A 54,292-nucleotide genomic window follows, 5' to 3' on the forward strand; every position below is an offset into this window, starting at 1 on the left:
CCGGCCCTGACTTACTTGCCGCCTCTGCCCCGCCGGTTTCCATGTTGCTGTCCCGGCATTGCCGGCCGCGGCTCAGATCCAGGCGCCGGCCAGCCGCCAGAGACCGGCAAATTTCCGCCACTGGAAAATCAAATCCAAGGCCGGCGGAAACTTAGTTTCGAGGCGCCTCTGGTCTCTGGAGCATCCCTGCGGCTACCGCCTGTGCCCTGCGCCTTGTGCAGCCTGGACAGCCCCAAAAAGCCGCCTGCGTTAACGGCACATTTGGATTTATACGTCATTCTTTCAGTCCAAAGGCAAAAAGGAACGGCCCCGCCATGCGCAATTGGCTCCCGCTAACTGCATTTTTACTGGTGATTGGACTGCTGCCGGAACGCGCAGCCGCCAGTTGCGCTGTGCATCAGGAACTGTCGAACCTGCACCGGGCGTCCAAGGGGTTTCTCGCCTATCTCAGCTCCGGCCAGAATGCCTTTTATGTGCAGCATCTGCGCAGCTGGATCAGCACAAACCCGCCCGCGCCGATGCGGCAGCGGATGAACGCGGTTGGAATTCAATCCGTCGCTGCCGGCATGCAGGAGCTTTTACAGCAGCAGCAGGTCCTGCTGAAAATCCTCTCCAGCCAGGGCCGGGCCGCCGCGCTTGAAACCGCGCGCCATATGGGAACCCCGGTGCTGACGTCGGAATTCGGAACCCGTGTCGAAGCTTTGCCCTGCGACCAGGTGAAGGAAAGCGGCAATGGCAGCAAGCTGGTTGCCGTGGCTGCGGGCGATGCACGGCAGAGCCAGCAAATCAGAAATGCCGCAATTGCCTGGCTGTCGTTTCTGGTTCTGGGCGGCAGTGCGCTGTATTTCCTGGACCGGATCGGCATCCGCAAAATCCGCCGCACAAAACGCTACCCCTGCGCAGTGCCTTGCGTCTTGCAGGCGGGCGGGCGGACAGTCCAAGCTCATCTGGTCGATCTGAGCCGGGCCGGCGCCAAGGTGCGCCCCGACAGCCCTTGCGAAGTGTCTGGGCGGGTGACCCTCGATTTCGGCGGATACACAATGGATGCCCAGGTCCGCTGGCAAACCCCCGGCTATTGCGGCGTCCAATTCTCCAAGGATTTCAACTTCATGCAATTGCACCGCCTGCTGGAAGCCTTCCCGCTTCAGGGCGACGGCCTGCGCGAAGAAGTGCGGCTCGGAGTATAACAGCCCTCCGGCCTGCTAAAGGATCCGACGGGTCCAGCACAAAAACTGTGCAATTCAACTGCCCTTCCAAATGAAACCACCTGGAAAAGACGCGCGAATCCGGCATGTCCCGCACCGCCTTGCCAGGCGGCAGGCGCATTGCGTGTCTTTTCAGTTCCGAAATCACCGGCCAATGCCACAAACCATGATGTGCAACTCCGGACGGTGTTGCCGGTTTTACGGTGAATTATACACCCGCATAGAGGGTGTTAACGGTATCCAATTATCCATTGGGTGGTTCTACTGCATCCAACACCGCGACTGCACTTCCTCTCATGACCGGAAGGGTCCTGTATTGAGACACTGGCCATTGATTATCGCTCTATCGATTGCCCCGGCTGTGGTTTGCGGCAGTGCAGGCATGGCTGCCGCATCCTCCAGGGCGACCTGCATGCTGCAATCGGATCTCGCACTTATGCGGCATGAGATGCGTGAGTTCCTGGATTATTTGCGGACCGGGCAACAGAACGGCCAGGCCAGGAAGCTGCGCCACTGGATGGCCGACCACCCGGCCGTGCCGCTGCGCATGCGGATGCGCAGGTCGGGCATGGGGGCCTACGAGCCGCTTGCCATGAGGTTGATTACACAACAAAAAGGCCTTCTCGAAGTATATCGCATCCATGGACGGGAACGGGCGGAAGTCAGTGCGCGGCGGCTGGGCGCACGGGCCTTGCTGGAGGATTTATCCAGACAGATCGTCTCTTTGCCCTGCGATTTCGTACCGAAAGATATGCAAACCGGTCAGGCACAGGCAAGCCTCGGCCCATTGCTGCCGTACCGGCGGAGGACCGCTATTGCCAGTTCCCTCTTAGCTCTGCTTCTCGGCGGCGCCGGCCTGTTTTTGGCAGAGCGGGTCACGCGCAAACGCTTGCGGCTAAGGCGCCGTTACCATTGCTCTTTGCCGTGCACCCTGCGCTGCCGCCAGCGCCGGTTCCCTGCAAAAATTGTGGACATCAGCCGGGTGGGTGCAAAAATCCGGGTGCTGGAGCAACCGCAGGAACCGCGCGAACCGCCGTTCAATATCAAAGAGGGTGTCATCGCCTCGGTGCCCGGTGTGGCGTCTTTTGACGCGCAGATTCTGTGGCAAAACGCCGACTATTTCGGCATTAAATTCAACGCCAAACTGCTGCGTGCCGATTTGAAAGCCTTGCTCAACTCAAATCAACAGGATCAGGAACAACCGGAACCCGCCGCCAAGGAAGCATGATCCAGCAGCGTGCTGCCGCCCGTCCGGATCCCTGACTTCAGTTCCGCGCGCCTCGGGGGATGGCCGCAACTGGGGCAAAAAAACGCCTGCGGACCAAAATCCGCAGGCATTGATTTATTGGAACTCAGCTACCGGCTCGGGTTCGGGCCGGGCCACTTCCAGAACTTCCTCGACAGTCACTGTTTTGCGGAACAGCGCCCGGCCAATCATCGCACCGGAAATATTGTAGATGTATTTCAGGCGCGAAACATCATCCGAGCTGCGCACAACGCCATTGGCGATCACCGGCGTGCGGGACTTTTCCGCGAGGGCGGAAATCAGGCCAAGCTGAGCTTCGAGATCCGACATGTCGCTGTCGATATCGGTGACAATGATTCCCGCCAGCGGCGCGGAATCAAACGCCGCGATAAAGTCCTCGGGCGAGATTGCGCCGGACTGGCGCCAGCCATCGGTCATCACCTGGCCCTGGTATACATCCACGGCCAGCACGATCTGGTCCGGGTGGTGTTTGGCCAGTTCCTGAACCAGCTGCGGATCGCGCGCGGCCAGCGTGCCGATCACGACACGCCCTGCGCCTTTGTCAATCCAATGCTCGGCATGCTCGCGCGAGCGGATACCGCCGCCCAGCTGCACCGGAATGCCGGCGCCGCGGATGATGTCGCAGATCAGCTCCTCGTTGCAGTGATCGCCTTCAATTGCGTTGAAGTCGGTCACATGCATCCATTCCGCCCCGGCGGCCGCAAAGCTCTTGGCGGTTTCCACCGGATCCACATGCCAGATCATCGGCTCATCCAGGCGGCCCTTTTCGAGGCTCACGCAGCGGCCGTTCTGAATCTCCATAGTGGGGTAAATCATCATGATGCCTATCTCCTAAGTTTTGCCTCTTGCACAGAGATTAGCACGGAACGCCGCCGCCGGAATGCCGTATCATGACGATTTATGGAACAATTGCGGCGCAGCGGAGCCACCGCTTGATAGCGCAAACAAACACCCCGCAAAATTTCCGGAAAAATGGGAATCAGGACCCTGCCGGACAAACGAAAACGGCGCCTTCCCCGATGGGAAGACGCCGCTGGGTCCGGTTCTCCGGAAGCGTGGCTTAGGACGCTTCGGAGATGAATTTGACCGCGTCGCCGAAGGTCTGGATGGTTTCGGCTGCGTCGTCCGGGATCTCGATGCCGAACTCTTCTTCAAACGCCATCACCAGTTCCACGGTGTCCAGGCTGTCTGCGCCCAGATCGTCAATGAAGGAAGCGTTTTCGGTGACCTTGTCTTCTTCTACACCCAGGTGCTCAACAACGATCTTTTTTACGCGGTCTGCGACGTCGCTCATGTCTATTCCTCGTCTTTCAGGGCACTCTGCCCAGTTCTGCCCTTGCCCGTTCGGGCGGCGTGGTTATTGCCCGGAGCGGGCGTTGGTATCCCCGCCGGGCGGGGACAGTGCGGCGGCTCCCTTGGGGAAACACCAGTACAGATATGCGCCGCCTATAACATAGACCGCGGCCAAGGCAAACGGTTTCGCTTGGTCACAGCAGCCAGGGCCAGACGGCTTCTGGCGGCTATGAAGGGTGCAGATGGCCCCGTAATCAAGTGCTTGCAAGAGGCGCACAGCAAATTTTTCGCAAATCCGTCCCTTTTCAACTGCTTGGCAGCGAAACCTGCACCGTTCATGCGGCCCGGTCAGGCCGGGGCAGACATTGAAAATCCCTGCAGACAGGCTGCAGGGCACAGGTTGGCGCGGGGCCTAGATCATTGCCATGCCGCCATTCACGTGCAGCGTGGTGCCGGTGACATAACCCGCTTCCTGGCTGGCCAGGTACAGAACGGCTGAGGCGATTTCCTTCGATTCCCCCATGCGGCCGGCCGGGATCTGCGTCAGGATCGCGTCTTTCTGGCTATCGTTCAGCTTGTCGGTCATCGCAGTAGCGATAAAACCCGGCGCCACCGCGTTCACGGTGATGCCGCGATTGGCGATCTCATAGGCCAGCGATTTGGACATGCCGACCATGCCGGCCTTAGATGCCGCATAGTTGGCCTGGCCCGGGTTGCCGGTGGCGCCCACGACCGAGGAGATGTTGATGATGCGGCCCCAGCGCGCCTTCATCATGCCGCGCAGCACACCGCGGCAGAGCCGCATGGTGGAGGTGAGGTTCACGTTCAGAACGCTCTCCCATTCCTCGTCTTTCATGCGCATGAACAGGTTGTCACGGGTGATGCCCGCGTTGTTCACCAGAATGTCGACCGAGCCCATGGCGGCAGCCGCCTGTTTCGGCAGTGCCTCGACAGACTCTGCATCCGACAGGTTGCAGGTGAGCACATGGGCGCGCACGCCCAGTTCCTCGGCCAATGCCTTCAGCGGCTCTTCACGGGTGCCGGACAGGGCAACGGTGGCGCCTGCGGAATGCAGAGCGCGGGCGATGTCGCCGCCGATGCCGCCCGAAGCGCCGGTCACAAGGGCGTTCTTGCCAGTCAGATCAAACATTTTCTTTTCCTTTATATCAGAGGCCGGCGCGGCACGGGCGCGCGCCGGCTAAATCCCTTTATGCTTCGGCGGCAGCCTTGGCGTCTTCGGGGGCGCCCACCTGGCGGCAAACCAGCGCACGGTCGATCTTGCGGATCATGCCGGACAGGGCTTTGCCCGCTCCGATTTCCCAGAATTCGGTCACACCATTGGAGGCCATAACCTGAACGCTTTCGCGCCAGCGCACCGAGCCGGTCACCTGCTCCACCAGCAGGGCACGGATTTCATCGGGGCTGGTCACTGCGTCTGCGCGCACATTGGCGATCAGCGGCACGGCCGGGGATTTGATATCCACACCAGCCAGCGCTTCGGCCATAGCGTCAGCCGCGGGCTGCATCAGGGCGCAGTGGAACGGGGCGCTGACCGGCAGCATCACCGCGCGTTTGGCCCCCTTCTCCTTGGCGATCACAGCGGCGCGTTCAACCGCTGCCTTGGTTCCGGAGACCACCACCTGGGCCGGGTCATTGTCGTTGGCCGCCTGGCAAACCTCGCCTTGCGCGGCCTCCTCTGCCACGGCGCGCACGGCCTCAAGATCCAAGCCCAGGATCGCGGCCATGGCGCCCTCGCCCACCGGAACCGCGCTTTGCATGGCGAGACCGCGGGTGCGCAGGAGGCGCGCAGTGTCAGCCACCGAAATCGACCCCGCCGAAGCCAGCGCCGAATATTCGCCCAGGGAATGGCCGGCCACAAAGGAGGCCTTGCCGACGGTGACGCCTTCGGCTTCCAAGGCGCGCATGGCGGCCATCGAGGTGGCCATCAGCGCGGGCTGCGCGTTCTGGGTCAGGGTCAGGGTTTCAATATCGCCCTCCCAGATCAGCTGGCTCAGGCTTTCACCCAAAGCATCGTCCACCTCGTCAAAGATAGCTTTGGCAGCCGGATAAGCCTCGGCCAGCGCCTTGCCCATACCGATGGTCTGGGCACCCTGTCCCGGGAACACAAATGCGATCGTCATTGAAGACCTCGTCTGTTTTAACGTTTTGCCTGATTTAGCGGGCCTTTCCCCTGCGTACAAGCAAAGCCGCACATTGCGCACCAAAGCTGTGCACCGGCTGACAATTCCTGACGTTGCAACGCAGCCCGCCGCGGTTAGGTTAGAGCCACCGGAATTTGACAAGGAAAAGCGCGCCAATGTCCCGTGCCAACACGTTCACCTCTTACGGCAGCGTCGCCAAAACATTTCACTGGCTGACCGCCCTGCTGATTTTCTCGGCCTTTCCGCTGGGGTATATCGCCAATGAGCTGGCGCATGAGATCCAAAGCCCCGGCTTTGACGGCAGCCAGGCGGTGATTGCACGGGCAACGCTGCTGTTCTCATTGCATAAGACAGTGGGGGTTGCGGTGTTCTTTACCGCGCTGCTGCGGATCCTGTGGGCGCTGAGCCAGCCGAAACCCGGCCTGCTGCATCCCGATCGCAAGGCGGAGGCGCTGGCGGCGGAGATGGTGCATTGGCTTTTGTACGGCTCGCTGGTGGCAGTGCCGCTGTCGGGATGGATCCATCACGCCGCGACCACCGGTTTTGCGCCGATCTGGTGGCCGTTCGGGCAGAACCTGCCGTTTGTGCCGAAGTCCGACCACGCGGCGGATTTTTTCGGCGGCTTGCACTGGGTTCTGGTCTGGACATTGGCCGCCTCGCTGGGCCTGCATATTGCCGGGGCGCTGAAGCATCATGTGATTGACCGCGACGCCACGTTGCGCCGGATGCTGCCGGGCAGCAGCAATCAGCCGCAGCCGCCCGCGCAATCCCACAGCCTGATGCCGGTGCTGGCGGCGCTGGCGGTCTGGGCCGGTGCCCTGGGCGGCGGCGCGGTGATTGGTGTCTTTGGCGGTCATGACCACAGTCACGGGAACGCGCAGGATCACAGCACAGAAGGCACCGTGGCTCCTGTTGTGGCAGTGGACCCTGCGGCCGGGGGCGGCTGGGCGGTGCAATCCGGCACTTTGGGCCTGTCCGTCACCCAGATGGGCAGCGTCATTTCGGGCAGTTTCAGCGAGTGGGCTGCGGTGATCAACTTTGAGGACCCCGCGGCCCCGGGTCCGGCAGGTGATGTGGAGGTGACAGTGTCGATCCCGTCTCTGGAATTGGGATCGGTTGCCGGTCAGGCGATGGGCGCCGATTACTTTGACAGCGCCAGTTTCCCAACTGCCCTGTTCAAGGCGGATATCGAAAAGCTGGCCGCAGGATATCAGGCGGCGGGTACCCTGACCATCAAGGGACAGACGGTGCCGGTCACCCTGCCCTTCAGCCTGGACCTGCAGGGAGACACGGCAATGATGGCCGGCACGCTGACGCTGAACCGGCTCGATTTCGGCATTGGCAAAAGCCTGCCGGATGAAACTTCGCTGGGGTTTGCCGTGGAGGTGCCGGTGGAGCTGGTGGCCAAACGGGCAGAGTGATCCGGGCGCCGGCTGATCCGGGGCCGGAACCCTCCCGCGCCTGCGGGTGATCAGCGGGCTGCCCCCCTGGCAGGCTTGGGCCGGGCGCCGCGCTGACGCGCGGCGCTGTGCCGCTTCAGCCGGTCTGTTTCTGCGCAACAGGTTTTACCGCATCCGGATATCAGTGACTGTGCCGGTAATAGCCGCCGTGGCGTGTCCGGTGGCGGTGTATGCCGCGGTCATGGTTCCTGTGGCGGCCCGCATAATGGCCGCGGCCGCGATGGGGCCGGTAGTAGGTGCGCGGCTGATAGGAATGCGTGTAGCCGCGGTGGCGGTCATTGCGGTCATTCAGGTTTTTAGCAATGAGACCCAGAGCAATCAGCCCGGCAATGGCGCGGGCCGTATCACGGCCTGAATCATGAGCGGCAACAGGCGTTGTGAACGCCAGATTGGCAGCTAGGGCCAATGCTGCACCGGCTGATAGGATGTAGCCTAGGCGAAACATGATGCCTCCTTTCTTAAGCGGCCGGAGGGGCCGGTTACAGCCTGCCGCAGCCGCCAGGAGAACACCAATGAACTTCTGTCACGCTTTGGCGAGGGGCGGCGCCGGTTCCAACGCCGGATCTGTATCCGGGCTAGAAGACGGGTTAATGGCCGGGCAGCAAAAAACCGCCAACCCCGGAGGAGCTGGCGGCAATTCTTTCAAAGCAGAGGCTGAGGCTTAACTTAGCTGTCGGCCTTCATTGCTTCGATCGAGATCTTGATGTTCACCTCGTCGCTGATGAAGGGGGCGAACTGACCCAGGTTGTAATCCGAACGCAGAACCGAGGCGGTTGCATCAAAACCGGCCCAGGGCTTTTTCGCCATCGGGTGGTCGCCGGCCTGGTTCAGCTTGGCGTCCAGCACCACCGGTTTGGTCACGCCGTTCAGGGTCAGATCACCGCTGATCTTCGCGGTATTTTCACCGGTCACTTCGATTGCGGTGGAAGTGAAGCTGACAGTTTCGTCTTCGGTTGCGTCAAAGAAATCCTTGGTCATGAAGTGGTCGAAACGGGCCTGCCAGCCGGTGAACATCATGCTGAGCGGCATGGACACCGAAACACTGGAGGCTGCCGGATCTTCCTGGTCGAACATGATCTCGCCTTCAAAGCCGGAGAACAGGCCGTAGGTGGTCGAGTAGCCCAGGTGGTTGTAATCAAACAAGATCTGGCTGTGGCTGGAATCCAGCACGTATTTTTCCGGGGCGGCGGCAGCGCCGGTTGCAGCAGCAGCAGCCAGAGCGGCAGCAATCAGGGTCGTTTTCATGGGAAAAGCTCCGTCAGAATAAATCATGAGGCAACAGATGCGGCGCACGCCCCCAAAAGGGAAGCCCGCAAAAACCAACATTACCTGTGAACCGGCGAACACAAAACCCGCCGGGCAGGCCGGCGGATTTTCCTCGCGCAAATGTGAAGTCAGGTCAGGATCCGCACCGCACCGCTGAGCTGGTCGCGCAGCTGGCTGCGCATTGCGGCGGAACCGATGGGCAGCTCGATCAGCAGGCTGCCGTCTGTTTCATACAATTGCACCGACACCGCAGTCAGCCGCGCCCCGCCCAGGGTGTCATAGCTGCGGCGCAGAACAGTGCGCGGGCTGCCCCGGCTGCCGGCTTGCAGCACCCGCAGTTCGCGGCGTACCGGATCAAAGCACGCCTCGGGCCGGTTGCCGGGGTCATGCGCCGTCATCAGCACCAGCCCGATCAGCAGAAACACCACCGAAATACCGATCCGGATCAGGTTCATGTCCGGATCAGCGCCAGCGCCCGGAACCAGCCACAGCCCGGTGGAGCTGAGGATCATTGCCGCCCCCAGCACCCGCAGCAGAGCAACGCGCAGCTTCCAGTTTGCCTCCAGACGCAAGCTCAGCGGCACCGCGCGTGCCACAGCGCCAAAGGCATTCGCCACCGGGGCGCGGGTTAACTGCGGCGGGGTTTGATCTGTCACTGCCATTGGACTGCCCTTTCTGAAGCTGGCCCTTCTTAAGCTGCCCCTGCCGGATGCGCCGGCGCCGCGGCTGCTCCCCGCGTTAAGGCTTCGTCAATCAGTGAAGGCCGGTTTTGGGGCATCAATACGGCGGGCTTGCGGTATTGCAGCGGCGGCCGCGGCCGGCGGCGTGAAACCGCCCTTTTGCCTTGCTCTTTCAGCCGCAGCCTGTATAGGAGGCCCTGCTTCCGCGACATTTTCGATCCGCGCAGCCTCTCGTGACCGGGCAGCGGAAGCTTTGATGCCCGTTCTATGAAATGCGCCTAGACACAAACAGGAGTTCGCATGCCACTCTATGAGCATGTCATGATTGCGCGTCAGGACCTGTCCAACTCGCAAGCTGAAGGCCTCATCGAACATTTCGGTGCTGTTCTGTCCGACAACGGCGGCAAGCTGGTCGAGCAGGAGTACTGGGGCGTCAAAACGATGGCCTACAAGATCAACAAGAACCGCAAGGGGCATTACTCCTTCCTGAAGACTGACGCCTCTGCCGGCGCCATTCAGGAAATGGAACGCCTGATGCGTCTGCATGACGATGTGATGCGCGTCCTGACCATCAAGGTCGACGAGCACAAGGAAGGCCCCTCGGTCCAGATGCAGAAACGCGATGAACGCGACACCCGTCGCGAGCGCCGCTGATCTTAGCTTGAGAAAAGGACGCTAAACCATGGCAGCCAAACCGTTTTTCCGCCGCCGCAAAGTGTGCCCCTTCTCGGGCGACAACGCACCGGCGATCGACTACAAAGACACCCGTCTTCTGCAGCGCTACATTTCCGAGCGCGGCAAGATCGTACCGTCGCGCATCACCGCCGTTTCGGCCAAGAAGCAGCGTGAGCTGGCCCGTGCTATCAAGCGCGCCCGCTTCCTCGCCCTGCTGCCCTACGCCGTGAAGTAAGGAGATAAGCACATGCAAGTTATCCTTCTTGAGCGCGTTGCAAAGCTGGGCCAGATGGGCGACGTCGTCGACGTGAAGCCCGGGTTCGCCCGCAACTTCCTGCTGCCGCAGGGCAAGGCGAAAACCGCCTCTGAGGCCAACATCGCCTCTTTTGAGGACCAGAAAGCGCAGCTCGAAGCGCGCAACCTGGAAACCAAAAAAGAAGCCGAAGCTCTGGCAGCAAAGCTGGACGGCCAGCAGTTCATCGTGATTCGCTCCGCATCGGACGCGGGCGCGCTGTACGGCTCGGTCACGCCGCGCGATGCAGCCGATGCCGCAACTGCGGACGGTTTCACCGTTGACAAGAAACAGGTCGCCCTGATCGCTCCGATCAAATACCTCGGCCTGCATTCTGTCTCCGTGCGCCTGCACCCGGAAGTCGAAGCCGTCATCAATCTGAACGTTGCCCGCTCGGTTGAAGAAGCCGAACTGCAGGCATCCGGCAAATCGATCCAGGAGCTGGCCGCCGAAGAGGAAGCCGCTGCTGAGTACGAGATCTCGGAACTGTTCGACGATATCGGTTCCGCCGCGTCTGACGACGACGACGCGCCGGTTGCTGACGCCGCTGGCGAAGAAACCAACTGATCCAACCGGATCAGCGAAACAGGGAAAAGGCCGCTCGATTGAGCGGCCTTTTCTTTTTTACCTTAACAGTTTGAAAAGATGTCCTAAGTTGTAGGAACATACACCTCCCCCATAAACCTCCCGTTTGCCTTCCTTTGGCAGGATGGTGCCGGGAGAAGGATAAAAACGGGGCCGTGATATGGAAAAATCATTGGAGCAAGAGGAGCTTGCCTTGCGCCGCCGGCTGTTGTTCCGGCTGCTGCGCGGGCACAGGTTCGACACGCCGGTCTTCAAAACCGAGGCGATTTCCGACCCGGTGCCGCAGGGGATGATCAAACCTGGAAACGGGCTATTCGCGCCTTCGGGGTCTGCTGGGCAGCCCCCTTCTCAGGACAGATCCCGGTCCGGCGGGACATGCTCTGGAATGCCGCCAGGCTGACAGGTCAAGATTCTGTAGATCGCAGCAACGACGCACACCTGTGCGCGGGCCTGATGCTGCCCGGTTTGGCGCGAACCTGTTCCAGCGCCGCCTGGTTGGCGCTGAACGACGGCAAGACGCCGGGCAAAGCAAAACCTGATGCAGGCGCTGTCATCCGCAGGGCATTCGGAGCGGCAGACGGCGCGGTTGGCAATGAGTTTAGCCTAGCCTGCACTTGGCGAACACCAACAGCAGGAAGAACCGCGGCCATCCGGCGACCGGCGCGGCGTGCGTCAACTGGGGTGAACGGGTGTTTCAGGTAGAACCCGGCGCTTATAGGGACCGCGGAAAAGTTGGGAAACAGCCGCGGCCCCCTCTGCCCGATTTGGTCAGCAGCCCCACAGGCGTGAGGGGCTAACTGCCCTGAGGGTTGTTTCTGCCTCAATGCGCATACTCAATATGTAGTAGGAAACCATATTTAACAAATGTCTAATCATTAAAGTTTGATCCAGTCGGGAGTGTTCAGCGCAGGCTTGGTTGCGCCGTAGAACCTCTGCCGGATTGGCGGTTCCCTGCCGGTTGCGGCATCGCGGCGGCAGGGCGCCGTTGCAGCCTGCTGCGACGCAGTTAAGCTGGGTGTAAACACCCTATTTTCGGAGGCTGCATGACGCGCCGGAACCTTTTGATTTCCTTTTTTGCCGCCGCAAGTCTGGCGGCTTGCGCAGGCACGGCCTCACCGCCCAAGCCGGTACGGCACACGCCGCCGCTCTACCCCAATGAAACGCCCGAACTGCGGCAAAAGATCAATTATTGGGCCGATCATTACGAGGTGCCGCGCAGCCTGGTGCATCGGCTGGCTGTGCGCGAAAGCACTCACCGGCCCCATGCGGTGAACCGGCCCTATTACGGGTTGCTGCAGATCCTTCCTGCCACCGCGCGCTCGATGGGGTTCAGAGGCAAGCCCCAGGACCTGCTGGATGCGGACACCAACCTGCAATTTTCCGTGAAATATCTGCGCGGCGCCTGGCTGATCTCCGACGGCAGCCAGGACCAGGCAGTCAAACATTACTCGCGCGGCTATTACCACGAGGCCAAGCGCCGCGGCATGCTCAAGGAAACCGGCCTGCGCCCCTGATCTCCAGGCGCCGCAGGCGGCCGCAGCGCCCGGCGGGGCGCTGCCCGGCCCAACGGGACGCGGTGCTTTTCGCAGAAAGGCATCAAGGACGGGCGGGAGATTTGCGCTGTAAACAGCGGGAATTTTAGCAGAATTCTAACGGTCCTCCGTTTTACTGGCGCCATGCTGTCCTTGCTGAACCTCTTGCTGCCCGCATTGATGCCGTCCTGGCGTTTCTTCAAATCGGTGGACCCGTCGCCGCGGGTGGAATGGGCCATGCTTGCCAATGCCGCCAGCACGCCAGCCCAATGGCATGAATTCCGGCCGCGCCCGCAGCACCTGGCGCCCTGGGAAATGGCCTGCCGGATGCTGTGGAACCCGCGCTGGAACGAAAACCTGTTCCTGGTCAGCTGCGCGGAACGGCTGACGCTGGCGCCATCCGGCCACAGCCAGCAGGAAATCCTGCGCCGCATCACCGCCGAGCTGGAGCGCACATTGCCGCCCGCTGCCCGGCTGCCCTATCTGCAGTTCCGGCTGGTTTTTACCGACCGTGCCGAGGATGGCCAGCTGGTCAAGGCTGTCACCTACCTATCCGACCCGTTTCTGATTGCCGGGAAGGCATTTGCATGAGCCTGGAGATGGCCTTGCGCATGACCGAGATCCTGCTGGCGCTCGCTTTTCTGCAGCAAAGCGCCGAACATCTGGCGGGCTTCCGGAATGAACAAGTGATTTACGGGCACCGCCTGGTATTGTCCGGGTTCCTGCTGTTCGGCATTGCCACGCCTTGGATGCTGCTGGGACTGCTCGGACTTGGCCTCATGATCCTGCAGCGCTTCCAAGGCCCGTATAACGGCGGCAGCGACAAGATGAGCCTTCTGGTTCTTTGCTGCCTCACTGCAGCCCGCTGGCTGCCCTCCGAACAGTGGCAGGAATACGCATTCGCCTATCTCGCCGGGCAGCTGGTGATTTGCTACTTCATTTCCGGCCAGGTGAAGATCGTGAACCCGAGTGGCGTTCCGGCCGCGCGCTTCAGGACGTTTTCCGCTTCTCCGCCTACCCGGTCAGCGAGGACCTGCGCGGGCTGGCGGACCGTCCGCGGCTGCTGTGGGCCATGGGCTGGGCCGTGATGTCGTTCGAGGTGCTGTTTCCGCTGGCCCTGTTCAGCCGCGAGGCATTGGTGCTGGCGCTGTTCACCGCCGCGCTGTTCCATCTGGCCAATGCCTGCCTGTTCGGGCTGAACCGGTTCTTCTGGATCTGGCTGGCCGCCTATCCGTCCTTGTTTTGGCTGCAGGACCGGGTTGTTCTGTAAGGCCGGCCGCAACGAAAAAGGCCGCCCCAAAGGCGGCCTTTCCGAAACGCGGTCGGCTGAGAGGATTACTCCTCGTCCAGCGCCTCGACAGCTTTCTGCAGATCGTCCTTGGAGACTTCTTTCTCCGTAACCTTCGCCTGCTCGACGATGTGGTCGACAACCTTGTCTTCAAACAGCGGCGCGCGCAGCTGCTGCTGCATCTGGGCGTTCTGCTGGATGAATTCAAAGAACTGGCGTTCCTGGCCCGGATACTGACGCGCCTGCGCCATGATCGCCTGGGTCATTTCGGCGTCGGTCACTTCGACTTCGGCTTTCTGGCCCAGCTCGGCCAGCAGCAGGCCCAGGCGCACGCGGCGCTCGGCCAGGGTGTTGTGCTCGTCGGTGGTTTCGATCTCGGGGTGATCGTGGCCTTCGACTTCCGGGTTGTCCTCGTGCCACAGCTGATGTGCGATCTGCTTGGCTTCGGCCTCGACCAGCGACGGCGGCAGGTCAAAGGAGACCAGAGTGTCCAGCTGGTCCAGCAGCGCACGCTTCATCACGGCACGTGCTGCACCGGCATATTCGGCTTCCAGACGCTCGGTGATCTGGGCTTTCAGCGCATCCAGATCGTCAGCGCCGAATTTGGTGGCCAGTTCGTCGTTGATCTCGGCCGCTTTCGGGGCTTTCACCTCTTTCACGGTGCAGGAGAACACCGCTTCTTTGCCTGCCAGATGCTCGGCGCCGTATTCTTCCGGGAAAGACACGGTCACGTCTTTTTCTTCACCGGCTTTGGAGCCGATCAGCTGCTCTTCAAAGCCAGGGATAAAGGAGTTGGACCCCAGAGCCAGCGGGTAGTCGTCGCCTGCGCCGCCTTCAAAGGCTTCGCCGTCGATCCGGCCGACGAAGTCGATCACAACCTGGTCGCCGTCTTCCGCAGCCGCACCGTCTTCGCGGGCTTCGAATTCCTTGGCAGTGTCTGCCAGGTTGGTCAGCGCTTCGGTGACGGCTTCTTCTTCTGCCTTCACAACCAGCTTTTCCAGCTCAACACCGGAGAAGTCGACCTCGGGGATTTCCGGCAGCGCCTCATAGGCCAGCTCGACATTGACGTCGTCGCCTTCTTTCCAGTCTTCGTTGGTCATTTTCACGTCGGGCTGCTGCGCCGGACGGTCGCCGCTGTCCTCAAAGTGCTGGTTCATGGCGCCGTCAACGGCTTCCTGCATGGCTTCGCCGATCAGGCGCTGGCCGAACTGCTTTTTCAGCAGTGCCATCGGCACCTTGCCCTTGCGGAAACCTTTCATTTCGACTTCCGGCTGTGCTTCGACGAGCTTGTCGTTGACCTTCGCGTCCAGCTCGGCAGCCGTGACGGTGATGGCGTAGCCGCGTTTCAGACCTTCGTTCAGCGTCTCGGTGACCTGCATCCTATACCCCATAGAGATTCGGGGCGCGTGCGCACAGGCGCCCCCAGACAATTTGCGGTCTTCTATTTCCCCCGGCGCCCCGGCGCAAGAGGCATTGCCGGTTTACCGCGCAATCCCGCGGATTTCCGGGCTGCACAACAGAAAAACACGCCCGCAAAGGGGCGTGTTTTCCGTTCTGCAACCGAGGGAGGAAGGTTCAGAACTTCCAGCGGGCACCGGCCAGGATCACATTGGCATCCTGATAGGTGGCGGCGCTGGTATCAGCATAGGAATAGTCACGGTAGGCCAGATAGGTTTCGACATTGTAAGCGTCGATCTTCTGGACCGCGGCAATGCCCCAGGACTCGGCGCTGTCACCGGCGGTCACCATGTCCGAACCATCGTAGTAATCAACCGAGAACGCGGTGGAACCCGCCGCGATCAGATCCGCCTTATAACCCAGCTTTGCATAGGCATAGGTGCCCGCAATGTCGCGCTCGCCCGCAGCCAGGTTCAGCGACAGGCCGGTTGCCTTGTGCAGCACTGCGAAGGAGCCGGAGATATCGCGCTGGTCGGCCTTGCCGGTTTCTTCAGTCCAGGAGGCGCCGATGCCGCTGTCGATGGCAAAACCTGCCGCGTCGTCATTGGCCCAACGCACCGCCACGTCATAGCTTTCGCGGTCGTTTGCGTCCTTCAGCACGTCAGTGCCGTAAGAGGTGGACAAGGTGAAACCCGCAAGTTCCGGGGTGTCATAGCGGACCCGGCCCAGACGGCCGCCGTCCAGATCGGTGAAGGCATCGCCGATATCCACACCGCTGAGAGCGCCGCCGGTGGTGCGGAAAGCATAGCCGCCCGCGGAGTCGGCAACAGAGTTGGAGGCGCCAAGGCCGGTGCCCGAGAAATCCGCGCCGGTAATGCCGTCGGTTGCCATCGAACCCTGACCTGCCGAGAAGCGGCCATAGCTGGCAGTGTCGAACTGGAAATCAACATGGCGGATGTTGGTGCGGTCCCAGCTGATGTTGTCGCCGGTGGTCAGCTGGCTGACCCCGTCGGAGCCGCGAAAGCCAAAGGCAGTCTCGAAGCGGAACCGCAGAGTGTTTTCGCCATAGGCCTGCTCAAGTTCAAAGCCGATGCGCGAATTTGACGCCGCGTTGTCCACCAGGCGGTTAAAGTCTTCCTGCCCGTCGTCAAAAGACTGGAACGACGGGTTGAATTGCCCGTACCAGCGGAAGCTGCCGCCGGTGTCATTGGTGTAAGTCGGGCCCGCAAATGCCGGGGCTGCAAGCGCTGCTGCCAAAGTGGCCGCACCTGCGCTCGCTGCAAATTTAATGCTCATTTTCTTCAGGTCTCCTGTTCCGTCAGCAGCATGCCTCTCCATCCCTGAGACCGCCGCTTGCGCTAGGAGCTATCACGCGTTTTTCCGCCCCTTCAGGGTTGAAAATTCATCCCGGTACCAGGAGAAATGAATAGGCGAAATTTCGCCTACGGCAACTTTCAGCCTGCAGGAAACCGCCTATGAACAATGTGTTAGGTGAAGAAGATCACTTTCACCCAATCGCCAGGCTCAGAGGGGGTATGCAATTTCTGCAACCCTGCGCATACGCTCAAAACTGCAATCATTTTTGCACAGGACAGCGCGGCGGAGTCCGGCAAAAAATGCCCCGGACAACCGGGGCATTTCAGTGCGCCGGGTCCCGCAAGGATCAGAACTTCCAACCTGCGCCCAGATGCACCTAGAAGGCCGGGCCAGCGCTTATGGCAAGCCGAAGGGGCTTAGCCCGGCTATCACTATCCAGCTGTCCAGCGCATCGCGCAATGTGGCGCCGCGTGCGGAAAACCCGTGCAGCTGAACAGACCACCGGCTTTCAGGCGCAGCTGTCTGTTCCCCGCGCACCAGTCTGACTTCGCCGCCCATCATGACGAATTGAGACGCCCGCGGGATGCCCTGAAGCTCGGACAGGATACGCCAGTCGGAAATACTTTGCTGAGTGTTTAATTTTGACATGCGGGAGTGCTCGGATTTCCGTCTGAGGCCATGAGTGCCGTCGAGGCTGTGCTGTCTGCGAAAAAACAGAAAGCTCTTCACGCTTCGCTGCTTCTTGGCTGGGGCACATCGGCAGAATAAACGCGGTACTTGCCGTTTTGATCGCCCCTTAGCGGGCCAAGCGGGACGACATTTGCAAAGCCTGAGGACTTGGCAAGCCGTGCGACAACCGGCGGAGACAGAAACACAAAACGTTCTCCGCCCAGCTCCTGCAGGAATGACCGCAGCCGCTGCAGCACCAGCTGCCCTGCACCCGCGGCACCATTCGATGCAAACCTGGTGAGTTCCCAGACCGCGGGATCGCACGGCGGCTCTTCATCACACAGGTCCGTGGGCAGCCCTGGAAGCATGCCGCGGACCGCATCACGCACCATGTAAGTCATTTCGGATCTGCTAGGATGGCGGCCCCCGCGATCTGTGCGCAGCAGCCTCGCGCCGGCCAGCGCTTCGCCTGTGGCAGGATCAAATGCGATAATGTAATAGGCGTCCAGATGGTCGTACTGATCCAGATCGCTTCGGCAGGACAGCCACACGCGCCAGTTTTTGCCTTCCGCAAACACGCTCTTGCGCAACGACATAAAGGCATCCAGTACATCCTGATCGGGACTTCTCAGGGATTTTGGCAGCCGCACCGGATCAAACCGGACAACCATAGTTTCAATACCCGTTCCGGCCTTGGCTTCGCTCCTGGCGTATCCGTTTTGCATAAATGTATCTCCAGTACAGGTTTCGACCTTCCCTGCTCAGAAATTACACCTAAAGGTAGATTCCCGGTTGTCTACAACTACCTGGCTGTTGCATTCTATTTGCAACTCTGGTCACATCAAATGCGACCTAGGTTGCGGGTAAGGCAACCGAGGTTGCCGGCAGAGAGACTTAAGTCGCAAGTCATTCGGGGTGGAAGATTGAGATGCCAAAATCTGTAATTACAACGAATCTGCCCTCGGACGGAGCAAACAGCACGAAGATTGCCGAGGCTTTTTCGGCCTGCAGGTCCGCGATCAACGAAGTAAGCATCACGGGTTTCACCCTCATGGTCAACTTTTCAATCATGGGGTATGAGCACTTTGAATGTTCCTTCCACGAAAAATGGAAGGAACAGTATGACCGGGAAAACTACTTCCTTCATGACCCTGTCTTCAATTGGGCGCTGAAGAACGAAGGCGCCATACGCTGGTCGGCCATTCAGCTGCCCGATCCTCTGCAGATACTCGAAAAGTCTCAGCGGTACGGTTTGGTGTTTGGCGCTGCTTTTGCGGCTTTGACGGGATCAAAAAGATCGATGGTGTTTGTTTCCCGGCAGGACAGGGAGCTTTCGGATACCGAGATGCGCAGGCTGAGCATGGTTGTCACGGAGTTTTTTGACTCGCTGCTTCCACCCCCCTCCCTTTCCGGGAAAGAACTGGAGATGCTGCGTCTGCATATCCAGCAGGAAATGTCTTATGATGAGATCGCCGAGCAGTTCGCGCTTTCTCTATCAGCAGTGAAAACCAGCTTTCTGCGGATGCGGCAAAAGTTCGGCTGCAAGTCCACCGCGCGCCTCGCCTATCTGGCCAAAGAGCGCAACCTGTTTGGGGTAGAGCCGCCCTGAACCTGTTGATCGGACTCAATAAAAGATCCGGAGACCGCTTCAAAACGAACAATGCAGATTTCCAGGATTTCACCAAAGCTGCCGTTCTCGCATATCGCAGGATCCAGCACCTTGGGGTCGATCCTGCCGCCCGCTGTGATGAGAACAGACCAAGCAAAAGCAGCTATCCAAGACGGCCCAGCCGCACCGGAACATAGTAAGAATAAATTCAAGGGTATAAAACATAGCGCAGAACACTCGGCGCGCTAAGTTTGTAAAAATTCATCTGTAAAATCAAATTGGTGCGGGTGAAGGGACTCGAACCCCCACGCCATAGGCGCCAGAACCTAAATCTGGTGCGTCTACCAATTCCGCCACACCCGCACGCACACAATATGCTTTGTGTGACGCGGTGACTATCAAAGGACAGCGGCGGATGCGAGCGGAAAACGCGTCCTCGGGCGCCATGTGCAAAACAGCAACAATCCGTCCGCATAATTGCAACAATGAACAGGCTTTCGCCGGAAAAGGCTGGGCCTGGAATCCGGTTCTGGCATAGATTCACAAAAAAGTCTGAGGCAGACAGAGCGAGTAACAACATGAAACCGTTTGGTAATGCGGCATTGCGCGCGCAATTGGCGATGCGCGGCCAAGCACAGCCCCGGCGCCTGTATCAGGGCAGCCAGAACATCAGCCTGCTGCGCGGCACCCTGGTACTGACCCGCGAGGGCGAGCGCGCAGCGGAAGAGGTTAAAGCAGGCGGCAGCCTCATCACCCGCACCCAGGGCATGGCCCGGGTAGAAGCGGTCCGCACCCGCCGCGCCATGCTGCAAGCCGTATGCATTTCTGCCGGATCGCTTGGCGACACCCGCGCAGACAGCGACCTGACCGTCCCTTGGGACCAGCGGATCCTTGTCCGTGATTGGCGTGCCAAGGCAATGTTCGGCCAGCCGCAGGCAGTGGTGCCGGCCTATGAGCTGGTGGATGGCGAATTCATCCGTGATCTGGGTCTGCAGATGATGGATCTGACGATCCTGGAGTTTTCCCGCCCGCATGTGATTTATGCAGGCGGGTTGGAACTGGCCGCGGCCGCCGCACCGGACGAAGATCTGCGCCCGGCAGCCTGAGCCGGAGCGTTACAGCCCCAGCCTGCGGAACACCGCGGGGATCTGCTCTGGCAGGTCCTCGGCAATCAGTCCGGGGCCGAATTCAAGTGCGCATTCCACATGGACATAGGCGGCAGTTTCGGCTGCCTGCATTGGAGAGAACCCGCGCGCCATCAGCCCGGTGATGAAGCCTGCCAGCACATCGCCCGACCCGGCGGTGGCCAGCCAGGGCGCGGAACGCTCGTAATGGGCTGAGTTGACCGAGCAGCGCCCGTCCGGCGCGGCAATCACCGTATCCGGCCCCTTGAACAGCACCACGCAGCCCGCGCGTTTTGCCGCATCCCGGGTCGCATCGACCTTGGAATAGGCCGGGCCTGCGACGGCAGGCGCATTCAGCTTTTCCGCGAGGTCCGGGAACAGCCTGGCAAATTCGCCTCCATGCGGGGTGATCACACAGTCTTCATGCAAAGCCTCAAACAGCACCTCCGGCTTCATCTCGAACCGGGTAAGCGCATCTGCATCCAGCACGGTTGCCCGTTTTTCCTTCAATGTGGCGAACACCATCGCCTGCGTATCCGCGCCGCGCCCCATACCGGGACCAAGGCAAATAGCGCTGAGCCGTTCGTCTTCCATCAGCTCCACCAGCCCATGTGCTCCGTCGATCTGGCGCAGCATGATGGCGGTGAGATTGGCAGCATTTTCAAACATCGCCGAGCGCGGTGAGCCGACAGTGACCAGCCCGGCCCCGATCCGCAAGGCTCCGCGGGCGGCCAGCCGCGCGGCGCCGGTTTTGCCATGGCCGCCGGAGAGGACGAGGGCGTGGCCGTGGGAATACTTGTGCTCTTCTCTATTTTTGGGCAGTAAATCTGACCGCCGGTGATCTACGAGGTTTACAAAACCCTCGCCGCTCGTCCCGCCGCACTCATTCATTCCAGGGAAATCATCTTGCTTGGCCAGAAAGCCCTTCCTGGCTTCAAACCCGGCCAGCCCAATATCTACAGTGCGCAGGCTCCCGCAATAACCCGGCCCATCGTCAACGAAATGCCCAATACGGGGTCTATGGAAAGTGACTGTAAGCCAGCTCCAGTTACCACCATATTCCAGGCACAAAGCACGGCCACTGTTCATGCAAAGACCCGTTGGCGCATCAACCGCTACCATCCGGTTCAAAGTTCTGCCCTCGGTGTATAGTTTGGTCAGCGGCTCAAGGACAGAACTGTCCGGTGCACGCGACAATCCGGAGCCAAAAATTGCATCCACGAAAAGGCTCCCTTCCGCGTTACCTACAGCTTCCATACTCCACGGCTGTACAGTGCCCACAGCCAAACGCTCATAATTCACCTTCGCGTCCGGCGGCAGCTTGTCCGGGTCTCCATACAGAAACACCTCCACGTCCCAGCCGCGCTCCTTCAGCAACCGGGCGACCACAAACCCATCGCCGCCATTTTTGCCAGGCCCGCACAGCACCACGGTCCGCAGCAGTTTTTCATCTTTCTCCAAATACTCCGGGGAGTGCGAGGGGCCGGCCCCTCGCCCGCTTTCAACAGGCTCCGCAAGTTCCGGCCACTCCTCAAAGATGGCCTCTACCACCCCCTGACCGGCCCGCTCCATCAGTTCAAGGCCTGTCACTTCGCCGGTTGCGATGGCAGCCTGTTCGATGGCCCGCATCTGGGCAGCGGTCAGCAGTTCGGTCATTTCGTCTTCTTTCCCGATTCAATTTTGCGCAATCCTTGGGCGCAGTGCTTAATTTTTAGGCGGTTACGATCAAATCCTGGCCACAATTGCCGCAGCTGCAGCCTCGCGCATTGCTGCCTTCATTTAGAAGTGAAATGACACCCTCAACAAGCTTGCGAGGAGCCATTCCGATGAAAAAGATCGAAGCCATCATCAAGCCTTTTAAACTGGATGAGGTGAAGGAAGCGTTGCAGGACGTCGGCGTGCAAGGCCTTTCAGTGATCGAGGTCAAAGGCTTTGGCCGTCAGAAGGGCCACACCGAGCTGTACCGCGGTGCTGAATATGTGGTCGACTTCCTGCCCAAGGTGAAGGTCGAAGTGGTGCTGGACGACGATCAGGTCGACCAGGCGATCGAGGCCATCGTCGATGCCGCCAAGACCGACAAGATCGGCGACGGCAAGATTTTTGTCTCGCCCGTCGAACAAGCCATTCGCATCCGCACCGGCGAAACCGGCCCGGACGCATTGTAAGTTAACAGCAAATCTCCAAGACATCTCTAAAGAAGGACTAAGGGAATGAGCGTAGACGCAGTTCTCAAGACTCTCCGTGAAGACGACGTCGCCTATGTCGACATCCGTTTCACCGACGTGCGCGGCCGCCTGCAGCACGTGACCGTGGATGTGGACCTGGTCGACGAAGACTTCCTCGAAGAAGGCTTCATGTTCGACGGCTCCTCGATCGCCGGCTGGAAGTCGATTGAAAACTCCGACATGAAACTGATGGCCGACACCACGTCCGCCTATATCGATCCGTTTTATGCCGAGAAAACCCTCTGCATCCATTGCTCGATTGTTGAGCCCGACACCGGCGAAGCCTATGAGCGCGACCCGCGCGGCACCGCCCAGAAGGCAGAAGCCTACCTGAAGTCCTCCGGCATCGGCGATGTGGCCTATATGGGCCCCGAAGCGGAATTCTTCCTGTTCGACGACGTGCGTTACTCCAACACCATCAACAAGGTGTCCTATGAGGTCGACGCAACCGACGGCTCCTGGAACACCGACGCCGAGTTTGAGATGGGCAACATGGGCCACCGCCCGGGCCTGAAGGGCGGTTACTTCCCGGTCAACCCGACCGACGAAGCGCAGGATCTGCGTTCGGAAATGCTCTCGACCATGAAGCGTCTGGGCATGAAGGTCGACAAGCACCACCACGAGGTTGCCTCCTGCCAGCACGAGCTGGGCCTGATCTTTGACAGCCTGACCAAACAGGCCGACGAGCTGCAGAAGTACAAATACGTGATCCACAACGTGGCGCACGCCTATGGCAAATCGGCAACCTTCATGCCGAAGCCGATCTATGGCGACAACGGCTCCGGCATGCACGTGAACATGTCGATCTGGAAAGACGGCAAGCCGCTGTTTGCAGGCGACAAATACGCGGATCTCAGCCAGGAAGCGCTGTATTTCATCGGCGGCATCCTGAAGCATTCCAAGACCCTGAATGCCTTCACCAACCCGTCCACCAACTCCTACAAGCGCCTGATCCCGGGCTTTGAGGCCCCGGTTCTGCGCGCCTACTCTGCCCGCAACCGTTCCGGCTGCGTGCGGATCCCGTGGACCGAAAGCCCGAAAGCCAAGCGCGTCGAGGCCCGCTTCCCCGATCCGGCGGCAAACCCCTACCTGTGCTTTGCAGCACTGCTGATGGCCGGCCTGGACGGCATCCGCAACAAGATCGATCCCGGCGAAGCCATGGACAAGAACCTGTACGATCTGCCGGCCGAAGAGCTGGAAGGCATCCCGACCGTCTGCGGCAGCTTGCGCGAAGCGGTTGACGCGCTGGCCGCCGACCACGACTTCCTGCTGCAGGGCGACGTGTTCACCAAAGATCAGATCGACGGCTATATCGAGCTGAAAATGGAAGAAGTGCATAAGTACGAGCACACCCCCATCCCGTCGAATTCGGCATGTACTACAGCTGCTAAGCTGCACAGCCGTGACTTTGAAAGGGCGTCCTTCGGGGCGCCCTTTTACTGTTCCATGAGCGCGCTCAGTGGATCGGGTTTATCCTCCGCCCGGCGCTTCTGGCGGCAGTGCTGCTTTTTCTTGCTCTTGTATTGCGGCTGCTGTATCCCGGCCCGCTCCCGCCTGTGAAAGGAGCCTTTTCCATGACTGCCCCCAACACCCTTGGTATCGATTTTGGCACCTCCAATTCGGCGGCGGGGATTGCCGTGGCCGGCCGGCCCTGGCTGGTCGAGATGGAACCTGGCGAGCAGACCCTGCCCACCGCTGTGTTCTTTGACGAGGACAGCCGCAGCATGCGGATCGGCCACAGCGCCACGCGGGCGCTGATCAACGGTGACGAGGGGCGCTTCATGCGCGCCTTGAAAAGCCTGCTGGGCACGCCGCTGCTGCATGAGGAACGGCGGCTGGGCGGCGAGCGGATCAGTTTCGGCACCCTTATCGCCCGCTTTCTGGCCGAGATGAAGCAGCGGGCCGAGACGGCGACGCATATGGAATTCACCCATGCTCTGTCCGGCCGGCCGGTACGGTTTCATTCCAAGGACGAGGATCGCAATATCCAGGCCGAAAAGGACCTGCGCGCCTGCTATCTGGAAGCAGGTTTTCAGGACGTGCTGTTCCTGTATGAGCCGGAAGCCGCCCTGCGCGCTGCAGCACCTGCGCCGGGCTGCGGGCTGATTGTCGATATCGGCGGCGGCACCTCAGACTTCACCGCCTTTGAACAGGACGCAAACGGCGCCACCCGCATCCTGGCCTCGCATGGGGTGCGGCTGGGCGGCACCGATTTTGACCGGCAGCTGAGCATCCACCGTGTCATGCCGCTGCTGGGGCGCGGCAGCCAGATCCGCAACAGCTTTGGCGGCGGCACCCTGCCTGCGCCGAACCGGTTGTTCAACGATCTGGCCACCTGGCAAATGATCCCGTTCCTTTACAGTCCGGAAAGCCGCCGCGCCGCCAAGGATCTGGCCGCCAATGCGGTTGAGCCGGACAGGCTGGCCCGGCTGGTTGACGTGCTGGAAGATGAGCTCGGCCACGAGCTGGCCTTTGCGGTTGAGCGCGGCAAGATCCAGGCCAACACGGCAGGCGGCGCGGCGGCGATTGATCTTAAGCTGCTGCAGCGCGGCCTGTCCGTACCGCTGCCCGCCGCAGAAATGAACCAGACACTGGCAGAACAGACCGCTGCCATCGGGGCCTGCGCTGCCGAGACTCTGGCGCAGGCCGGTCTTCCTGCAGCCAGCGTGGACCGGATCGTGCTGGTCGGCGGCTCTTCGCTGCTGGGGGCGGTTCAGGCGCAAATGCGCAGCATCTGTCCAAACGCCCGCGTTGAAACAGGAAATGCCATGACAGCGGTGGCGGACGGGCTTGCCCTGGCCGCCGGAACAGCCTTTGCTTAGGTAAATGGGAACCATGCACGGCTTTTCCCGTTAGACACGCGCGGCCAGCACGTTAGGCTGAAGGCTACGAGTCACATTTGAAAGATTCTTTCATGCGCCGCCTGCTGGCCCCTGCCCTGATTTCCGCCCTGCTAGCTTCCCCTGCCCTGGCCGCGCCTTGCGGCAATACCTCATCCGGGTTTGACGCCTGGAAGCGGGACTTCCAGAACGAGGCCAAGCGCGCAGGTGTGCGCAAGGCGGGGCTGCAGGCGCTTGCGGCCGCGCAATATGCCCGCCGTACCATTTCTGCTGACCGCAACCAGAAGAGCTTCAAATACTCGCTGGAGAAATTCATGCAGATCCGCGGCTCGGCAACCATCGTGGCGCAGGGCCGCAAGCGAAAGGCGCGCAACCCGGACTTCTATGCCGCACTTGAGCGTAAGTACGGCGTGCCCGCCGGCGTTCTGATTGCAATCCACGGGATGGAGACCGCGTTCGGCAACTATATGGGCGACAGCCAGGTGGTTTCCGCCATCGTGACGCTGACCTATGATTGCCGCCGCTCCGATTTTTTCCGTCCGCATGCGCTGGGGGCGCTGAAGCTGGTGGATCAGGGCGCCATCACCCCGGCCACTCTGGGCGCCAAGCACGGCGAGCTGGGCCATACCCAGTTCCTGCCCGGCAATGCGCTGCAATACGGGGTGGACTGGGACGGCAACGGGCGGGTGGATTTCTACAATATGGGGGATGCGATGGCCTCCACCGCCAATTACCTGCGCCAAAAAGGCTGGAAGCCCGGCAAGGGATATCAGCAGGGCGAGCCGAACTACCGGGTTCTGAAGCAATGGAACGCCGCAACTGTTTATCAGCAATCGCTTGCAATCATGGGGCGGCAGATCGACGGCTAAGCCGCAACCAGGCAGATATCAGGCAAGGTTTCTGCCCGCTCCTTTGGCTGTTTTGCGGCTGCCTTCTTGACCGCCAGGAACAGTGAAGATGATTCCCGCGTCATTGTAGGCTCTAGGGCATCAATGTGTCCGCCGGCCGCCGCAATTGGGCCGCAATCCAGCCATCCAAATCGAACCCATCGAATTAAATCAATTAAAAACAAGAGCTTCAACAACACCCTGTTTCCTGCAACTCTGTTCACGCTGTATCGCAGGACGCCGTGTTTTCCGCCCCACTTTCAACTCGTTCAAATTTTATCCTTCTTTTATCGGCACCCTGAATGGAGGATCCGGACGGTGGCAGAAAAAGTGCAGTATACAGGCAGGCTCGGACTGGAGGCCCGCGATACCGGGACCCTTTCAGCAGCGGTTTCGGCTGTTGTGGACACGCTCGAGGATTTCGGCCATCCGGCAGAAACAATTGAGGCGCGGGCAGAAAATACAGCCAAAATTCAATGTGACCATTACCTGGTGACTGTACGGTTGCGCAGGGTTCCATTGCGGCGCGCCAGCCGGCTGACAAACGCGATGCTGCAGCCCGCGGCACTGCTGGAACTTTCGCTGACGCCCGCCTTTCCCGATTATTGCGATCAGGAGATTTCGGAACTGTTTCTGGCCGAAATGCTGCGGCGGCTGCTTCCTGCTGTTGAGGCAACTTCGGTTGAATGGCTCGAATCCGATGTGGCGCTGACGTGCGAACAGTTCCTGAGCGTGTTCGAACCCAATCCGGAAAACAGTCTGCAAGCCACACCCGAGCCAGCCGAAACCCGGCGGGAACGCCCCGCTCCTGTCAGGCTGCGCGGCCGGGCATGTTTCACTCCGGTTGATCAAGCTGCGCTGGCTCTTGATGCCCACTGCGATCAGGCGTTCCAAGCTGTCAGGCTTACCCAAAGCGAACCAGAAGAAATCCAGAAAGCAGATCTCGCTCAGGCCAGGGCCCGCAAACCGGAACAGGCCCAAGGCCCCTACCACGGCTGGGCGCATCAACTCAGGTCGACGGCGATTGCGGCTTTCAGCATTGCGGGCACCCGCCGCTTGCGTTTCATCAGCCATCTTATGCTTCTGACAGCATTGCTGCTGTATATGGAAAGTGCCGGAATGGTGCAGGCTGCCCGCCCGCTGGTGCCTTAAGCCCTGTGTATGAACACGGGCCGCCACGTTTGATAAAGCCCCCCTTCACGGTTCACATTGTCCGATGCCCAAGGGTCAGAAACGACTGTAGAACCCGTCGTTTTCTGCAGCGCTTCCGCCAGTAGACGGCTGCACATTGGACAAACCTGTGCAGCGACGGAGGCCACGCATGAACGAGCATTACCGCGACATCCGCAAGATTGATCCAACCCGCGGCGCCAATCTGGGCGACAACACCCCGAACAACAACGACCGGGTTGAGATCGGACCGACCCAGCTGGCTTTTGGCGAATGGGCCGAAGCCGGGTTGCAGCTGCCCGATTTGCAGGCAATGCGCAAATTCCGCTGGGAGCGGTTGACCCGTTTCATCAACGACCGTGGCTATGCCGGCCTTCTGGTGTTTGACCCGCTGAACATCCGCTATGCCACCGACAGCACCAACATGCAGCTGTGGAACACTCACAACCCGTTCCGCGCCCTGCTGATCTGCGCTGACGGCTATATGGTGCTGTGGGATTACAAACAGTCGCCGTTTCTCAGCGAATTCAACCCTCTAGTGCGCGAACAGCGCGCTGGCGCCGACCTGTTTTATTTCGACCGCGGCGACAAGGTGGATGTGGCAGCGGATGTGTTCTCCAATGAGGTCCGCAAACTGCTGGAGGAACACAGCGGCAGTAACAAGCGCCTGGCAGTGGACAAGGTCATGCTGCACGGGCTGCGCGCGCTGGAGGCGCAAGGCCTGGAGATCCTCCCCGGCGAAGAGCTGACCGAAAAATGCCGCGCGGTGAAAGGCCCGGACGAGATCCTGGCGATGCGCTGCGCCCATCACGCCTGCGAAACCGCTGTGGCGGAGATGGAGAAGTTCGCCCGTGAAAATGTGCCCGGCGGCAATATCTCGGAAGACGACGTCTGGGCGGTGCTGCACGCGGAAAACATCCGCCGCGGCGGCGAGTGGATCGAAACCCGTCTGCTGGCCTCCGGCCCGCGCACCAACCCGTGGTTCCAGGAATGCGGCCCCCGCATCATCCAGAACAACGAGATGATCAGTTTCGACACCGATCTTGTCGGCTCCTACGGGATCTGCATCGACATCTCCCGCAGTTGGTGGATCGGCGATCAGAAGCCGCGCGCCGATATGGTCTATGCCATGCAGCACGGGGTGGAACACATCCGCCAGAATATGGAGATGCTGAAACCCGGCGTGAACATCCAGGACCTGTCGCGCGGCTGCCATCTGTTGGATCCGCAGTTCCAAAAGCAGAAATACGGCTGCATGATGCATGGCGTCGGCCTGTGCGATGAATGGCCGCTGGTTGCTTATCCGGACCAGATGGTCGAGGGCGCCTTTGACTATGACCTGGAACCGGGCATGGTGCTGTGTGTCGAGGCGCTGATCTCCCCCGAGGGCGGCGATTTCTCGATTAAGCTGGAAGATCAGGTGCTGATCACCGAAGACGGCTACGAGAACCTGACCAAATATCCGTTCGACAAGGAACTGATGGGCAACAGCTGACCTGAACCGCTGGCCCCGCCTGTACAGGTGGGGCCGGGATATCCTGCGGCGCCGTCAGGCGCCTCCGCTTAAGAACAGCGCGAGCTTTTCACGCAGCACCAGTACACCGGGCGTCTCCGTCACCTCATGCAGCCGGTTCAGCGGCACCCAGGCCAGTGCATGGGATTCCCCGCTCACCGCAAAATCCCCTGCCTCTGCTTGAAACAAGTACCGAACGTCATAATGCAGATGCTCGCAGTCCTGCGCATTTTCCGGGATTGCGTGAATGTCCACATCAAACACCTGATCAGACAGCGGCTTGATCCGCGGCAGCCCGCTTTCCTCATAGGCTTCTTTCAACGCCACGAAAGCCGCATCGGCAATGCCGTCGCAATGGCCGCCCAACTGCAACCAGCGATCCAGCTTCCGGTGATGGGTCAGCAGAACGCATTTCATGTCCGGTGACAGCACAAAGGCGGAACCGGTAACATGACCTGTCTCAGGGTTGCGGCCAAAGGCCTGAGGTTCACTTTCGCAAAAGGACCGCAACTGCCGCCACATTTCCATGTCGCGTGCCGTTTGCGGCGTGTAAATGCCAATTCCGGCCAGACTTAATGCACTCATCTGCCTTCACCTTCACGTGACGTTGCGGGCCGCCGCCTTGTTCCTGTGCCAACGAGCGCTCAATCTAAACGGAACACCCAACAAAGGCCACGCCCATGCCCGCTGAACGCATCTCCTTTCCCGGCCATGCCGGAAACACCCTTGCTGCCCGCCTCGACCTGCCTGAGGGACCGGTGCTTGCAACGGCGCTGTTTGCTCATTGCTTTACCTGCTCCAAGGATATTCCGGCCGCGCGGCGGATTGCCGGACGGCTGGCGGCGATGGGGATCGCGGTGCTGCGGTTCGACTTTACCGGTTTGGGGCATTCCGAAGGGGAATTCGAAAACACCTCCTTCAGCTCCAATGTCGCGGATCTGATCATGGCGGCGCAGTATTTGGCCTCGCGCGGCATGGCGCCTTCTTTGCTTATCGGCCATTCGCTGGGCGGCGCGGCGGTGCTGCGGGCACGGGCAGGCATCCCGTCTGTCAAAGGCGTGGTGACACTGGGCGCGCCGTTTGATCCCGGCCATGTCTCGCACCACTTCGACGCTGCCTTGCCCGAGATTGAAGCCAAAGGCCGTGCTGAAGTCTGCCTGGGCGGGCGGCCTTTTGTCATTGGCAGGGAATTCGTCGACGATATCAACGCCGAAGCGCTGGAGCCTGCAATTACCGGCCTCAAGGCTGCACTGCTGGTGCTGCATGCCCCGCGGGATGAAACAGTAAGCATCGACAATGCCGCCTCGATCTTTACCGCGGCCAAACACCCCAAAAGCTTTGTCACCCTGGATGATGCCGATCACCTGATCACCCGTGCTGCGGATGCGGAATATGCCGCCGAGGTGATTGCCGCCTGGGCCGGGCGCTATGTCAGAATGGCCCCGCCCGCGCCGCCGCCCGGTGCCCCCGAAGGCATCCTGCGGGTGACCGAGGCCGACCCGGAGGGATTCCTGCAGGATGTGCAATCCGGTCCCTATCACCACACCTTTGCAGATGAGCCATTGGCCTATGGCGGCACCAATCGCGGCATGTCGCCTTACGGCTTCGTGGCGGCGGGGCTGGGCGCCTGCACCTCGATGACGCTGCGGATGTATGCCCGCCGCAAGGGCTGGCCGTTGGAGGGGATCAGCGTCGATGTCAGCCATGACAAGGTGCATGCTCAGGATGCTCAGCCGACGGGACCCGCCAAAATCGATCAGTTCACCCGTGTGATCCACCTTTGCGGCCCTTTGAGCGGGGAACAGCGGGCCAAGCTGATGGAGATTGCAGACAGATGCCCGGTGCACCGGACATTGGAGAGCGGCGCCAAGGTGGTGACGCATCTGGAGACCACACCCCAGGCGGCTACCGCGTAACTTCAATACTCCCGGATCTCCCGTGCCCGGCCCCTGCAGGAAACCTGCAACGGCAGCGGCCTTGGGCCCGGCGCCGCGCCTTGGCGCGGCGCCGGGCCCAACTGCGGCAGGCCTTCGCCTGAAGGCCGCAGCGCAGGCGGGAGACCGCCCTTGCCGTTATTCAGAGTAGCGGCCAGTAGTGATGTCACCGCTTTCATCCACAAACCGCAATGCCGTTCCATCGCTTTCCAGAACAAAACAGGCCCACAGGTCCGACGGCGGCCAGGTGGAGCAGTATTTGCCGTCCCGCACGCCCCAGTATCCCCAGCTGTCATGACCGGCATTGTACAACGTCCGTCCCGACGCCCGGAATTCCTGCCAGGCGCCGCTGCCATAGGTCAGCTTGCGCCCTTCCAATGCTGCCTGCACGTCCTCTGCGCTCAACGCCCGCCATTCCGCCGCCGCAAGCGGCGAAACGGTCAATGATACCGCAATCATCAGGGCAATGTGCCTCATGTCCGTCTCCCAGCCTTGCTGTCACGCCTTACCTGATCTAATAGGCCCGGCATCTGCTGCACAATCACATAAAGGTGCTTTCGCCCATGATCCCGCGCTATGCCCGCCCTGAAATGGTCGCCATCTGGTCGCCCGAAACCAAATTCAAGATCTGGTACGAGATCGAGGCCCATGCCTGCGAAGCCATGGCCAACCTCGGCGTGATCCCGCGCGAAAACGCTGACGCCGTGTGGAAAGCCAAGGACGTCGAATTCGACGTCGCCCGCATTGACGAGATTGAAGCTGTCACCAAACATGACGTCATCGCCTTCCTCACCCACCTGGCTGAGCATGTCGGCGCTGAGGAAGCCCGTTTTGTGCATCAGGGCATGACTTCCTCGGATGTGCTGGACACTTGCCTGAACGTGCAGCTGGTGCGTGCTGCCGATATTCTGCTGGATGGCATGGACAAGCTGCTGGCGGCGCTGAAGAAACGTGCGCTGGAGCATAAGAACACCGTGCGCGTCGGCCGCAGCCACGGCATCCACGCCGAGCCCACCACCATGGGCCTGACCTTTGCCCGTTTCTATGCCGAGATGGACCGCAACAAGAACCGCCTGGAAAAAGCCCGCTGGGAAGTCGCCACCGGCGCAATCTCCGGCGCGGTCGGCACTTTTGCCAATGTCGATCCGGCGGTTGAGGATCACGTCTGCGAGCAGCTGGGCCTGCGGCCTGAGCCGATCTCGACCCAGGTGATCCCGCGCGACCGCCACGCGATGTTCTTTGCCACCCTCGGCGTCATTGCGTCGTCGATCGAAAACGTTGCCGTGGAAATCCGCCACATGCAGCGCACCGAGGTGCTGGAGGGTGCCGAATTCTTCTCGATGGGCCAGAAAGGCTCTTCGGCGATGCCGCACAAGAAAAACCCGGTTCTGACCGAGAACCTCACCGGCCTGGCGCGCCTGGTCCGCATGACCGTGATCCCGGCGATGGAGAACGTGGCGCTCTGGCACGAGCGGGACATCTCGCACTCCTCGGTCGAGCGCGGCATCGGCCCGGATGCGACCGTCACCCTCGACTTCGCGCTGAACCGCCTGGCCGGTGTTGTCGACAAGATGCTGGTGTTCCCGGAAAACATGCTGGACAACATGAACAAATACCCCGGCCTGGTGATGTCGCAACGCGTTCTTCTGGCGTTGACCCAGGCAGGCGTCAGCCGCGAAGATGCCTATTCCATGGTGCAGCGTAACGCCTTGAAAGTCTGGGAAGACCGTGTTGATTTCCGTGAATTGCTGCTGGCGGATGCCGATGTGGTTGCGGCGCTCGGCGAAGAGGCGATCAACGAGAAGTTCGACATGGGCTATCACACCAAACATGTCGATACGATCTTCCGCCGAGTGTTCGGCGAATAAGCTGCAACCGCTTGCGAGCATCTGCGCCCCGCCCTTGGCGGGGCGCTTTTCATTCAGCATTCATGAAAGGCGTGCTACAAGTTTTACGAATGCACAAACGTCCTTAATCACCCGAAGAAATTCTGATGCTCCTATTCGCCGATTTTGACGAAACGCTTGTACGCAACTGCATTGACGAATTCTCAGCCGCAACCGGTATCAGGGATGCATTTTCCATCTCTTGCTTGGACCGGTCAGCCACCTTCGGCAGTGAACGCATGGTGTTCACCCTTGTTCGATCCAAAGGGAACCCCCTTGTTCTAAAGCTGGACCTGGCTGAAGGAACAAAGAGACTAACCAAAGAGTACCAAGTCATTGAAAAGCTCAGCAGCCATTTTGAATCCGGGTCCCAGGCCGCGTTAGTCAAGCCGGTTTATCTATCGCCAACAGGCCGCTTTCATGTAACCAAGCTTCTGGAAGGGAAAACGGCCAAGGAAATGATGTATTCACCTCAAGACCTTCGGCAGGCGGGGCAAGTTTACAGGCGTGGCGGTGAATGGTTGAACCACTTGCACCAATTTGAGCCTGTTAAAGAAGAAAAGGCTTGGTTCAACTGGATGCTGGAAGAAGTCGAAGGTCATATGAGCTACCCCCTGAATTTCGGACACTGACGTAAGCTGCGATTTGCTGTCTGCTGATCTTCGACGAAGAGGAGATCAGAGATGTCGAAACGGAAGAACCATTCGCCCGATTTCAAAGCGAAAGTCGCGCTTGAGGCTCTGAAGGGCGAGCGGACTGTTGCTGAGCTGGCGAGCCAGTTTGGCGTTCACCCAACGATGATCCACAGCTGGAAGCGGGCTCTTCTGGAGGGCGCGTCCGGCGTGTTCAAGCGCGGCGGCAGGAAGCCCCAGGAGATTGACGAAGAACAGGTCAAAGAGCTGCACGCCAAGATTGGGGAGCTGGCCGTTGCCAACGATTTTTTGTCACGAAAGCTCAAACCGTGGATCGGCAAGTGAGGAGGAAAATGATCGAGCCTGCCAATGCCAATCTGCCCATTAGCAAGCAGTGCAAGCTGCTGTCGATCTCGCGGTCGTCGTTCTATTATCAGCCCAAAGGCGAGACGGCTCTGAACCTGATGCTGATGCGCCGGATCGACGAACAGTTCCTGGAAACGCCGTTCTTCGGTGTGCGGCAGATGACTTGGCATCTGCGCAATGAAGGTCATTTGGTGAACGAAAAGCGGATCAGGCGGCTGATGAGGGTGATGGGGCTCATGCCGATCTACCAGAAGCCCAACACCCGCTGCCCGGCAGCACATGCAAAGCATGTGCGAGAGGGGGCAGGGCTGCGAAGGGGCACAAGACCTACCCCTATCTGCTGCGTGGTCTGCGGGTGGGGCGCCCGAACCAGGTCTGGGCGGCAGACATCACCTATCTGCCAATGCGCAAGGGGTTCCTGTATCTGGTGGCGATCATTGACTGGCACACGCGCAAGGTGCTGGCCTGGCGCATCTCGAACACGCTGGAAGCGGACTTCTGTGTCGAGGCGCTGAACGAGGCCATCCACAAGTTCGGCCCGCCCGAGATCATGAATACAGATCAGGGCAGCCAGTTCACGTCCTTCGCCTGGACGGACAGGCTGTGGCGATCCGGTGTGCGCATCTCGATGGATGGCAAAGGCCGGTTCCTCGATAACATCTTCGTCGAGCGGCTTTGGCGGAGCCTGAAATACGAATGCGTCTACTTGCATGCTTGGGAGACCGGATCAGAGGCGAAGGTCGGCGTCGGAAAGTGGATCGAGTTCTACAACCGAAAACGCCCACATTCCGCCCTTGGCGGCAAACCCCCGGCCGTGGTCTATTGGCCGAGAAAACACAAAACCCAACCCGATCAGCAGGAGCAGAGAGTAGCTTAAATTACGCCAGAACCTGTCCAACAATTGGGGAGTAGCTCACATATGCAAGCTGCATCGCCCCAGGCCTGCCGCAAAATGCTGCATAGGTTCACTGCGGAGCTGGAAAGGGACTGCCGGAAACTGTCCGGCATGTCTTGCATCGCGGTGTTCAGCCACGGGGATTTTCATGGCGGCAATCTGGTGCCGGGACGCGGTGTAAGCTACGGTCTGGATTTTACTGAAGCCTGCACAAAACTTGCCGTCTACGACATTGCCGACTTCCTTAAAATGAATGTATTTCTGCCTGCGGAACCTTCCGAAGTCGGCGCCTGCGGGATCAGAAACCATTCAAAAGAAATGTTTTTTAAGAAATACCGTCAGAAAGTGAACTCCGGATTTCTGACCAGTGCATTGCGGGGCCGGCTACTGATCGAGTTGGCGAAAATCTCCCGTGAAGCCTTTGAACGCAGTGCATTCATGCGCAAGAAGTTCGCCTTCCTGGAAAGGCGCCTCTCTATCGCCTTTGCGCAGCCTCTTGAGGGATGACTATTTTCATCTCCCGCAGTTTTGATGTGAATAAATTGGCGGGCCCGCGGGTTGTAAGGGTACATTGATCACGACTTTATGCATCAGGAGATGACGACATGCGTTATTTTGCTCTCGCCGCTGCCTTGACCCTGCCGATGACGGCTTATGCCGCAGGCGGCAATGACTGGAACCCGCCGAAACCTTCCGAAACCACCAAGACCTGCAAGGGCAAGCGGATCTGGGACCCAAACAAGAAGCGCTGCGTGCGGCCCAAGAAATCGTCCCTGAACCAGCAGGACCTGCTGAATGCAGCGCGCGAGCTGGCCTATGCGGGCCGCCAGCAGGATGCACAGGCAGTGCTGAGCGCCGCGCCGGACCAGCAGGATACCCTGGTGCTGACTTATTGGGGTTTCACCCATCGCAAACTGGGCAATTTGGATTTGGCGCAGGCCTATTACGATCAGGCGCTTGAACAGGATCCGGATAACATACTTGCCCGCTCCTATATGGGCCAGGGCCTTGTGAAACAGGGGAAATACGGCGCGGCCCTGATACAGTGGAAAGAGATCAAGGCACGGGGCGGTGATGGCACCTGGGCCGAAGCTTCGCTGCGCAACGCTTTGGAAACAGGTGCAACTTACAGCTACTAGCTTCAGTCTTTCTTTACGGCTTGCGGCCTATCCTGCCCTCGATGATCAAGAAGAATCTTTGGTAGGGTGCGAGAATGCCTCAAGACAATTTGCTGGCGCTTCCAATGGCTTCAGGCGGGCCGGATCTGGGCGGGTTCGGTGCCCCGGCCCCATTGGGCGGCGGGGGCAGCAGCGGGCTGAGCGGCAAGGCAAAGGCCGCAATTATTGTCCGGCTGCTGTTGAATGAAGGCGCAGAAATCCCGCTGGAGGAGCTGCCGGACGACTTGCAGCTGGAGCTGACCCAGCAGATGGGCAAGATGAGCATTGTTGATCGCGATACGCTGAATACGGTGGTCGGCGAATTTGCCGATCTGCTGGACAACGTTGGCCTGCATTTCCCCAATGGCCTGGCCGGTGCGCTGAATGCAATGCAAGGCAAGATCAGCCGCCACACCCACAGCCGTCTGCGCAAGGAAGCCGGTGTGCGCCAGTTCGGTGACCCATGGGAGCGCTTGAAACAGCTGCCGCCCGAAGATCTGGCCGGTCTGGCCGAGGCGGAAAGCACCGAAGTGGCCGCGGTTCTGCTGTCCAAGCTGGACACCGCCAAGGCGGCGCAAATGCTGGTTCATCTCCCCGGCCCGATTGCCCGCCGCATCACCTATGCCGTCAGCCACACCGCCAATGTGACGCCCGACACCGTGGACCGGATCGGCCTGTCGCTTGCCGCCCAGGTCGAAGCCCGGCCCGATCTCGCCTTTGATGAGACTCCGGGGCAGCGTCTTGGCGGCATTCTGACCGAAGCGGCGGCCGCCAAACGTGATGAAGTGCTGACAGCGCTGGATGAAGAAGATGAGGATTTTGCCATCAAGGTGCGCAAAGCGATCTTCACCTATGCGCTGATCGGTGAACGGATGCAGCCGATCGACGTGCCCAAGCTGATGCGGGTGCTGTCGCAGCCGGATCTGGTCACTGCCATGGCCTTTGCCACCGACGAGGAAGACGTGGCAACCAACGAATTCCTGCTCAAGAACATGTCCAGCCGGATGGCAGACAATATCCGCGAGGAAGTGGGAGAGCGCGGCAAGGTCAAGCGCAGCGATGGCGAGGCGGCGTTCAGCATGATCATCTCGGCGATGCGCGATTTGGTGGCAACAGGCGAAATTGATCTGAAATCCGACGAGGATGAGGAGGACGGCGGTTAAGATCCGCCACTTACGCCGGGACGGCAGGCGCGCAGACCAATCTGCCCGCGCCTGCGAGCGGCTTGTACCTGCCGGTCCGGCTGCGTATGATGCGGGCTTCCGGGCGCATTCCCGCGCCGCAGCCACCCAGATGCCATGCCCGTAGATCCTTCCGAGCTCTCCACCTGGAGCCATGTCAAATATTATGGCAGCAACCTGTTTCTGCGCGGGCTGCTGGTCGGCACCCGGCTGATCCCCTATGGGTTGAGAGTGCCGATGATGGGCCGGCTGGTCACGGCCATGGGCCGCCTGGCCGGATTCGAAAAGCGGGTGCGCAGCAATCTGGATCTTGTCAGCCCCGAACTGGCGGAAATTGATCCCCGCGCGCTGTACCGGGACGTCAGCGATAATGCGGGCCGGATGATAGCCGAAATCTATGCCGGCGCCCCTTTTCACGACCGCGCCAGGGCTGCCCCCATTACCGGCCCAGGCCTGAAAGCGCTGGAAGAAGCCCGCGCAGAAGGACGACCGGTTCTGCTGGCAACGGCGCATTTCGGCAACTACGATGCCGCCCGCGCGGCGCTGTTTGCCCGCGGTTTCGAGATGGGAGCGCTTTACCGCCGGATGGCCAACCCTTATTTCAATGACCATTACGTGGCGGCAATCAAAGGCAACGGCGAACCCCTGTTCGAGCAGGGAAAGCGCGGCATGGTCGAGCTGGTCCGGCACTTGAAAAAGGGCGGCATCGCCGCCATCGTCACCGACCTGCACGCTCAGGGCGGCGAATTGATCGACTTCTTCGGCAAGCCTGCGGTCACCTCTACCGTGCCGGCCGAACTGGCACTGAAATTCGGCGCTGCTGTGATCCCTGTTTACGCGGTGCGGCAGGACAACGGTCTGGACTTCGAGATCGTGATGAGCGCCGAGATCCCGCATTCCGATCCGCTCACCATGACCAAATCCCTCAGCGCGGATCTGGAAGCCATCGTGCGCAAGCACACCGGCCAATGGTTCTGGATCCACCGCCGCTGGAAACCCTATGTGCCGCTGCCAAAACCCGGCAGGAAGGCAAATCCCGAGGCGGGCTGATCCAGACAGCTATTCGGCGCGGGCAGCGGCAATGATACGGCCATAGGACGCCTCTTGCACCACGATGGCAGCAGGCTGGCGGCCTGGCACCGGGACTGTCAGTTCCAGATCCCCTGCCCCGTCCCATTCCGCAGCAATCTGCCAGTCATCCACCACATTGGCATAGCTCAAGGTCTTACCGGCCAATTCACCGCGGGTGATATTGACGGTCCGTTCTGGCGTATAGCGCACCAGCTGCACCAGCAGCCTCGCCTCCCCCATCTGTGCCCGTGGCTGCAACCGGATCACCAGTTCCTCCCCGTTCCGCTCAACCGACAGCGTGACCGGGCGCGGATGGGATTGGTGTTTGCCGATGGCATCGGCCACCTTCATTGCATCGGCGCCAACCACATCATCCTGACCCATGATGATCATTTGCGGCGTGTAGATCATCCTGCGGCCGCCCGCATGCGCATAGCCTTTTTGCCGCTTGGTATGGGACGGCTTGGCAAATTGATCCTTCCAGCCGATGTAATCCCAGTAATCGACGTGCAGCGCCAGCGGCAGCACATCGTCGCGCGCTGCCAGCTCATGCAGCAGTGCATCGGCCGGCGGGCAGGACGAACACCCTTGCGACGTATAAAGCTCCACCACCACAGGTTCCGCGGCAGATTGGCCGTATACCGGCAGGGCCAGGCCCCACGCTGCAATGATCGACGCCAGAAGTTTCATGAATCGCCCGCTTCGTTTGTTAGGCTTCTGGTCTAAAGATGTGCCTGCAAATACGCCAATCAATCATTTTTGAGCCGGGTTTGAACGAAGCAGGCCCGTTGCACCGCAAAAAATGTGTACTATCGCATACAAATGTGCCCCCTGCGGCGATTGGGCTATTGAATGCTTAATCTTCCTCATGCATTTAGCAGGCAGCGAATTCCCCGATTTCAAATCCTTGAGGGAGGCCAAACATGCCTATCACCGTCGGACAAGACAATGCCAAAGCGCGCAAAACGCTCAGCGTCAACGGCAAGTCGATCTCTTTTTACTCCATCCCCGCAGCCACCGAAGCAGGCTTTGGCGATTTCTCCAAGCTGCCCGCCGCGCTGAAGGTGGTGCTGGAAAACATGCTGCGCTTTGAGGATGGCGGCTTTTCGGTCTCCACCGACGACATCAAGGCCTTTGCCGAATGGGGCGCCAATGGCGGCAAGAACCCGCGTGAGATCGCCTACCGCCCTGCCCGCGTGCTGATGCAGGACTTCACCGGCGTTCCCGCCGTTGTCGATCTGGCCGCCATGCGCGACGGCATCGTCGGCCTGAAAGGGTCGGCAGCCAAGATCAACCCGCTGGTCCCCGTTGATCTGGTCATCGACCACTCGGTCATGATCGACGAATTCGGCAACCCGCGTGCGTTCCAGATGAATGTGGACCGCGAGTATGAGCGCAACATGGAGCGTTACCAGTTCCTGAAGTGGGGTCAGAACGCGTTCAACAACTTCCGCGTTGTGCCGCCGGGCACCGGCATTTGCCACCAGGTGAACCTTGAGTATCTGGCGCAGACCGTCTGGACCGACACCGATCAGAACGGCGAGGAAGTCGCCTATCCGGACACGCTGGTCGGCACCGACTCCCACACCACCATGGTCAACGGCGCCGCGGTGCTGGGCTGGGGCGTTGGCGGCATTGAGGCTGAGGCCGCAATGCTGGGCCAGCCGATTTCGATGCTGATCCCCGAAGTCATCGGCTTTGAGCTGACCGGCCAGATGGTTGAGGGCACCACCGGCACCGACCTGGTGCTGAAGGTGGTGGAAATGCTGCGCGCCAAGGGTGTGGTCGGCAAGTTTGTCGAGTTCTACGGAACCGGCCTGGACCGTCTGCCGCTCGCAGACCGCGCCACCATTGCCAACATGGCCCCCGAATACGGCGCCACCTGCGGCTTCTTCCCGATCGACGACGAAACCCTTCGCTACCTGCGCAACACCGGCCGCGACGAGGACCGCATCGCGCTGGTCGAAGCCTACGCCAAGGAGAACGGTTTCTGGCGCGGCGCAGATTATGCACCGGTCTACACCGACACCCTGTCGCTGGACATGAGCAGCATCGTTCCGGCGATCTCCGGCCCGAAACGCCCGCAGGACTATGTGCCGCTGACCAACGCCAAGGCTGCTTTCCGCCAGGAGATGGAAGAGACCTTCAAACGTCCGATGGGCAAGGAAGTCGCCGTCAAAGGCGAAGACTACACCATGGAATCAGGCAAGGTTGTGATTGCTTCGATCACCTCCTGCACCAACACTTCGAACCCATATGTGATGATCGGCGCAGGCCTGGTCGCGCGCAAAGCAGCCGCCCTGGGCCTGGACCGCAAGCCCTGGGTGAAAACCTCGCTGGCACCGGGTTCGCAGGTCGTGTCCGCCTATCTGGAGGCCGCAGGCCTGCAAGAGGATCTGGACAAGATCGGTTTCAACCTGGTGGGCTACGGCTGCACCACCTGTATCGGCAACTCCGGACCGATCCAGCAGGAACTGTCGGAAGCCATCGCCGAGGGCGATCTGGTGGCAACCTCGGTGCTGTCCGGCAACCGCAACTTTGAGGGCCGCATTTCGCCCGACGTGCGCGCCAACTACCTGGCCTCGCCGCCGCTGGTCGTGGCCTATGCGCTGGCCGGCACCATGGACATCAACCTGGCGTCCGACCCGATTGCACAGGACAAGGATGGCAACGACGTCTACCTGAAAGACATCTGGCCCTCGACCCAGGAAGTTGCGGAACTGGTTGAGCAGACCGTCACCCGCGAGGCGTTCCTGTCGAAATACGCTGACGTCTTCAAGGGCGACGAGAAATGGCAGGCGGTCGAGACCACTGACGCGGAAACCTATGACTGGCCCGCAGCCTCGACCTATATCCAGAACCCGCCCTACTTCCAGGGCATGGGCACCGAGCCGGGCACCATCTCGAACATCGAGGGTGCCAAGGTTCTGGCGGTTCTGGGCGACATGGTCACCACCGACCACATCTCGCCCGCGGGCTCCTTTGCCACCACCACCCCGGCGGGCCAGTATCTGCTGGAGCGTCAGGTGCAGCCGCGCGAGTTCAACTCCTACGGTTCACGCCGCGGCAACCACGAAATCATGATGCGCGGCACCTTTGCCAATATCCGCATCAAGAACGAGATGCTGGCCAAAGAAGACGGCAGTGCTGTTGAGGGCGGCTACACCAAAGGCCCCGATGGCAAACAGACCTCGATCTTTGATGCCTCGATGGCGCATCAGGAAGCAGGCACACCGCTGGTGGTGTTCGGCGGCGAACAGTACGGCGCGGGTTCCTCGCGCGACTGGGCGGCCAAAGGCACCGCGCTCTTGGGCGTCAAGGCTGTGATCGCCGAAAGCTTTGAGCGTATCCACCGCTCCAACCTGGTTGGCATGGGGGTGATCCCGTTTGAATTCACCGGCGGCGACAGCCGCAAATCGCTGGGCCTGACAGGCGAGGAAACCGTCTCGATCTCCGGGCTGGACACCATCCAGCCGCTGCAGGACGTGCCCTGTACGATCACCATGGCGGACGGTTCAGTGAAAGAGATCACCCTGAAGTGCCGCATCGATACCGCACCCGAGATCGAATACATCGAACACGGCGGCGTGCTGCACTATGTGCTGCGGAACCTGGCCAAGTCGTAAGACACCAAGTTAAGCGAAAATGTGAAAGGGCGCCCCGCCGGGCGCCCTTCTTACGTCAGCGTTGCTGCAGACAGTCCCGTCCCTGCTACGGGGCGATGGTGCTGCTCAGGATCTCTGCAATCGTTCCATCTGCCTGCAGTTCGGAAATCGCCCGGTTGAACACATCCAAATAGGCATCTGCGCCAGCACTCCGCGACAGGCCAAAGTGCGAATAAGTGCTGGAAATCGGAGTGGCAACAGCCGCAATTCTGTCCTGCCAGCCGTTTTGCACGACGTGGTAGCGTCCGACCGCATCATCAATTGCGATAAGATCCAGTTGATCAAAAAGCAGCATTTGCATCAGGCCTTCCACATCGCCGCCGCGAACGATCCGGTTGTTGTTTTCAAAGGCGCGTTCCATCTCCTGATCAATGACGCTGCCGTTCACCATCCCCAGCCGCAGCCGGGAAATCCGCGCATATCCCTCGTCAAGATCCAGCCCTTGCGGATAGCGCTCGCGGTTGTACCAGAATGTGTTTGCCTGCAGAAACGCCGGCCCTGTGAAGGCCAGATAAGAAGCGCGGCCGGCTGATTTAAACAATGGGAGGATGCCGTCGATTTCTCCGGCTTTTGCCCGCGCCTGGCAACGCTGCCAGGGCAGCAGAACAACCACAGCCCTTAGCCCGTCAATCCGGTCCGTCACGGCCTCCAGCAGCTTGACCTTCAGCCCGCCGTCGGGAATGCCGCCGGATCCCAGCGTGTAGGGCGGATAGGGATCATAGCAGAAGGTCAGCACAGAGTCGGCACGCGCAGTGTCAGCCAACCCGCTAAGGGCAGCAAAGCATGCCAGCAGCACTTTGACGAACCCAGTCGGCTTTTCCACTCTTCTGGCCTTTTCCATACGGGCGGTATTCAGCTTAGCGGGATTGCAAATTACCGCTTCCGCTTGCCTCATTCTTCCGACCTATCCCACAGTAAAATGAAAGAACCTGTAATGGCATTGCCAGCGATCTTCCGAATTGGCGCATGAACAACCAAAGCGATACTTCCCTGACGTCAATACCTGCTATACCGCCCGGTTCAGCTGTGTAAACATTAAGCGTGAATACACCTTTCACCCCTCGCGACACTCCTTGATTGACCGGGTCCAATATCATGAAAGAAGCTGTAATAGCAGTCGTTTACCCGGATGTGGACACATTTGACGAACACGTTGAGGCAGTTCTGGATATGCTTCCGGAAACGAGGCGTTTTCCTGGCTGCATAGAAGCCCATGCCGGCATTAACCGCGCGCGTTTTGAAATTGCCGTTTTCCACCTATGGGAGTCGAATGACCATTTGGAGCGCTATTTGGTCTGGCGTGCCGACCGCGGCGATTTGGACGCCCGCAGCGCCACCATGCGGCGGGAGCAGGACTTCCGGACTTTTTCGGTGCCATAAGACCCCGGCCTTCGTATTGAAAGCGCGGCATGGCACCCGCGCCGCCGGGTTCTGCCTTTCATTGCACATTGGCTGTTCGCAATCTGCAGATTGCCTTGGACGGACACCTTGGAAAAAGTGGTGGCATGAAACATACAGACAGCATCACAGGCTATCACGCCCACATCTACTTTGACGAAAACACCGTTTCGCAGGCCCGCGTTCTTTGCCAGCGTGCTGCCGAACTCTTCGGGGCAGAGATGGGGCGCATGCATGAAAAACCCGTCGGACCGCATCCCAAATGGTCCTGCCAGCTGGCGGCCGGCCCGGAGCAGTTTGCCACGTTGCTGCCCTGGCTGGCATTGAACCGCGATGGGCTGATTGTCTTTGCCCACCCGGAAACAGGCGACGCCCTGGCGGATCATCGGGATCACGCGATCTGGCTGGGAACAGGCCTAGCGCTGGATCTTAGCATTTTCGGCTGATGCTTGCGTAAATTTACCGGAAATTTCCAGTTGCCCGTCAAGCTGACCCAGCCCGCTGAACATGGAGCGTTTCGTGACGGAAGCCGTAATCATTCAACTGCACCCGCTGCCCGGTAAATACACCGAGCTGACAGTTCTTGTGAAAATGATGGTGGAGGCGGCTCGCGGCTTTCCGGAATGCCAACAAGCCGAAACCCTGCTCGCCCCGGACCGGGACGAGATTTCGGTCTTTCAAAGATGGACTAGCGCGGAGGCGTTCAGCGAGTATCTGATTTGGCGATCCCGGCAGGAAGACCTAAAGCTTGCCTTTGCGCTGTCGTCGAAGGAACCGGATCTCCGCAGCTTCACCCTGCATGATCCTGGCTAAGGTGCTGCCGCATGTTTACTGACCTGCCGCCTTTTCCATCGCCGGGCGCAGGGTGTTTTCGATCACCCGCTGGGTAATCGGTCCGGCCCAACGCAGCACGATTTTGCCTTCGCCGTCCACCACATAAGTTTCCGGCACGCCGTACACGCCCCAATCGATCCCCAAACGGCCCTTTTCGTCGCGGCCAATCGCTGCGTAAGGGTCGCCCAGCTCGTTCAAAAAGGCCTCGGCATTGGCCAGCTGGTCCTTGTAGTTGATGCCATAAACCGGGATGCCCTCGTTGGACAGCGCTTCCAGGTTCGGATGCTCGGCCCGGCAGGGCGCGCACCAGCTTGCCCAATAATTCACCAGCTTCACACTGCCATCGCGCAGGGTTTCGTCTGTGAACATCTCCTTGCCAGGAAAATCGTCCAGCGCTAGCGGTGGCGCGGGCTGGCCTTCACGCGCGGACGGCAGGCTGTTGGGGTCTTCGCGGAACATGCCAACCAGGGCAAGGCCGACAAAACCAGCAAACACAATACCGGGGACCGCCATCAGCGGTGAGATCTTAGCCATTGCGCTTCATCCGGGTTTCAAGGGTTTCCATTTCCCGGCGCACCTTGCGGCCGCGCAGGATTGTCAGCACCACCAGCGCCAGCAGCAGCAGCAGCGAGGCACCATAGGCCGACAGCACCGTATCGGCGTATTTTCCTAGATCAGGCATCAGGCCTCCAGCCGTTCGCGCGCCATCAATGCCTTGATGCGGCGGGCGCGGATTTCAGTTCCGGTGCGGTAGAACACCAGCGCAAGGAACAACAGCACAAAGCCGCCCATGCAGACATAAAGCGGATTGGAGAACGCATCAGCCACGTTTTCCTTTTCGTCAAGCGACAGCGACGCCCCCTGATGCAGCCCCTGATTCCAAAAGTTCACCGCATAGCGGCTGAGTACGGCAAAGACCGACCCGACCAGGCACAGGATCGAGGTGAGGTCCGCGGCAGTGTCGGGATTGTCGATCGCCTCCCACAGGGCGATATAGCCGAGATAGAACAGGAACAGCACCAAAAAGGACGTGAGGCGCGGATCCCAGGCCCACCAGGTGCCCCACATCGGCTGACCCCAGATCGCACCGGTGACCAGCGCGATAACCGTCATTACAATACCCACGGGCGCCGCAGCACGGGCGGCCAGCGCGCTGACGTGATGGCGGCGGATCACCCAGACGAGCGAGGCCACCAGCATCATGAACCAGGCATTAATCGCCATCAGCGCTGCAGGCACATGCAGGAAGATGATCTTGACGGTGGAGCCTTGGCGGTAATCGTCAGGCGTAAAGAAAAAGCCCCAGATCAGCCCCGCGCTGATCAGCACGGCAGAACTGATCCACAAGACCGGCATCACCTTTTCGGTGGTGGTCAGGAACTTCTTCGGGTTGGCGTATTCCCAGATCGACATGTTGGCTATTTAGCTCTTGTTCTCGGGTTTCTCAATTCACGGCTCGTTGAAACCGCCTAACGCAAATTGACGCGCAGGACAGCGGCGCTGGCAAAGGGCAGCAAGGCGATGGAGGCGGCGGAGATGCCGGCAAGCAGCAGCATCGGTGTTTGGACAGCCATGCCTTCAGCCCCGCGGCGGGCCACTTCGGACCCGAAGATCAGCGTCGGCACGTACAGCGGCATCACTAACAGAGACATCAGCAGCCCGCCGCGTTTCAGCCCCACGGTCAGTGCGGCGCCAAAGGTGCCGATGACGCTTAGCGCCGGGGTGCCCAGCAGCAAGGAAACCACCAGCCATTGAAAACCTTGGACCGGCAGGTTCAGCAGCACCCCCAGCACCGGCGCTGCCATCACCAACGGCAGCCCGGTGGTGATCCAATGCGCCAGCGCCTTGATCGTCACGGTGCTTTCCAGCGGCAAGGGGGCTGTGGCCAGCAGGTCGAGCGAGCCGTCCTCCCAATCCAGCGCCAGCAGCCGGTCAAGGGACAAGAGGCAGGCCAGCAGCGCGCCCAGCCACAGAACACCCGGTGCGATTTTGGACAGCAGGTCCGATTGCGGGCCAACGGAAAACGGCACCATCACGGTCACGATCAGAAAAAACGCGAGGCCCAGGCCAAAGCCGCCGCCGGCCCGGAAGGCCAGCCGCAGATCCCGTATCAGCAGCGCAATCACAGAAAGCCTCCGTCAAAGTCATCCAGCGCCAGCGGTTTGGCCTTATAGGGGCCGGCATCCAGCACCCCGGCCTCCAGCCCCAGATCGATGTGGGTGGCAATCAGCGCGGAGCCGCCCTGCCCTAGATGCATCCGCACGGCGTCCGCGAACATCGCAACCGAGGCTTTGTCCAAACTCACCGTTGGTTCATCCATGATCCAGATCGGGCGGCCTGTTACCAGCATCCTGCTCAGGCCCAGGCGGCGTTTCTGCCCCGCAGACAAGGCGCCCGCTTGCCGGTCGCGCAGGGTTTGCAGGTCAAACCCGTCCAGCGCCTGCTCAATCCCATTGCGGCCAAAAACACTGGCCCAAAATGTCAGATTTTCAGCCACCGTCAGTGTCGGTTTCAGCCCGTCGGAATGGGCGGCATAGGCGATCTGATCCTCGGCGCCGTCCACCCGCCCCTTCAGCGGCGGCTGCAGCCCGGCGATGGTGCGCAGCAGGGTTGTCTTGCCGATGCCATTGGGGCCGCGCAGGATCAGCGCCTTGCCGGGATCCAGCGCAAAGCTCAGGCCCTCCAGCACCGGGATACCGCCGCGCGCCACGCTCAGATCCGTCACAGTCAATGTCATGAAGTTCGCTTATCCCGTTATGCCCGCGCATCAAAAGACCAATCATCCGCATCCCGCTTTGCGGCAGGTCAAATACATCTTCAGAAAATCAGACCGCCAGCGCCGCCATTGCAATCCGGCGCCCCTCGGACAGCAGCACATTATAGGTGCGGCAGGCGGCGGGCGAGTTCATCACCTCAACCCCCAGCCCTGCCTCTTCCAGCGCTTTGCGCAGATCTGCCGGAATATGCGCGATTTCCGCACCGGTGCCGATGAACAGCACGTCGATCTCCCCCGCCAGCGCCAGCAGCGGCCCGGTATCCGCATAACCGCCCCAGGCCGCGGTGCCTGCCGCCGATGTCAGCACCGCCCCCTGATGCACCTGCCCGCCGATGCGGAAGAAGCCTTCGCCATAGCCATCAATCGGCTGCGCGTCGGAAAAACTCACTTCATTCAGGCGCATATGGGGGGTCCTTTCAGTCAAACACCGGGAGGCTGGATAACACGGCCAGCGCAATCACGGAATAGGAGGCAAAGCGATAGAGCTTCTCCAGTTTGGGATCAAACAGCGCCTTGCCGGTCAGCGTGGTCACAACATAGGGGATGCCCAGCAGCGCGGCCAGGATCACCGCCTGCAGGCTGGCCAGCCCGCCAAAGATCAGGTTGACCGCAATCACCACGTCAAGGGCTGCCAGAAACACGATTGTATTGGCCCTGACCCGCGCCACGTCACGCACATTGGCAAGGTAGAAGACGATGATCACCGGCCCTGTCAGACCGGTCATGCCGCCGACCATGCCAGCCGCCCCGCCGATGCCGAAACGGCCCGGCCAGCCCAGCCGCCCCTGCCAGCGCCAGCCGGAAACGACTGCCGCCAGCGTCACCCCGATCACCGCCGCCGCCAGCCAGCGCAGGGTCAGCGGATCCAGTTGCGACATGACCCACAGACCAGCGGGCACGGTGACAGCTGCGGCCATTGCCAGCGCGCCGACTTCGGCCTTGTCGGCCTTGCTCCAGGCCTGCGGGAACAGGGTGATGGTGGAGAACACCCCCATCAGCACCATCAGAAACACCACATCCGCAGATGGCAGGAATTGTGCGCCGACGGGGACAAAAATCATCGCGGTGCCAAAACCAGTGAAGCCGCGGACTAATCCCGCGGCTCCAATAGTCAGCAAAAGCCAGACCAGCCCCGGCGTGGCCAGGGCTGCCTGAAAGGCCTCAAGCATCGATGTTCGAGAACTGATTGCCGGTGGTGTTTGCCTGTTTCGACCAGTCGCGCTTCACCCCCAGTTTCAGCAGGATGGTGGAAGCCACAAACACCGACGAATAGGTCCCGACCAGCACCCCCCAGATCATCGCAAAGACAAAGCCGCGGATCACGTCGCCGCCCAGCACATAAAGCGAAATCAGCGCCAGCAAGGTGGTGACCGAGGTCATCACCGTCCGGCTGAGGGTCTCGTTGATCGAGATGTTCAGAACCTCGGCCAGATCCTTCTTCTTGTAGCGGCGCAGGTTCTCGCGCACCCGGTCGAACACAACCACCGTATCGTTCAGCGAATAGCCAACGATGGTCAGCAGTGCTGCGATAATGGCCAGGTCGAACTTGATCTGCAGCTCCGAGAACACACCGATGGTCAGCACCACGTCATGCACCAGCGCTGCCACCGCGCCGAGGGCGAACTGCCACTCAAACCGCAGCCAGATGTAGACAAGCACGGCGCCGATAGCGAGCGCCACCGCGTAGATCGCCGTGGTGATCAGCTCACCCGAGACTTTGGGACCAACGGATTCGACGGACACAAACTTGATGCCCGGTGCCACCGCGTCCAGCGAAACCTTCAGCGTCTCGACCATATCACCCGAGATCGCCTCGCCGTCGTCCTGTGCCTGGATGCGGATCATCGCAACGTGCTGGTCCTCTTCGAATGTCGGGTCGAACACCTCGGTGATCGACACATCCCCCAGCCCCAGCGGCGAAAGGGCATCACGGTAAGCGCCCACATCCACGGATTCAGACGCTTCGGTCCGGATGGTGGTACCGCCGCGGAAGTCGATACCGAAGTTCAGCCCCTGCAGCAGGAAAGACGCAAACCCCACCACCATCATCAAGGCAGAGATGCCCAGCCACAGCTTGGCGCGTTTGAAGAAATCGAATGAGGTCTTCTGAGGAACAAGTCTTAACCGCATATCACACCTCAATCGTTTTCGGACGGCGCCGTTCAAACCACATGATGATCATCAGCCGGGTGACAAAGATCGCGGTGAAAACCGAGGTCAGAATGCCCAGCCCCAGGGTGATCGCAAAACCGCGCACCGGGCCGGAGCCCATGGCGAACAGGATCACCGCGGTGATGAATGTGGTGATGTTGGCGTCAAGAATGGCGCTCAGCGCCTTGGAGTAGCCTTCGTCAATCGCCTTGGCCGGGCCGCGGCCCGCCTTCAGCTCTTCGCGGATGCGTTCAAAGATCAGCACGTTGGCGTCCACCGCCATGCCGACGGTCAGAACGATACCGGCGATGCCCGGCAGTGTCAGGGTGCCGCCGATAAGGCTGAGCATACCGAAAATCAGCGCGATGTTCAGGATCAGCGCCACATTGGCAAACAGACCGAACAGCCCATAGCTGAGGCCCATGAACACCAGCACAGCGATAAAGGCCACGATGGTGGCGATCTTGCCCGCATCAATGCTGTCCTGGCCCAGCTCGGGGCCAATGGTGCGTTCTTCCAGGAACTCCAAGCCTGCCGGCAGTGCGCCTGCACGCAGCAGAACCGCAAGGTTGGTGCTTTCTTCGATGGTGAAATTGCCGGTGATGATGCCGGAGCCGCCCGGGATATGCGACTGGATTACCGGAGCAGAGACCACCTCGTCATCCAGCACGATCGCAAAGGGCGAGCCGATGTTTTCGGCGGTGTAATCGCCAAAGCGGCGCGCACCCGAGGTGTTGAAGCGGAACGTCACCGCAGGCCGGCCGTTCTGGTCGAACGAGGGCTGCGCATCCACCAGGTCCTCGCCGGTCACAACTGCCGCGGCTTCAATAGTGTAGTAAATGCCGCTTTCATCCAGTGACGGGATGATCTTATTGCCGATCCCCGGTGCAGCACCGGCATCGCTGCCACGGCCCGCAACCGGGTTGAAAGTCAGCTGCGCGGTTGTGCCGATAATCGCCTTCAGTTCCGAAGCAGAACCAATCCCCGGCACCTGGATCAGGATGCGGTCGGCGCCCTGGCGCTGAATAGTCGGCTCGCGGGTTCCCACCTCGTCGATCCGGCGGCGCACGATCTCCAGCGCCTGGCGCACGGTGCGGTCGTCCGAGGCGATCTTCTCCGCCTCGCTCAAGCGCACCACAAGGATATCGGCTTGGGCGGAAACCTCAATGTCGTTGGCGCCTACACCGGTCAGTGTGGTAATCGGATTGGCCAGCTCGCGCACCGCTTCCAGCGCACGGGCCATGCCTTCGGGCTTGGTGATTTTCACCCGAATCTCATCCGCCTGCCCCGGCTGGCGGCGGAACGTGCCAACAGTGCCGCGCTCGGGCCGCAGCGCATCACGCACCTCCGGCCACAACGCATCCATCCGCGCCTCATAGACGTCGCTGACCTGCACTTCGGCCAGCAGATGCGCGCCGCCGCGCAAATCGAGGCCCAGGTTCACCAGCCCGGACGGCAGATACGACGGCCATTGACCGGCCACGTTCAGCCGTTCAGGTGTTTCACCCTTGGCGATGATATCCGCCGCGGCGTCGTTAGCCTGTTCAACGCGGGTGTAAAATCCGTTTGGCAGGGCAAGCATCAGGCCGGCCGCACATACCAGCCAGATCAGCACCCTCTTCCAGAGATCAATTTGCAGCATTGCCCTGCCTTTTCAGTTTGTTAGAGGTCTAAGCTTACGACACGGGGTCGGTTTTGCTCAGCACCTGGGCAATGGTCGCCTTGATGACGCGCACTTTCACACCATCGGCAATTTCAACTTCAATCTCGCCGTCTTCCTTGACCTTGGACACCTTGCCGATCAGGCCACCCTGGGTCACCACCTGGTCACGCACCCGCAGCTGGTCGACCATCTTCTGATGTTCTTTCACCTTCTTCTGCTGCGGCCGGATCAGCAGGAAGTACATGATCGCGAAGATCAGGATAAGCGGGAGAAATTGGGCGATTGCGCCACTGTCCATGGGATTTTCCTTCTGTCAAAGCGGCATGAGGTTTCACGCCGGAATTTTGCAGCGGAACCTATGCGCTGGGGGATGGGTTGCAAGGCTGCCGCAAAGCAAAAGCGCAGCCGGGATAGGCCGTTGCAGGATTGCGTGGATGCCGCGCCGGGAAAGGCCGTCCAATCCGCTTGCCTGTGCCCGGCATCCCCAAGTTGCACATAGACCGCGCGCGCCCCTTCCCCTTTGTTCACCCTTGCGTCATAGGATGGGCCTACTGATTCAAACCACGACCCAACGCTAGGAGAGACTCTCATGCATGACATCCGCGCTATCCGCGAAAACCCTGCCGCATTCGACGCCGCTGTGGCGCGGCGCGGGGATGCGGGCGTGTCATCCGAGATCCTGGCGCTGGACGAGGCGCGGCGCGCCAAAATCCAGGCGGCAGAGGCCGCCCAGGCCCAGCAGAACAAGGCCTCCAAAGAAGTCGGCGCCGCCAAGGGCCGCGGCGACGACGCCGAGTTTGAACGCCTGCGCGCACTGGTGGCCGAAAAGAAGGCCGAAGTGGCGGTGATGAACACCGAGGCCAAGGAACTGGATCAGCAGCTGACCGATATGCTGATGACCATCCCGAACCTGGCCTTCGATGAGGTGCCGCTGGGCGAAGATGAAGACGACAACGTCGAAATCCGCCGCTGGGGTGACCCGAAGGAACTCGGTTTCGACGCCAAGGAGCATTTCGAAATCGAAGGCGTGAAGCCCGGCATGGATTTCGAGACCGCGGCCAAACTCTCGGGCAGCCGCTTTGTGGTGCTGTCGGGTGCGGTTGCCCGTATTCACCGCGCGCTGGCACAGTTCATGATCAACACCCATGTGGACGAGAACGGCCTGACGGAAACTTGGACCCCGGTTCTGGTGCGCGAAGAGATGATGTACGGTACCGGCCAGCTGCCCAAGTTCGGCGAGGACAGCTACAAGACCACCAACGGCTGGTGGCTGGTTCCGACTGCCGAGGTCACGCTGACCAATATCGTCAATGGCATGACAGTCGAGGAAGGCTACCTGCCGCGCCGCTATGTGGCGCACACCCAGTGTTTCCGTTCCGAGGCAGGGTCGGCCGGCAAAGACACCTCCGGAATGCTACGCCAGCACCAGTTCGAGAAGGTCGAAATGGTCTCGGTCACGCATCCGGACAAAAGCGGTGAAGAGCATGAGCGCATGACCCGCTGCGCCGAAAACATCCTGGAGCGGCTGGGCCTGCCCTATCGCACCATTGTTTTGTGCACTGGCGACATGGGCTTCGGCGCCAGCAAGACTCACGACATCGAGGTCTGGGTGCCCGGCCAGAAAACCTACCGCGAAATTTCTTCGGTGTCGGTCTGCGGTGACTTCCAGGCCCGCCGGATGAATGCGCGCTTCAAGCCCGGAGATGGCGGTAAGCCGCAATTTGTGCACACACTGAACGGCTCCGGCCTGGCGGTGGGCCGTTGCCTGATCGCAGTGCTGGAGAACGGCCAGCAGGCCGACGGTTCTGTGAAGCTGCCCGAGGTGCTGGCCCCCTATCTGGGCGGCAAGCTGACCCTGACCGCGGATGGCGCACTGGCCTGATCCAAACGCCCGCACAAAACAGAAACCGGCTCCCGAAAGGCGCCGGTTTTTTAATATATTCAACACTTTGAGGCTATTTCTTAACCTTTTTCCTGCCGGCACCTTTGGCGGCAAGAATAGCCTGGGCCTTTGCCTTTTCTTTCTCGATGGCCTTTTTCGCTTTCGCTTTGACCTTCTTGGCCTTCTGCTTGGCTTTTATTCTTGCCGCTGCAAACTCCACCGCCAGCTGCGCCGCTTTCCGCTTGGCTTTACGGGCCTTGGCCTGCGCCTTGGCGGCCTTATCCTCCGCTGCCCGGCGCGCGGCCTCGGCGGCTTCCAGCTGGGCGTTCAGTTCACCCTGCAACTTATCAGAAGCCTTACCTTCCGAAGATTTGACCACTTTCTTGTCTGGAATCTTTCCGCTCACGAACCGGGTCTCCTTGTATTTAGGCACGCAAGGCCCGGCAACTGCAGCCGTCAAAGCCTTGACAGCCTCCAGCAGTACCACCGCAGGTCTGGTTACGATACCCGTGATGCTGTGCAGCAGCGGTTTCCCCGCGCGGGCCAGACCAGATAAAAATGGACCGTCAGTACTGGCTGCGCCCCCTTAAAGCAGAGCCCCCTCAGCCCGGAAAGGGTACCAGGCATTTTTTGTCCTCATCCCACAGCTTCAGCGTCAGCGCCCGCACTGCTTCGCCAAATTTAATCCGGCGCAGCCCCAGTTCCGGTGGCAGGCTGTAATGGCACTGGCGCAGCCGGTAAGACGGGATCCGGGCATTGTAGTGGTGAATGTCATGCAGGGTGATATTGGCAACCGCCATGTCGAAGATCCAGCCAAAATCCAGGCAGGAGGACCCCTGCAGCGCCGCCACCTGCGGATTCAAATCCGGGCGGCGGTCCCAATAGGTATCCTCAAAGTTATGCTGCAGGTAGACCAGGAAAACACCGATCATGCCGCCCAGGAACGAGAACGCCAGCCAGACCCAGATGCCGGTTATCCCTGCTGCCCGGTACAGCAGCGCCAGCATGGCCACGATCACCAGATTATGCAGGACCACCCCCAGCGCCCCAAAACGCCGGGTATTCTTGGGCCAGCGATAACGGATGAAGTAGGTGAATGCCGCACCCAGCGGCACCAGCACAAACGGATTGCGGTACAGACGGTAGGCCAACCGGTCCCAGACCCCTGCCTTGGCCCATTCCCGTACGGTCATGGTGTGGATCTCACCCGTCTCCCGGTGTTCCAGGTTGCCGATGTTGGAGTGGTGCAGGTTGTGGTTCTGCTTCATCACCTCAAACGGCGCAAAGGTGAAGGGCGACAGCACATGGCCGGCAATCTCGTTCTGGATCCGGGTTTCAAACAGGGAATGATGCCCAGTGTCATGCTGCAGTACATACAACCGCACTGCGGCAAAGGCAAAAACCACACCTGCCGGCAGCATCGCAAACCACTGGTCCGCATAGGCGATGGCCACGGTAAGCGCCGCAAAGTAGACCGCAAATGTTCCAAAATAGCTGAGCGACGCCAGCCGGTTGTCCTGTTGTGTGAATTGACGCGTATGTGTCCTCAGATCCATGAACCCGTCCCTAAAGCCGATGCGTGACAGCTGTGCAAAACGCGCATCCCGTCCAAAGTAAATTTCCAGATAACTCCGCCTTGTGCAAAAACAAGGTTACCACCGGATAATCCATTCAACTTGAAAGGTATCAATCTGCAGCTGCGAAGAAAACACAGAGCAGCGAAGCCCCGCATGAGGCAGGCAAAAGGCCGCTCAGCCCCGCGCAACGCAAAAGCGCCGCCCGTCAGGGCGGCGCCGGGCCCAACGGGCCTAGGTATTTTTTGAAAATGCCGCAGGCCGGGCGGGAGCGCCCTGCCCTAGCTGGATCCGCCGCCGCGCTTATTCAAATGCTTGGCCAAAGCGCCGGCATTCTTGGCGCGCTTGCCCTTGTAGGGGTTCTTGTCGCCCTGGCCGCGCATATACAACCGGATCGGGGTGCCGGGCATATCGAAATCTTCACGCAGGCCGTTGACCAGATACCGGTTATAGCTTTCCGGCAGCTTGTCGGGATGCGAGCACATCACCACAAACCCCGGCGGGCGGCTTTTGGCCTGGGTCATGTAACGCAGCTTGATCCGCTTGCCCTGCGGTGCTGGCGGCGGGTGCTGTTCCAGCATACCAACCAGCCAGCGGTTCAGCGCCGCGGTCGGCACCCGGCGGTTCCACACTGTATAGGCGCGCATGATCGCGTCATGCAGCCGGTCCAGCCCTTTGCCTGTCTTGGCCGAAACCGTCACCAAAGGCGCGCCGCGCAGCTGCGGCAGCAGGCGGCCGAAGGCTTCCTTCAGATCGCGCAGCTTTTCCTG

General features: G+C 60.4%; 58 protein-coding genes, 1 tRNA gene and 2 pseudogenes (1 of these 61 only partly in view). 31 read left to right on the forward strand and 30 right to left on the reverse strand.

Features of this window, described 5'->3' with window-relative positions:
• Positions 1-314 precede the first annotated feature (314 nt).
• Both ETW23_RS10435 and ETW23_RS10440 read left to right on the forward strand, forming a co-directional pair.
• Entirely contained in the window at positions 315-1,187 is an 873-nt protein-coding gene (locus ETW23_RS10435) for a PilZ domain-containing protein (RefSeq protein WP_134829947.1), read from the forward strand.
• Positions 1,188-1,617: 430 nt separating this feature from the next.
• The gene (locus tag ETW23_RS10440) at positions 1,618-2,433 is read left to right on the forward strand and encodes a PilZ domain-containing protein (protein WP_167738111.1); all 816 of its coding nucleotides are present in this window, start codon (positions 1,618-1,620) and stop codon (positions 2,431-2,433) included.
• A 114-nt stretch (positions 2,434-2,547) separates the two neighbouring features.
• On the opposite strand, the gene ETW23_RS10445 is transcribed toward ETW23_RS10440, so the two are convergent.
• The 4 genes from ETW23_RS10445 to fabD all read right to left on the reverse strand — a co-directional run bounded on the left by ETW23_RS10445 (position 2,548) and on the right by fabD (position 5,906).
• Complete coding sequence (locus ETW23_RS10445) at positions 2,548-3,291, reverse strand: HisA/HisF-related TIM barrel protein (RefSeq protein ID WP_129371028.1); 744 nt, start codon at positions 3,289-3,291, stop codon at positions 2,548-2,550.
• Between the two features lie 241 nt (positions 3,292-3,532).
• Positions 3,533-3,766, reverse strand: coding sequence for an acyl carrier protein (locus ETW23_RS10450; RefSeq protein WP_005982462.1), 234 nt, complete (start codon positions 3,764-3,766; stop codon positions 3,533-3,535).
• 411 nt (positions 3,767-4,177) lie between these two features.
• On the reverse strand, positions 4,178-4,915 hold the full coding sequence (fabG, locus tag ETW23_RS10455) for a 3-oxoacyl-ACP reductase FabG (RefSeq protein WP_134829949.1): 738 nt from the start codon (positions 4,913-4,915) through the stop codon (positions 4,178-4,180).
• 58 nt (positions 4,916-4,973) lie between these two features.
• Positions 4,974-5,906 (reverse strand): ACP S-malonyltransferase, encoded by a 933-nt coding sequence (gene fabD / locus ETW23_RS10460; protein WP_134829950.1) that lies wholly within the window; start codon positions 5,904-5,906, stop codon positions 4,974-4,976.
• Positions 5,907-6,082: 176 nt separating this feature from the next.
• On the opposite strand from fabD, the gene ETW23_RS10465 reads away from it, so the two are divergent.
• Positions 6,083-7,348: a cytochrome b/b6 domain-containing protein gene (locus ETW23_RS10465; protein ID WP_134829951.1), complete on the forward strand. Its 1,266-nt coding sequence runs from the start codon at positions 6,083-6,085 to the stop codon at positions 7,346-7,348.
• Positions 7,349-7,508: 160 nt separating this feature from the next.
• Here the strand turns inward: ETW23_RS10465 and ETW23_RS10470 are convergent, their stop codons facing one another.
• From ETW23_RS10470 to ETW23_RS10480, 3 genes are all read right to left on the reverse strand, one after another.
• Positions 7,509-7,832, reverse strand: a complete 324-nt coding sequence (locus ETW23_RS10470; RefSeq protein WP_134829952.1) for a hypothetical protein — start codon at positions 7,830-7,832, stop codon at positions 7,509-7,511.
• 221 nt (positions 7,833-8,053) lie between these two features.
• Positions 8,054-8,632, reverse strand: coding sequence for a YceI family protein (locus ETW23_RS10475; protein WP_134829953.1), 579 nt, complete (start codon positions 8,630-8,632; stop codon positions 8,054-8,056).
• A gap of 149 nt (positions 8,633-8,781) precedes the next feature.
• A complete protein-coding gene (locus ETW23_RS10480) occupies positions 8,782-9,315 on the reverse strand; it encodes a hypothetical protein (RefSeq protein WP_129371034.1) in 534 nt (177 codons plus the stop codon).
• 318 nt (positions 9,316-9,633) lie between these two features.
• On the opposite strand from ETW23_RS10480, the gene rpsF reads away from it, so the two are divergent.
• The 7 genes from rpsF to ETW23_RS25915 all read left to right on the forward strand — a co-directional run bounded on the left by rpsF (position 9,634) and on the right by ETW23_RS25915 (position 13,687).
• Positions 9,634-9,987 carry a 30S ribosomal protein S6 gene (gene rpsF / locus ETW23_RS10485; RefSeq protein WP_027259123.1) on the forward strand — a complete coding sequence of 118 codons (354 nt, stop codon included), beginning with the start codon at positions 9,634-9,636 and terminating at the stop codon, positions 9,985-9,987.
• Between the two features lie 28 nt (positions 9,988-10,015).
• A complete protein-coding gene (rpsR, locus tag ETW23_RS10490; protein ID WP_005852865.1) occupies positions 10,016-10,243 on the forward strand; it encodes a 30S ribosomal protein S18 in 228 nt (75 codons plus the stop codon).
• Between the two features lie 12 nt (positions 10,244-10,255).
• A complete protein-coding gene (gene rplI, locus ETW23_RS10495; protein WP_129371035.1) occupies positions 10,256-10,867 on the forward strand; it encodes a 50S ribosomal protein L9 in 612 nt (203 codons plus the stop codon).
• Positions 10,868-11,928: 1,061 nt separating this feature from the next.
• Positions 11,929-12,399 carry a transglycosylase SLT domain-containing protein gene (locus tag ETW23_RS10505; protein WP_134829955.1) on the forward strand — a complete coding sequence of 157 codons (471 nt, stop codon included), beginning with the start codon at positions 11,929-11,931 and terminating at the stop codon, positions 12,397-12,399.
• A 162-nt stretch (positions 12,400-12,561) separates the two neighbouring features.
• Positions 12,562-13,008, forward strand: coding sequence for a hypothetical protein (locus ETW23_RS10510; RefSeq protein WP_134829956.1), 447 nt, complete (start codon positions 12,562-12,564; stop codon positions 13,006-13,008).
• Positions 13,005-13,505 (forward strand): hypothetical protein, encoded by a 501-nt coding sequence (locus ETW23_RS10515; RefSeq protein ID WP_254695190.1) that lies wholly within the window; start codon positions 13,005-13,007, stop codon positions 13,503-13,505. Before ETW23_RS10510 ends, ETW23_RS10515 begins: the two co-directional genes overlap by 4 nt.
• A complete protein-coding gene (locus ETW23_RS25915) occupies positions 13,490-13,687 on the forward strand; it encodes a hypothetical protein (protein ID WP_254695191.1) in 198 nt (65 codons plus the stop codon). Before ETW23_RS10515 ends, ETW23_RS25915 begins: the two co-directional genes overlap by 16 nt.
• A gap of 65 nt (positions 13,688-13,752) precedes the next feature.
• Here ETW23_RS25915 and tig read toward each other — a convergent pair whose 3' ends face one another.
• The 4 genes from tig to ETW23_RS10535 form a co-directional block, all read right to left on the reverse strand.
• Positions 13,753-15,084 carry a trigger factor gene (gene tig, locus ETW23_RS10520; protein ID WP_129371040.1) on the reverse strand — a complete coding sequence of 444 codons (1,332 nt, stop codon included), beginning with the start codon at positions 15,082-15,084 and terminating at the stop codon, positions 13,753-13,755.
• Positions 15,085-15,280: 196 nt separating this feature from the next.
• Positions 15,281-16,399: a porin gene (locus ETW23_RS10525; protein ID WP_134829957.1), complete on the reverse strand. Its 1,119-nt coding sequence runs from the start codon at positions 16,397-16,399 to the stop codon at positions 15,281-15,283.
• Positions 16,400-16,816: 417 nt separating this feature from the next.
• Positions 16,817-17,149: a hypothetical protein gene (locus ETW23_RS10530; protein WP_134829958.1), complete on the reverse strand. Its 333-nt coding sequence runs from the start codon at positions 17,147-17,149 to the stop codon at positions 16,817-16,819.
• Entirely contained in the window at positions 17,146-17,814 is a 669-nt protein-coding gene (locus ETW23_RS10535; RefSeq protein ID WP_134829959.1) for an acyl-homoserine-lactone synthase, read from the reverse strand. Before ETW23_RS10535 ends, ETW23_RS10530 begins: the two co-directional genes overlap by 4 nt.
• A gap of 203 nt (positions 17,815-18,017) precedes the next feature.
• Here ETW23_RS10535 and ETW23_RS10540 point away from each other — a divergent pair, with 203 nt between their 5' ends.
• Positions 18,018-18,698, forward strand: a complete 681-nt coding sequence (locus tag ETW23_RS10540) for an autoinducer binding domain-containing protein (RefSeq protein WP_134829960.1) — start codon at positions 18,018-18,020, stop codon at positions 18,696-18,698.
• 279 nt (positions 18,699-18,977) lie between these two features.
• Here the strand turns inward: ETW23_RS10540 and ETW23_RS10545 are convergent.
• Positions 18,978-19,061: transfer RNA gene (locus tag ETW23_RS10545), tRNA-Leu, on the reverse strand.
• Positions 19,062-19,276: 215 nt separating this feature from the next.
• On the opposite strand from ETW23_RS10545, the gene ETW23_RS10550 reads away from it, so the two are divergent.
• Complete coding sequence (locus ETW23_RS10550; RefSeq protein ID WP_129371045.1) at positions 19,277-19,804, forward strand: Hint domain-containing protein; 528 nt, start codon at positions 19,277-19,279, stop codon at positions 19,802-19,804.
• Positions 19,805-19,813: 9 nt separating this feature from the next.
• Here ETW23_RS10550 and ETW23_RS10555 read toward each other — a convergent pair whose 3' ends face one another.
• A complete protein-coding gene (locus ETW23_RS10555; protein ID WP_134829961.1) occupies positions 19,814-21,478 on the reverse strand; it encodes an NAD(P)H-hydrate dehydratase in 1,665 nt (554 codons plus the stop codon).
• 170 nt (positions 21,479-21,648) lie between these two features.
• Here ETW23_RS10555 and ETW23_RS10560 point away from each other — a divergent pair, with 170 nt between their 5' ends.
• The 6 genes and pseudogenes from ETW23_RS10560 (at position 21,649) to dddP (ending at position 28,439) form a co-directional block, all read left to right on the forward strand.
• On the forward strand, positions 21,649-21,987 hold the full coding sequence (locus tag ETW23_RS10560; RefSeq protein WP_008554830.1) for a P-II family nitrogen regulator: 339 nt from the start codon (positions 21,649-21,651) through the stop codon (positions 21,985-21,987).
• 45 nt (positions 21,988-22,032) lie between these two features.
• A pseudogene (gene glnA / locus ETW23_RS10565) lies at positions 22,033-23,438 on the forward strand (type I glutamate--ammonia ligase).
• Positions 23,439-23,621: 183 nt separating this feature from the next.
• On the forward strand, positions 23,622-24,869 hold the full coding sequence (locus tag ETW23_RS10570; protein WP_134829962.1) for an Hsp70 family protein: 1,248 nt from the start codon (positions 23,622-23,624) through the stop codon (positions 24,867-24,869).
• A gap of 92 nt (positions 24,870-24,961) precedes the next feature.
• Positions 24,962-25,756 carry a lytic transglycosylase domain-containing protein gene (locus ETW23_RS10575; protein ID WP_129371049.1) on the forward strand — a complete coding sequence of 265 codons (795 nt, stop codon included), beginning with the start codon at positions 24,962-24,964 and terminating at the stop codon, positions 25,754-25,756.
• 66 nt (positions 25,757-25,822) lie between these two features.
• Entirely contained in the window at positions 25,823-26,926 is a 1,104-nt protein-coding gene (locus tag ETW23_RS10580; RefSeq protein WP_134829963.1) for a hypothetical protein, read from the forward strand.
• 169 nt (positions 26,927-27,095) lie between these two features.
• Positions 27,096-28,439 (forward strand): dimethylsulfonioproprionate lyase DddP, encoded by a 1,344-nt coding sequence (gene dddP, locus ETW23_RS10585; protein ID WP_134829964.1) that lies wholly within the window; start codon positions 27,096-27,098, stop codon positions 28,437-28,439.
• Positions 28,440-28,493: 54 nt separating this feature from the next.
• Here dddP and ETW23_RS10590 read toward each other — a convergent pair whose 3' ends face one another.
• The gene (locus tag ETW23_RS10590; protein ID WP_134829965.1) at positions 28,494-29,042 is read right to left on the reverse strand and encodes an NUDIX hydrolase; all 549 of its coding nucleotides are present in this window, start codon (positions 29,040-29,042) and stop codon (positions 28,494-28,496) included.
• A gap of 95 nt (positions 29,043-29,137) precedes the next feature.
• On the opposite strand from ETW23_RS10590, the gene ETW23_RS10595 reads away from it, so the two are divergent.
• A complete protein-coding gene (locus ETW23_RS10595) occupies positions 29,138-30,373 on the forward strand; it encodes a bifunctional alpha/beta hydrolase/OsmC family protein (RefSeq protein WP_129371054.1) in 1,236 nt (411 codons plus the stop codon).
• Between the two features lie 156 nt (positions 30,374-30,529).
• Here ETW23_RS10595 and ETW23_RS10600 read toward each other — a convergent pair whose 3' ends face one another.
• Positions 30,530-30,868, reverse strand: a complete 339-nt coding sequence (locus ETW23_RS10600) for a hypothetical protein (RefSeq protein WP_129371055.1) — start codon at positions 30,866-30,868, stop codon at positions 30,530-30,532.
• A gap of 86 nt (positions 30,869-30,954) precedes the next feature.
• Between ETW23_RS10600 and purB the strand changes: the two genes are divergently transcribed.
• The 7 genes and pseudogenes from purB to ETW23_RS10635 all read left to right on the forward strand — a co-directional run bounded on the left by purB (position 30,955) and on the right by ETW23_RS10635 (position 37,558).
• Complete coding sequence (gene purB, locus ETW23_RS10605) at positions 30,955-32,259, forward strand: adenylosuccinate lyase (protein WP_129371056.1); 1,305 nt, start codon at positions 30,955-30,957, stop codon at positions 32,257-32,259.
• A 125-nt stretch (positions 32,260-32,384) separates the two neighbouring features.
• Positions 32,385-32,909, forward strand: coding sequence for a hypothetical protein (locus tag ETW23_RS10610; RefSeq protein ID WP_134829966.1), 525 nt, complete (start codon positions 32,385-32,387; stop codon positions 32,907-32,909).
• Between the two features lie 51 nt (positions 32,910-32,960).
• A pseudogene (locus ETW23_RS10615) lies at positions 32,961-34,152 on the forward strand (IS3 family transposase).
• 42 nt (positions 34,153-34,194) lie between these two features.
• Complete coding sequence (locus tag ETW23_RS10620; protein ID WP_134829967.1) at positions 34,195-34,677, forward strand: phosphotransferase; 483 nt, start codon at positions 34,195-34,197, stop codon at positions 34,675-34,677.
• A gap of 98 nt (positions 34,678-34,775) precedes the next feature.
• Positions 34,776-35,309: a tetratricopeptide repeat protein gene (locus ETW23_RS10625; RefSeq protein WP_134829968.1), complete on the forward strand. Its 534-nt coding sequence runs from the start codon at positions 34,776-34,778 to the stop codon at positions 35,307-35,309.
• A 74-nt stretch (positions 35,310-35,383) separates the two neighbouring features.
• A complete protein-coding gene (locus tag ETW23_RS10630; protein WP_129371059.1) occupies positions 35,384-36,490 on the forward strand; it encodes a flagellar motor switch protein FliG in 1,107 nt (368 codons plus the stop codon).
• 135 nt (positions 36,491-36,625) lie between these two features.
• Positions 36,626-37,558 (forward strand): lysophospholipid acyltransferase family protein, encoded by a 933-nt coding sequence (locus ETW23_RS10635; RefSeq protein ID WP_134829969.1) that lies wholly within the window; start codon positions 36,626-36,628, stop codon positions 37,556-37,558.
• Positions 37,559-37,567: 9 nt separating this feature from the next.
• On the opposite strand, the gene ETW23_RS10640 is transcribed toward ETW23_RS10635, so the two are convergent.
• On the reverse strand, positions 37,568-38,269 hold the full coding sequence (locus tag ETW23_RS10640) for a thioredoxin family protein (protein ID WP_134829970.1): 702 nt from the start codon (positions 38,267-38,269) through the stop codon (positions 37,568-37,570).
• A 233-nt stretch (positions 38,270-38,502) separates the two neighbouring features.
• Here ETW23_RS10640 and acnA point away from each other — a divergent pair, with 233 nt between their 5' ends.
• Positions 38,503-41,205, forward strand: coding sequence for an aconitate hydratase AcnA (gene acnA / locus ETW23_RS10645; RefSeq protein ID WP_134829971.1), 2,703 nt, complete (start codon positions 38,503-38,505; stop codon positions 41,203-41,205).
• 85 nt (positions 41,206-41,290) lie between these two features.
• Here the strand turns inward: acnA and ETW23_RS10650 are convergent, their stop codons facing one another.
• Positions 41,291-42,067, reverse strand: a complete 777-nt coding sequence (locus ETW23_RS10650; RefSeq protein ID WP_167738112.1) for an ABC transporter substrate-binding protein — start codon at positions 42,065-42,067, stop codon at positions 41,291-41,293.
• A 272-nt stretch (positions 42,068-42,339) separates the two neighbouring features.
• On the opposite strand from ETW23_RS10650, the gene ETW23_RS10655 reads away from it, so the two are divergent.
• The 3 genes from ETW23_RS10655 to ETW23_RS10665 all read left to right on the forward strand — a co-directional run bounded on the left by ETW23_RS10655 (position 42,340) and on the right by ETW23_RS10665 (position 43,455).
• Positions 42,340-42,624 carry an antibiotic biosynthesis monooxygenase gene (locus tag ETW23_RS10655; protein WP_134829973.1) on the forward strand — a complete coding sequence of 95 codons (285 nt, stop codon included), beginning with the start codon at positions 42,340-42,342 and terminating at the stop codon, positions 42,622-42,624.
• Between the two features lie 125 nt (positions 42,625-42,749).
• Positions 42,750-43,088, forward strand: a complete 339-nt coding sequence (locus ETW23_RS10660) for a DOPA 4,5-dioxygenase family protein (RefSeq protein ID WP_134829974.1) — start codon at positions 42,750-42,752, stop codon at positions 43,086-43,088.
• Positions 43,089-43,149: 61 nt separating this feature from the next.
• Positions 43,150-43,455, forward strand: a complete 306-nt coding sequence (locus ETW23_RS10665) for an antibiotic biosynthesis monooxygenase (RefSeq protein ID WP_247676965.1) — start codon at positions 43,150-43,152, stop codon at positions 43,453-43,455.
• A 15-nt stretch (positions 43,456-43,470) separates the two neighbouring features.
• Here ETW23_RS10665 and ETW23_RS10670 read toward each other — a convergent pair whose 3' ends face one another.
• The 10 genes from ETW23_RS10670 to yajC form a co-directional block, all read right to left on the reverse strand.
• The gene (locus ETW23_RS10670) at positions 43,471-44,010 is read right to left on the reverse strand and encodes a DsbE family thiol:disulfide interchange protein (RefSeq protein WP_129371066.1); all 540 of its coding nucleotides are present in this window, start codon (positions 44,008-44,010) and stop codon (positions 43,471-43,473) included.
• Positions 44,003-44,158: a heme exporter protein CcmD gene (gene ccmD / locus ETW23_RS10675; RefSeq protein WP_035920135.1), complete on the reverse strand. Its 156-nt coding sequence runs from the start codon at positions 44,156-44,158 to the stop codon at positions 44,003-44,005. The genes ETW23_RS10670 and ccmD overlap by 8 nt, the downstream gene beginning before the upstream one ends.
• The gene (locus ETW23_RS10680; RefSeq protein WP_134829975.1) at positions 44,158-44,889 is read right to left on the reverse strand and encodes a heme ABC transporter permease; all 732 of its coding nucleotides are present in this window, start codon (positions 44,887-44,889) and stop codon (positions 44,158-44,160) included. The genes ccmD and ETW23_RS10680 overlap by 1 nt, the downstream gene beginning before the upstream one ends.
• A 56-nt stretch (positions 44,890-44,945) precedes the next feature.
• Positions 44,946-45,602 carry a heme exporter protein CcmB gene (ccmB, locus tag ETW23_RS10685; protein WP_129371069.1) on the reverse strand — a complete coding sequence of 219 codons (657 nt, stop codon included), beginning with the start codon at positions 45,600-45,602 and terminating at the stop codon, positions 44,946-44,948.
• A complete protein-coding gene (ccmA, locus tag ETW23_RS10690) occupies positions 45,599-46,213 on the reverse strand; it encodes a heme ABC exporter ATP-binding protein CcmA (protein ID WP_134829976.1) in 615 nt (204 codons plus the stop codon). Before ccmA ends, ccmB begins: the two co-directional genes overlap by 4 nt.
• A gap of 88 nt (positions 46,214-46,301) precedes the next feature.
• Positions 46,302-46,655: an Mth938-like domain-containing protein gene (locus tag ETW23_RS10695; RefSeq protein WP_134829977.1), complete on the reverse strand. Its 354-nt coding sequence runs from the start codon at positions 46,653-46,655 to the stop codon at positions 46,302-46,304.
• 13 nt (positions 46,656-46,668) lie between these two features.
• Entirely contained in the window at positions 46,669-47,421 is a 753-nt protein-coding gene (locus ETW23_RS10700; RefSeq protein ID WP_129371072.1) for a TSUP family transporter, read from the reverse strand.
• The gene (secF, locus tag ETW23_RS10705) at positions 47,414-48,382 is read right to left on the reverse strand and encodes a protein translocase subunit SecF (protein WP_129371073.1); all 969 of its coding nucleotides are present in this window, start codon (positions 48,380-48,382) and stop codon (positions 47,414-47,416) included. Before secF ends, ETW23_RS10700 begins: the two co-directional genes overlap by 8 nt.
• Position 48,383: 1 nt before the next feature.
• Positions 48,384-50,045, reverse strand: a complete 1,662-nt coding sequence (secD, locus tag ETW23_RS10710) for a protein translocase subunit SecD (protein ID WP_134829978.1) — start codon at positions 50,043-50,045, stop codon at positions 48,384-48,386.
• Positions 50,046-50,079: 34 nt separating this feature from the next.
• The gene (gene yajC, locus ETW23_RS10715) at positions 50,080-50,364 is read right to left on the reverse strand and encodes a preprotein translocase subunit YajC (protein WP_024089858.1); all 285 of its coding nucleotides are present in this window, start codon (positions 50,362-50,364) and stop codon (positions 50,080-50,082) included.
• Positions 50,365-50,655: 291 nt separating this feature from the next.
• Here yajC and serS point away from each other — a divergent pair, with 291 nt between their 5' ends.
• On the forward strand, positions 50,656-51,948 hold the full coding sequence (serS, locus tag ETW23_RS10720) for a serine--tRNA ligase (protein ID WP_134829979.1): 1,293 nt from the start codon (positions 50,656-50,658) through the stop codon (positions 51,946-51,948).
• A gap of 73 nt (positions 51,949-52,021) precedes the next feature.
• Here the strand turns inward: serS and ETW23_RS25385 are convergent, their stop codons facing one another.
• The 3 genes from ETW23_RS25385 to der all read right to left on the reverse strand — a co-directional run.
• On the reverse strand, positions 52,022-52,435 hold the full coding sequence (locus ETW23_RS25385; protein ID WP_205879958.1) for a hypothetical protein: 414 nt from the start codon (positions 52,433-52,435) through the stop codon (positions 52,022-52,024).
• 115 nt (positions 52,436-52,550) lie between these two features.
• Positions 52,551-53,504 carry a fatty acid desaturase gene (locus ETW23_RS10730; protein ID WP_129371076.1) on the reverse strand — a complete coding sequence of 318 codons (954 nt, stop codon included), beginning with the start codon at positions 53,502-53,504 and terminating at the stop codon, positions 52,551-52,553.
• A 299-nt stretch (positions 53,505-53,803) separates the two neighbouring features.
• Positions 53,804-54,292, reverse strand: the final stretch of a protein-coding gene (der, locus tag ETW23_RS10735) for a ribosome biogenesis GTPase Der (protein WP_129371077.1). The gene runs 984 nt beyond the window's last position; the window shows 489 of its 1,473 coding nt (coding positions 985-1,473); its start codon lies off the right edge, out of view — the gene reads right to left on this strand; its stop codon occupies positions 53,804-53,806.

Source organism: Leisingera sp. NJS201 (assembly GCF_004535885.1).
Classification (GTDB): domain Bacteria; phylum Pseudomonadota; class Alphaproteobacteria; order Rhodobacterales; family Rhodobacteraceae; genus Leisingera.

What these genes read in the sequence shown, in the direction of transcription:
- ccmA (WP_134829976.1), bottom strand. Translation starts at nt 46,213, where the DNA reads ATGACATTGACTGTGACGGATCTGAGCGTGGCGCGCGGCGGTATCCCG.
- ETW23_RS10540 (WP_134829960.1), top strand. Translation starts at nt 18,018, where the DNA reads ATGCCAAAATCTGTAATTACAACGAATCTGCCCTCGGACGGAGCAAAC.
- ETW23_RS10665 (WP_247676965.1), top strand. Translation starts at nt 43,150, where the DNA reads ATGGAGCGTTTCGTGACGGAAGCCGTAATCATTCAACTGCACCCGCTG.
- ETW23_RS10575 (WP_129371049.1), top strand. Translation starts at nt 24,962, where the DNA reads ATGCGCCGCCTGCTGGCCCCTGCCCTGATTTCCGCCCTGCTAGCTTCC.
- secD (WP_134829978.1), bottom strand. Translation starts at nt 50,045, where the DNA reads ATGCTGCAAATTGATCTCTGGAAGAGGGTGCTGATCTGGCTGGTATGT.
- ETW23_RS10440 (WP_167738111.1), top strand. Translation starts at nt 1,618, where the DNA reads ATGCTGCAATCGGATCTCGCACTTATGCGGCATGAGATGCGTGAGTTC.
- dddP (WP_134829964.1), top strand. Translation starts at nt 27,096, where the DNA reads ATGAACGAGCATTACCGCGACATCCGCAAGATTGATCCAACCCGCGGC.
- rpsR (WP_005852865.1), top strand. Translation starts at nt 10,016, where the DNA reads ATGGCAGCCAAACCGTTTTTCCGCCGCCGCAAAGTGTGCCCCTTCTCG.
- ETW23_RS10550 (WP_129371045.1), top strand. Translation starts at nt 19,277, where the DNA reads ATGAAACCGTTTGGTAATGCGGCATTGCGCGCGCAATTGGCGATGCGC.
- ccmD (WP_035920135.1), bottom strand. Translation starts at nt 44,158, where the DNA reads ATGCCTGATCTAGGAAAATACGCCGATACGGTGCTGTCGGCCTATGGT.
- ETW23_RS10505 (WP_134829955.1), top strand. Translation starts at nt 11,929, where the DNA reads ATGACGCGCCGGAACCTTTTGATTTCCTTTTTTGCCGCCGCAAGTCTG.
- serS (WP_134829979.1), top strand. Translation starts at nt 50,656, where the DNA reads ATGCATGACATCCGCGCTATCCGCGAAAACCCTGCCGCATTCGACGCC.
- ETW23_RS10445 (WP_129371028.1), bottom strand. Translation starts at nt 3,291, where the DNA reads ATGATGATTTACCCCACTATGGAGATTCAGAACGGCCGCTGCGTGAGC.
- ETW23_RS10670 (WP_129371066.1), bottom strand. Translation starts at nt 44,010, where the DNA reads ATGGCTAAGATCTCACCGCTGATGGCGGTCCCCGGTATTGTGTTTGCT.
- ETW23_RS10560 (WP_008554830.1), top strand. Translation starts at nt 21,649, where the DNA reads ATGAAAAAGATCGAAGCCATCATCAAGCCTTTTAAACTGGATGAGGTG.
- ETW23_RS10535 (WP_134829959.1), bottom strand. Translation starts at nt 17,814, where the DNA reads ATGCAAAACGGATACGCCAGGAGCGAAGCCAAGGCCGGAACGGGTATT.
- ETW23_RS10640 (WP_134829970.1), bottom strand. Translation starts at nt 38,269, where the DNA reads ATGAAACTTCTGGCGTCGATCATTGCAGCGTGGGGCCTGGCCCTGCCG.
- ETW23_RS10660 (WP_134829974.1), top strand. Translation starts at nt 42,750, where the DNA reads ATGAAACATACAGACAGCATCACAGGCTATCACGCCCACATCTACTTT.
- rplI (WP_129371035.1), top strand. Translation starts at nt 10,256, where the DNA reads ATGCAAGTTATCCTTCTTGAGCGCGTTGCAAAGCTGGGCCAGATGGGC.
- ETW23_RS10510 (WP_134829956.1), top strand. Translation starts at nt 12,562, where the DNA reads ATGCTGTCCTTGCTGAACCTCTTGCTGCCCGCATTGATGCCGTCCTGG.
- ETW23_RS10600 (WP_129371055.1), bottom strand. Translation starts at nt 30,868, where the DNA reads ATGAGGCACATTGCCCTGATGATTGCGGTATCATTGACCGTTTCGCCG.
- ETW23_RS10630 (WP_129371059.1), top strand. Translation starts at nt 35,384, where the DNA reads ATGCCTCAAGACAATTTGCTGGCGCTTCCAATGGCTTCAGGCGGGCCG.
- ETW23_RS10590 (WP_134829965.1), bottom strand. Translation starts at nt 29,042, where the DNA reads ATGAGTGCATTAAGTCTGGCCGGAATTGGCATTTACACGCCGCAAACG.
- fabG (WP_134829949.1), bottom strand. Translation starts at nt 4,915, where the DNA reads ATGTTTGATCTGACTGGCAAGAACGCCCTTGTGACCGGCGCTTCGGGC.
- ETW23_RS10610 (WP_134829966.1), top strand. Translation starts at nt 32,385, where the DNA reads ATGCTCCTATTCGCCGATTTTGACGAAACGCTTGTACGCAACTGCATT.
- yajC (WP_024089858.1), bottom strand. Translation starts at nt 50,364, where the DNA reads ATGGACAGTGGCGCAATCGCCCAATTTCTCCCGCTTATCCTGATCTTC.
- ETW23_RS10435 (WP_134829947.1), top strand. Translation starts at nt 315, where the DNA reads ATGCGCAATTGGCTCCCGCTAACTGCATTTTTACTGGTGATTGGACTG.
- ETW23_RS10555 (WP_134829961.1), bottom strand. Translation starts at nt 21,478, where the DNA reads ATGACCGAACTGCTGACCGCTGCCCAGATGCGGGCCATCGAACAGGCT.
- secF (WP_129371073.1), bottom strand. Translation starts at nt 48,382, where the DNA reads ATGCGGTTAAGACTTGTTCCTCAGAAGACCTCATTCGATTTCTTCAAA.
- ETW23_RS10680 (WP_134829975.1), bottom strand. Translation starts at nt 44,889, where the DNA reads ATGTCGATCTGGGAATACGCCAACCCGAAGAAGTTCCTGACCACCACC.
- ETW23_RS10700 (WP_129371072.1), bottom strand. Translation starts at nt 47,421, where the DNA reads ATGCTTGAGGCCTTTCAGGCAGCCCTGGCCACGCCGGGGCTGGTCTGG.
- acnA (WP_134829971.1), top strand. Translation starts at nt 38,503, where the DNA reads ATGCCTATCACCGTCGGACAAGACAATGCCAAAGCGCGCAAAACGCTC.
- fabD (WP_134829950.1), bottom strand. Translation starts at nt 5,906, where the DNA reads ATGACGATCGCATTTGTGTTCCCGGGACAGGGTGCCCAGACCATCGGT.
- ETW23_RS10655 (WP_134829973.1), top strand. Translation starts at nt 42,340, where the DNA reads ATGAAAGAAGCTGTAATAGCAGTCGTTTACCCGGATGTGGACACATTT.
- tig (WP_129371040.1), bottom strand. Translation starts at nt 15,084, where the DNA reads ATGCAGGTCACCGAGACGCTGAACGAAGGTCTGAAACGCGGCTACGCC.
- ETW23_RS10525 (WP_134829957.1), bottom strand. Translation starts at nt 16,399, where the DNA reads ATGAGCATTAAATTTGCAGCGAGCGCAGGTGCGGCCACTTTGGCAGCA.
- purB (WP_129371056.1), top strand. Translation starts at nt 30,955, where the DNA reads ATGATCCCGCGCTATGCCCGCCCTGAAATGGTCGCCATCTGGTCGCCC.
- ETW23_RS10570 (WP_134829962.1), top strand. Translation starts at nt 23,622, where the DNA reads ATGACTGCCCCCAACACCCTTGGTATCGATTTTGGCACCTCCAATTCG.
- ETW23_RS10480 (WP_129371034.1), bottom strand. Translation starts at nt 9,315, where the DNA reads ATGGCAGTGACAGATCAAACCCCGCCGCAGTTAACCCGCGCCCCGGTG.
- ETW23_RS10595 (WP_129371054.1), top strand. Translation starts at nt 29,138, where the DNA reads ATGCCCGCTGAACGCATCTCCTTTCCCGGCCATGCCGGAAACACCCTT.
- ETW23_RS10625 (WP_134829968.1), top strand. Translation starts at nt 34,776, where the DNA reads ATGCGTTATTTTGCTCTCGCCGCTGCCTTGACCCTGCCGATGACGGCT.
- ETW23_RS10515 (WP_254695190.1), top strand. Translation starts at nt 13,005, where the DNA reads ATGAGCCTGGAGATGGCCTTGCGCATGACCGAGATCCTGCTGGCGCTC.
- ETW23_RS25915 (WP_254695191.1), top strand. Translation starts at nt 13,490, where the DNA reads ATGGGCTGGGCCGTGATGTCGTTCGAGGTGCTGTTTCCGCTGGCCCTG.
- ETW23_RS10695 (WP_134829977.1), bottom strand. Translation starts at nt 46,655, where the DNA reads ATGCGCCTGAATGAAGTGAGTTTTTCCGACGCGCAGCCGATTGATGGC.
- rpsF (WP_027259123.1), top strand. Translation starts at nt 9,634, where the DNA reads ATGCCACTCTATGAGCATGTCATGATTGCGCGTCAGGACCTGTCCAAC.
- ETW23_RS10465 (WP_134829951.1), top strand. Translation starts at nt 6,083, where the DNA reads ATGTCCCGTGCCAACACGTTCACCTCTTACGGCAGCGTCGCCAAAACA.
- ETW23_RS10620 (WP_134829967.1), top strand. Translation starts at nt 34,195, where the DNA reads ATGCAAGCTGCATCGCCCCAGGCCTGCCGCAAAATGCTGCATAGGTTC.
- ETW23_RS10470 (WP_134829952.1), bottom strand. Translation starts at nt 7,832, where the DNA reads ATGTTTCGCCTAGGCTACATCCTATCAGCCGGTGCAGCATTGGCCCTA.
- ETW23_RS10730 (WP_129371076.1), bottom strand. Translation starts at nt 53,504, where the DNA reads ATGGATCTGAGGACACATACGCGTCAATTCACACAACAGGACAACCGG.
- ETW23_RS10635 (WP_134829969.1), top strand. Translation starts at nt 36,626, where the DNA reads ATGCCCGTAGATCCTTCCGAGCTCTCCACCTGGAGCCATGTCAAATAT.
- ETW23_RS10450 (WP_005982462.1), bottom strand. Translation starts at nt 3,766, where the DNA reads ATGAGCGACGTCGCAGACCGCGTAAAAAAGATCGTTGTTGAGCACCTG.
- ETW23_RS10475 (WP_134829953.1), bottom strand. Translation starts at nt 8,632, where the DNA reads ATGAAAACGACCCTGATTGCTGCCGCTCTGGCTGCTGCTGCTGCAACC.